This window comes from Agrobacterium sp. ICMP 6402 (genome assembly GCF_009498615.1).
GTDB lineage: Bacteria > Pseudomonadota > Alphaproteobacteria > Rhizobiales > Rhizobiaceae > Agrobacterium > Agrobacterium burrii.
On record NZ_QSNV01000002.1, the window covers coordinates 57,672 to 113,940 of the forward strand.

Consider the following 56,269-nt stretch of genomic DNA (forward strand, 5'->3'; position numbering starts at 1 on the left):
GCATGTTGCGAGCATAACCCAGCAGCGCCTCGCCTTCGCCGGTCAGTTTCACCTGATGGGTGCTGCGTGCGATCAGCCGGCGACCAAGTGCAGCCTCCAGCCGCTGAATATGCTGGCTGACGGTGGACTGGCCGACACCCAGCCGCTCGGCGGCCAGCGTGAAGCTGCCGGTTTGCTGAAGCATGACGAAGCTGGCAAGATGTTGAAGGTTCAGCATTATCTTATATCATGATAACTGTTAGTCTTTGCATTCGAATTCATGATGAGTGATAGTGGTTGACATTTCAAGCAAAACCGATGCCGGAAAGACCTCACATGACCCGCTTCCTGCCTGACCGCTTCACCATGATGCTGGTGGCCACCGTGATTTTGGCTTCCTTTCTGCCAATCAGCGGTCAGCCGGCAGAGTATTTCGGGCTGGCGACGAAGCTGGCGATTGCGCTTTTGTTCTTCCTGCATGGTGCGCGACTTTCGCGGGATGTGGTGATTGCCGGCATCCTGCACTGGCGACTGCATCTGGCGATCCTGCTGGTCACTTTCGGCCTTTTCCCGTTGCTGGGCGTGGCGATCGGCTTCATTCCCGAAAGCATCCTGCCGGCACCGCTTTATATGGGCGTGCTGTTTCTCTGCGTTTTACCATCCACCGTGCAGTCCTCCATCGCCTTTACCTCCATGGCGGGCGGAAACGTGCCGGCGGCGATCTGTTCAGCTTCGGCGTCGAATATCTTCGGCATGTTCCTGACGCCGCTGCTGGTTGGCCTGCTGTTTACGGTCGGCGGCCATGGCAACGGGTTTTCGCTGGACGCGTTCCTGCAAATCTTCCTGCAGCTGTTGTTGCCTTTCATCGTCGGTCAGGTGTTGCAGCCGTGGATCGGCGACTGGATCCGGGCGCGCAAAAAACTGCTGTCTCCCGTCGATCGCGGCTCGATCCTGATGGTTGTTTATCTCGCCTTCTCCGATGCGGTTATCGAGGGCATCTGGCAGACGTTTTCGCTGCGCGATATCGGTGTGGTCATCGGCATCAACATTGTGCTTCTGGCGCTTGTCCTTTGCGTGACGATGTTTGGCAGCCGGGCGCTCGGTTTCGAAAAGGCGGATGAAATCACCATCACCTTCTGCGGGTCCAAGAAGAGCCTTGCCAGCGGCGTGCCCATGGCGGGTGCCATTTTCGCCGGCCAGAGCATTGGCGCCATCGTTTTGCCGATTATGCTTTTCCATCAGATTCAGCTGATGGTCTGTGCGGTTCTGGCCCAGCGTTATGCCCGCAAAGCCCATGAAAAGGCAGCAGTACTGGAAACGGCTGCTGCAGAAGGCGTGGCGGCATCCACCCGCTGACACGAGTTTTTCGCAAACAAAAACGGCCCCTTGAAGGGGCCGTTCTTATTGCATTCCAGGAAAGCTTAGTTAACCTGAGTCGGCGTGATCTGGGCTTCGATCGTCTTCGGCGCATCGGCGCTGTCGGACGAGATCGCAATGCGGCGCGGTTTCATGGCTTCCGGAATATTGCGGACAAGATCGATATGCAGCAGGCCGTTCTTTAAGGAGGCGGTCTGAACTTCGACGTGGTCGGCAAGCTGGAAGCGGCGCTCGAAAGCACGCGTGGCGATGCCGCGATACAGGAACTCGCCTTCGGATGACTTCTCATCCCCGGACTTCTCGGCCTTCACCGTCAGCGTATTGGCGCGTGATTCAATGCTGAGTTCGGTTTCATCGAAACCGGCAACGGCCATGGTGATGCGATAGGTGTTTTCGCCCGTCCGCTCGATATTGTAGGGCGGATAGGACTGGGCCTGTTCAGGCTGGCCGAGGCCGTCAAGCATCGAAAAAAGACGGTCAAAACCGACGGTGGAGCGATAAAGGGGGGAAAAATCGACGTGACGCATGGTGTCCTCCTAAGAAGCGACTGTTTGCGGTTAAATCCGGCGTCCCGTTCTGGCAACGGCCGGGCATAAGGCGCGGTCCCGTTCTGGCGACCGCAGGAATGAGATGGGAATGGCTCGACGCCGCGTCAAGAGGGGTGCCTCAAGGGAAAACGGTGGGGGCAACATGAACCATGGCTGAACATCCGGTTCCGGCATCGTTCAGTTTGAGCGCCATAAAACTGCGGTCATCGGAGACATTCTCCGTGGACAGAAGCAATAACGTCCCTTCTTCTTCTGTCTTACTCGCCGGAACCGCGACTGCTTTAACCGACGGTTCCGGCAATTTTTTCTTTGACCTTCTGTCGCCGCCGACCTATCCGAAAAGAGTTGAAAAGCCGGAAAAGACCGATGATCGAAGCCACATTGCGCGTCAGCGAAGACAACCCGGTTCCCGGCAACCATACCGTCGGATATTTTGCCGGCCATGGCGGCAAACAGCTTCGATATGCGATCTTCCGCGCCAGCCGCCACATTGCGCGCGGAACGGTGGTTCTTCTGCATGGCCGCAACGAATGTATCGAGAAATATTTCGAAACGGTTGCCGATCTGACGGCCATGGGTTTCTGGGTCGCGACCTTCGACACACGCGGCCAGGGCGGTTCCGAACGGCTGCTGAAGAAGCCGGGCGCCGGGCATGTTCGGCGTTTTTCCGACTACCAGCGAGATATCAGCCTGTTTCTCGAGCAGGTGGTGTTGCCGGATACGCGGCTGCCATTCTTTATGATTGCGCATTCCACCGGCGCGCTTGCAGCACTTGCAGCGGCTCCCGGACTGTCCAACCGCATCGACCGTCTGGCTCTTTGTTCGCCATTCATTGAGCTGGACAGTCAGCAATCCTTTCCCGCGCCCGTCATCCGGCTGGTCTCGACCGTTTTAAGCCTCATCGGTCTTGGAAGAGTGCAGCTCGGCAAAGATCAGCGCGAGCGCGATTTCGACGGCAACCCGCTGACGTCGGATGCGCGGCGTTTCACCCGAAATCTTTCGCTGCACAGGCAATTTCCGGAATTGTTCATCGGCGCGCCGACGGCGCGCTGGGTCTATGAAGCGCTGAAGACCATGGCGCGGGTGACCCGTCAGGATCATCTGACGAACATCACCATTCCGACCCTCATTCTGGCGCCGATGCTGGATACGATCACGCCCTACAAAGCGCAGGAAGAGCTGTCGCGCAATTTCCGCGCGGCGCAGCTGCTTCCCATCACCGGCGCGCGCCACGAATTGCTGCATGAGCGCGATGTTTTCCGCAAACAGGCGCTGGCGGCCATCGACGCGTTTTTCGCGCCGGAATGATGTGGCCGCCGAAACGGGACGGTCTATAGTTCCGAAAGAATGGCAAGCGCCTGTTCGTGCACGGCTTTGGAGCCGGCGGCCAGAATACGGCCGCCATTTTCCGGACGTCCGCCATCCCAGGTGGTGATGATACCGCCGGCCTGCTCGATCACCGGAATGAGCGCGCCGACATCATAGGGCTTCAGGCCGGATTCGATCACCAGATCGACGTGACCGGCGGCAAGCAGGCAATAGGCGTAACAATCCACCCCATAACGGAAAAGGCGGACCTGTTCCTCCACCTTTTCGTAGAAGAGCTTTTCCTCTGCGGTGAAGATATGCGGGGTGGTGGTGAACAGCACCGCATCCGACAGCGAAGCGCAGTCACGCGTGCAGATCTTTTTTTCGCCATCCGGGCCGAAATACCAGGCGCTCTCGCCATCGGCGAAATAACGCTCTTTCGTGAAGGGCTGGTCCATGATGCCCATCGTGGCGCGGCCGGCCGACTGGAAACCGATCAGCGTACCCCAGACGGGCACGCCGGAAATAAAGGCGCGGGTGCCGTCGATCGGGTCGATAACCCAGATATGCTCGCGATCAAGGCCGACATTGCCATGTTCTTCACCAAGAATGCCATGCTGCGGGAAACGCGCCTCGATGAGGGCACGAATGGCGGTTTCCGCCGCCTGATCGCCCTCTGTCACAGGATCATAACCGCCATCCTGCTTGTTGGTGACGGCAATGCCCGTGCGGAAGCGGGGAAGCGTTTCAGCGCTGGCTGCATCGGCAAGTTTGAAGAAGAAATCCCGGTCGGGCAGCATGCGAAACCTCATTGCCTGAATGATGGGCCTGAATGATGTGGCCTGAATTGCGTGGCGAAATGCATAGACCGGAATCACATCCGCCGTCCACTCGTATGGACGCGGGAGCCAGTGTTTCCATATTTTCGGCAAACGTCTAAAAAGTAGGCATAAAATAAACTGATTGACAATTGTGCATACACTGCATAGCGTGACCTTGCAGTCTTTGACTGTAAATACCCTCCTTGGGTGTTTCCTCCCTAGACTTGACCGCGCCAAAAGCGCGGTTTTTTTTGCCCGGCGTACGGCCAAGCGGTCTGGGCTGGAGATTTGAAATGTCGGGGATTTGACGCGTTATTCGGCGGCGAGCGAGGTCTCGATCGCGTATTCCGAAACGAAAGCGCCTAGCTGGCGCATAAAGATTTCCAGCGATGCCTGAATGGCCGGAAAATCGGCTTTCTTCGAAAGCGTCTTTTCATCGACGTAAAGCGACCGGTTGACCTCGATCTGCAGCGCGTGGAGGGAGCGAATGGGCCGCCCGTAATGTTCGGTGATGAAGCCGCCGGCATAAGGCTTGTTGCAGACCGCGATGAAGCCCAGCTCCTCAAGGAAATGCAGGGCGGCGCGGGAGACTTCCTGGGAGGCGCTGGTGCCGTAGCGATCGCCGATGATCACATCCGGTCGGAGGTTTGAGCCGGCTACGCGGATATTGCCGGGCATGGAATGGCAATCGATCAGCACCGCCATGCCGAAATTGGCATGGGTGCGGGAAAGGAGCCGGCGCAGGCAGGCGTGGTAGGGTTTGTAGATTGTCTCGATCCGCGAGAGTGCCTCATCGACCGGCAGGCGGTGAGCATAGATATCCATATTTTCGGCAACGATGCGCGGCACCGTGCCCAGGCCGCCAGCGACCCGCATGGAGCCAATATTGGCGTAAGGCGGCAGGGTGCCTTCGAACATGCGCGGATCAAGCTCATAGGGCTCGCGATTGACGTCGAGATAGGCGCGGGGGAAATTCGCTTTCAGAAGCGGCGCGCCGATCTCGGGGGCGGCGGCGAAAAGCTCGTCGACGAAATGATCTTCGGAGCGCCGGATCTCATGCGAATCGAGCCGCGCCGATTCGAGGAAGGAGATGGGATAACAGCGACCGCTATGGGGGGAATTATAGACAAATGGCAGGGTTTGAGCGGCAGGCTCCGTTACCTCAAACAACTCATACTCGCCCGTTACCCAGTCCATTCAGGCCCATTTACCATGTCGCAAACTATCAGGACGTTCATGTTGCCAGTTACCGTGCAGCAAGTCCATACTGTCGCTAAAGCAGCGCTATACCGATTCACGTGTTCACAGGATATTTACCGTGAAAATCCTATAATCGGGCTAGGGTATTTCAAACATTGAGCAGTTACGGTCACTTAACCATGAATCAAAAAATTCTTCTTGCTGAAGACGACAACGATATGCGCCGTTTCCTCGTCAAGGCGCTGGAAAAAGCCGGTTACAAGGTTTCTTCCTTCGACAATGGCGCAAGCGCTTACGACCGGCTTCGTGAGGAGCCCTTTTCACTTCTGCTGACAGATATCGTCATGCCGGAAATGGATGGCATCGAACTCGCGCGGCGCGCGACCGAACTCGACCCCGACCTGAAAGTCATGTTCATCACCGGCTTTGCTGCGGTTGCGCTGAACGCCGATTCGAAGGCCCCGAAGGACGCCAAGGTGCTTTCCAAGCCATTCCATCTGCGTGATCTGGTGGATGAGGTCAATAAACTCCTTGTGGCGTAAGGCCTCTCAAAAAACCTTCATAAAACCGAAAAAAAGCAGTTGACGCATGAACCGGTTTTGTGGTCTATCCGCCGCCAACGGAGGGCGTGTAGCTCAGCGGGAGAGCACTACGTTGACATCGTAGGGGTCACAGGTTCAATCCCTGTCACGCCCACCATCCGAATTCTTAAGTATCAAGGCCTTGCGAAAAATCGCAGGGCCTTTTTGCATTGCGGTCTCAAGGTTCATCGAACCTGTTGATGAGGTTGCTTTTCAGTGCATGTGGTCGTCCCCGCAAATAAGTCCCCACCTGCTGGAGCAAGTGGGGATACGATGACTTTGGAACGGTGCTTGTTAAAAACTCACTGTGTTCTGCAGCGTCCTGTCTTGGTCGTTTCCTTGTCGCCATCGTCGTAGGCAATGCCAATCTTCTCACCTGCAAGCGAGGAGATCTTGCCAGCGTACCACTGTCCAGCACCTTTGTAGTTGCACTCGACCCGCGTGCCGATCATCCAATCGTAAGGGCGCACCTTGTTAACTGCGACCGTTTCGCGATCTCCATCGTCGTAACGAATAGTGACCTGCCCACCGGAAACACTATCGATAACACCCGGGAACCAGTATCCGGCGCCCTTATAGTTACCCAGCACCCAGTCGCCTTTAGTTTGTGCTGAAACAGAAGATGCAAAAGATGATGCAACACCAAGAATAACTGCGGCGATCAAAATTTTGTTCACGGTATTCCCCCCAAGGGCCAAGCCCATAACGCTCCTGTAAAATGACGGAAGCGGCTCAACAGTGGTTAAGCAAATACTTCATAAGCGAATTCACCTGAATATGTCATTAATACTTCCGGTTGATGTTGTGATATCTGTATTCGAGCCTTTTTCTTTTTCGGATCAACGTTCAGGCAAAGTTCTACCCGCTCGCGCAGACCGACAGTTGGTGTCTTGAGGTTGAGAAAAGGGCGGGTGCCAAGCCAAGAGATATAGTTTCGAGTTACCCTGCAATATCTGCAATAAATTTCCCTCATAAAAATAAAATGCGAAATGCATTGACGCGTGTTCGATTTGCCGATATCTCAAATTCATGCAATAAATTACATCGCTTAAAATTTATTGCAGATTAGCTCGTTGTCCTTGGGAGGGGAATATGTTGGCTTTTCTGAAATCGACCGTTGCTGCGGGTGTTTTTGCCGTGGCGATTTCCGCTGGCGCGGCTTCACCGGTCGCCGCTGCGGGCAAATTCGCCTGCGAACCGGGTGAGACCTATGTGATGAACGTCATGGTTTCCAGCCATCCCTATTGGGTGCCGGTCTTCGAAGGTTTCAAGCAGGCCGCAAAGGCGCTCGGCTGTGAAGCGGTTTTCACCGGTACGCCCGAATATGACATCACCAAGCAGATAGCGTCCTTCGAGCAGGAACTGGTGAAGAAGCCGAAAGGCATATTGCTGCATCCGATGCAGGCCGATCCCTTCATCGAACCGATCAACAAGGCGATGGACTCCGGCGTTTCGGTGACGACTTTCGCGGCGGATTCTCCGAAGTCGAAACGGACCGCCTATATCACTTCGGACAATGTTGCCGAGGCGAAATTTGCGGCTGACGAAATCGTCAAGAAGATCGGTGAAAAAGGCGAATATGCCGTTCTGGAAAATCCGGGCCAGAGCAACCACGATCTGCGCGTCACCGCCCTCATCGACTATATGGGGCGCACCTATCCGCAGATGAAGCTCGTCGGCCGCCAGGCAACCAATCAGGATGCGAACGTGGCCTATCAGGCGACCGGCGCACTATTGCAGGCCAACCCCAATCTCGGCGCATTGTGGATTCCCGAGGCCGGATCGGCCGAAGGCGCGACCACCGCTGTTCTCGAGGCGAAGAAGAAGGTCCTGATCCTGCATGCGGATATTACGCCTGCGACGCTGGAGCATATCAAGCAGGGCAATATCTACATGTCCATCAATCCCAATCAGGGTGTTCAGGGCTTCATGGGTTTCATGAACACCTTTCTGGGTGCCCATTCGGACCTGATCGACCCGTTCAACGACTATAAGGTGTCCGGCTTCAATCCGATGCAGGTTCCTTCGATGGACAATGGTTTTGCTGTCATCACCAAGGCGAATGCCGCTTCCTTTGATCTCAACGACTATATGAAGGGGCGCTAACGCGTCGCCCTTGAACCGGCGGGGTTTAAGTCTCGCCGGTTAAACGGGAAGCAGCTTCGGGAGGGCGTTATGGGCGAGGTCATCCTCAGCATGACGAATATTCATAAGGCGTTCGGCCCCGTGCGGGCGTTGCGCAGTGCCGCACTCGAATTGCGGCGTGGTGAAATCCACGCGCTGGCGGGTGAAAATGGCGCCGGCAAGTCGACGCTGATGCATATTATCGACGGCATTCTGCAGCCGGATGGCGGCGAAATCCTGCTGGACGAAAAACCGGTGCGGATATCTTCGCCCAATGCGGCGAACCGGCTCGGCATCGGTTTTGTCCATCAGGAGATTGCCCTTTGCCCGGAAATTTCGGTTGCCGAGAACATGTTCATGTCGGAGACGGGCCAAAGCCGCTCCTTGTTCATGAATTATCGTGATCTCGGCAAGCGGGCCGCAACCATCCTGCGGGAAATCGGGGATATCGACCCCGCCATCCGCGCCGGCGATCTGTCGATTTCGCAACAGCAGATAGTCGAAATCGCCAAGGCGTTGACGCTGGATTGCCGCATCCTGATCCTCGACGAGCCGACGGCGGCGCTGACCGAAACCGAAGCCCAGACGCTTTTCCGGATCATGCACCGGCTGGCGGACCGCGGGATTGCGATCATCTATATCTCGCACCGGATGGCGGAGATTTTCGAGCATTGCGACCGCATTACGGTCATGCGCGACGGTTGCCACATCAAGACGGCGAATATCGCCGAGATTTCCCCTGAGGAGGTCGTCAACAGCATGGTCGGGCGGGTTCTCGACAAGCTCTATCCGCCGAAACTTTCGGAAGATGAAAAGTCGGACGATGTCATTCTTTCTGTTCGGGGATTGAATGAGGGAAAGCGGGTTTTCGACGTCGATTTCGATCTGCGTCGCGGCGAAATCCTCGGTCTTGCCGGTTTGATCGGTGCGGGCCGAAGCGAGATCGTGCGGGCAGTCTGCCGGCTGGAAGGGAAACCCAGAGGCGAAGTTACCCTGCGCGGCCGGCCACTGAGGCTAAAGGATTATCGCGACAGCATCCGCGAGGGGCTGGTCTACCTTTCCGAGGATCGCAAGGGTGACGGGCTGTTCCTCAATATGTCCATCGCCGAAAATGTCTCGGCGCTTGATGTGGGGAGGATATCGAACGGCATGGGCTTCATCGAGCGGCGCAAGGAAATGAAGCGCGCCGATGAGCTGGGCAAGCGGCTGAAATTACGGGCGAACAGCGTCGGCGATGCCGTCTCGACCTTGAGCGGCGGCAATCAGCAGAAGGTGGCGCTGGCAAAGATGTTGTCGGTGGAACCGGAGGTCATCTTTCTGGATGAGCCTACACGGGGGGTGGATGTGGGCGCAAAGGCCGAAATCCACCGCCAGATACGGGAACTGGCGCGTGAAGGCGTCGGAGTGGTGGTCATATCCTCGGAGCTGCCGGAACTCATCGGCGTCAGTGATCGCGTGCTGGTCGTGCGCGAAGGGCGCATTGCCGGTGAGGTCGAGGGAGAGGACATGACGGAGGAGAAGATCATGCAGCTTGCATCGATCAATATAGTGCATAGCCCGGCTGGGGCCTGAGGGAGCGGGAAAATGGCAACATCGGAAACACCTTCAAGCCTTGCCGAGACGGCGGTTCGCCGCACCGCCTGGTGGGAGCCGGCGCTGAAAGCACGGGAAACCGGGCTGATCGTCATCATCCTCGCGCTTTTTGCGGTGATGTCGTTCATATCTCCGTATTTTCTGACCGTGGACAATCTGCGGGCCATGGCCATGGTTTTCGCCATCGAAAGCATTGTCGTGGTTGGCATGACGATCCTATTGATCTCTGGTGGCATTGATCTCTCGGTTGGCTCCGTCACGGCGCTGGCAATGGTCGCGGCCGGCTGGCTGTTTCTTAACGGTGTCGATCCCTGGGTAGCGGCCGGGCTGGCGATCTGCCTCACGACATTGGTCGGCATGGCCATGGGATTTCTGACAACGGTCATCGGCCTGCATCATTTCATCGTGTCGCTCGGCGTCATGGTGATTGCCCGCGGCGTTTGCCTGCTGGCAACGGGCGGTCGGCCGCTCGGGCTTTATTCGCTGCCCCCGGAATTCAAATTCATCGGCCAGGGCGCGCTTGGCGGCATTCCGCTTGTGCTGATCATCTTCGCTGTCGTCGTCGTCTCCTTTGATCTGCTGCTGCGGCGCACCACAGCCTTTCGCAAAGTATTTTACACGGGCAGCAATCCCAAGGCGGCAGCCTATTCCGGCATCCGCGTCGGCCGGGTTGTGTTTGCCACCACCACACTGTGTTCGATGCTGGCCGGTGTTGCGGGCGTGATCTATATGGCCCGCTTCGGATCGGCCCAGCCGAGCTTCGGCGTCGGCATGGAACTCAACGTGATCGCTGCGGCGGTCATTGGCGGCGCCAGCCTTTCGGGCGGCTCGGGCACCATTCTCGGTGCAATCCTCGGGGCGATCCTTCTGTCGGTCGTTTCCAGCTCGCTTGCCTTGCTCAATGTGTCTGTCTACTGGCAGGACATCATCAGGGGCAGCATATTGCTGACGGCGGTTCTGTTCGACCACTATCTGGTCAAGCGTCGCCGCTGAGCGCCTGTGGTAATTGGAGAGATACGATCATGCTGGATGCCAAGGACGACTTCGATCAACAGAGACAGATGTACTCCGTCCTGGTGCTGCATTTCATCGAAGGTGTGAAGCAGTCGGAGATCGCCGAGCGGCTCAATCTTTCCCATACCAAGGTAAACCGCATGATTGCCGCGGGCCGCAAGGCCGGCATGGTGAAGATCACCATCGCCAGCCCCTATCAGCGGCTGGTGGACCTCGAAAACGAGATCACCCGCCGTTTCGGCCTCAGGCAATCAGTGGTAACGCCGACGGTTTCCGATAATCCCGAAACCGGGTTGCAAATGGTGGGGCGGGTGGCCGCCAACCACTTGCTGGAGACGATCCGGGACGGTGACGTGATCGCGATTACCGGCGGTAAGGCGGTGAGTGCGGTGGTCGACAATCTGGAGGCGGAGCGCCGCTTTGATGTGCGGGTTGTGCCGCTGACTGGCGGTGTGCAGGGCAAGCATTATACGGACGTCAACCATCTCGCCACGCAACTGGCGGAAAAGCTCGGCGGCAGCGCCTCGCTTCTGCATGCGCCGTTGTTTGCCGAGGACGAGGAACAGCGCGACTTGTTGATGAATGTCGCGTCGATCCGCGAAGTGTTCGACTTAGCGCGGCAGGCGCAGGTGGCTTTGGTCGGCATCGGCTCGGTGGAGGCGCCGGGTTCCGGTTACTACGATCTTCTGCCGGATGTCGCCCGTGGCGGGCAGGCGCTGGTGGATGCGGGTATTGCCGGTGAATTCCTCGCCCATCTCACCATGGCGGACGGGCAGCTGGCGCGGATCGATCTCAACTCGCGCGTGGTGGCGCTGGACCCCGGGCAGCTTGCCCGGTGCCCGAACATCATCGGTGTGGCAGCCGGGGCCATTAAGGCCGGACCGGTGGCAGCCACGCTTGCCGGTCGATATCTGACCTCGCTCGTCGTGGACGAGGCTATCGCCGGTTATTTACTGGATCAGGAAGAAGGGGAAACTTCGTGACGGACAATGCTATATTGACCCGGACGATTGGTGGTAGCGGCATCAGCGCTTCAGTCGTGGGGCTCGGCACCTGGGCGATCGGCGGCTGGATGTGGGGCGGTACTGATGAGCGGCAATCCATCGCCGCCATTCAGGCGTCCATCGATGCCGGTATTTCCCTGATCGATACCGCACCGGCCTACGGCATGGGACTTGCGGAAACCATCGTCGGCAAGGCGATTGCCGGCAGGCGCGACAAGGTTGTGCTTGTCACAAAATGCGGTCTCGTCTGGCATGTGAATGAGGGCGCGTATTTCTTCCATCAGGACGACAAACCCGTTCACCGTTATCTCGGTGCTGCGTCGATCCGGCATGAGGTTGAAGAGAGCCTGAAGCGGCTCGGCACCGATTATATCGACCACTACGTCACCCATTGGCAGGACGCCACGACCCCGATTGCCGAGACGGTGGAAACGCTTGTGCGGCTGAAGGAGGAGGGGAAGATACGCTCGATCGGGGCAAGCAATGTCTCGCCTGGCGATCTTGAGGCCTATATCGCCACCGGTCAGCTGGATGCCATTCAGGAAGAATATTCCATGGTGAAACGCGATATCGAGACGACGCTCCTGCCGCTTTGCCGAAAGAATGCCGTTTCCGTGCTCAGCTATTCGTCGCTGGCGCTCGGTCTGCTGTCGGGCAAGGTCGGGCCTGAGCGGGTATTTGCAGAGGATGATCAACGCCATGGTAATCCCCGTTTCAGCCAGCTGAACCGTCAGAAGATCGCCCGGTTGATGGGTGTGCTGGAACCGGTGGCGGCCGGGCATGGGGCCTCGGTCGCGCAGGTGGTGATTGCCTGGACGATTGCTCAGCCAGGCATCACATTTTCACTGTGCGGTGCGCGTGATCCGGCCCAGGCGGTTGAAAATGCCGCGGCCGCCCGCCTGCGCCTCACGGACAGTGAAGTGGCCCTCATCAGCGCCGGCGTCGCCGAGCATCTTGTGGGGCTCGATAGCTGAACACGTAATCGGGACGGGTCTTCCGGCGAATAGCACATAATTTTCGCCGCTCGTCTTTCCTGTCGCTTTAAACGGTCAACAACATTGGGACGCTGGTCATCAGCCAGCGAACGGTATTTCTATGCCCAGTTTTCGCGAGGACGCTCTGCGCCGCATTCGGCAAGACGGTGATTTCGATGCCGTCGTCATTGGCGGCGGCATCAACGGCATCGCCGCCTATCGCGATCTCGCATTGCAGGGGTTGCGGGTGCTGCTGGTCGAGCGAAACGATTTTTCCTCCGGCTGCAGCGCCGCACCATCGCGCATGATCCACGGCGGTTTGCGTTATCTTGAAAACGGTGAATTCGGCCTCGTGGCGGAATCGCTGCGGGAGCGCGATGCGCTGCTGACGCTCGCGCCGCATATGGTTCATCCGCTGCCGACGACGATCCCGATTTTCTCGACTTTCAGCGGGCTGTTCAACGCGGCGGCGACCTTTTTCGGCTCCGGCGGCAAACCCGCAAGCCGAGGGGCGCTGGCCATCAAGGCGGGCCTCACGCTTTATGACTTCGTCACCCGTAAAAACCGCATCCTGCCCCGCCATGAGTTTCGCAGTGCCGGCAAGACGCTGCAGCACTGGCCGGGCCTGACACCTGCCATCAGATATTCGGCCACCTATTACGATGCATGGATAAGCCAGCCCGAACGGCTTGCGCTGGAACTCCTGATCGACACTTCGACCGATGCTCCGCAAAGCATTGCGCTCAACTATGTGGAGCTTGTTCGCACTGGAGATGAATATCGTCTCCGGGTGGAGGAAACGGCAGAAATCCTGCCTATCCGGCCCCGGATCATCGTCAATGCCACGGGCGCGTGGATCGACGAGACGATTGGTGCGCTGACGGAAGCTCCGACTGAGGAGAAAGCAAAACCGACCGTTTCCGGCACCAAGGGATCCCATTTGATCCTGGCGAACGCGGCGCTTCTCAAAGCCCTGAACGGGCATATGATTTTTTTCGAGAATGCCGATAACCGCGTCTGTATCCTCTTTCCCTATCTCGGCCGGGTTCTCGCGGGTTCGACCGATATCAAGGTGGATCGTCCCGAGCGGGTGCGATGCGAGCCGGAGGAGCGCGACTATATTCTCGATGCGATCCGAAAGGTTTTTCCGGATATCACCATCGACCATTCCGACATCGTCTTCAGTTTCAGCGGCATACGCCCGCTGCCGCGCAGCGATGCCGCCTTTACCGGAAGAATATCGCGCAGCCATTTCATTCACCGCGTCGCCGGCGATCCGCCGCAGCTTTGCATGATCGGCGGCAAGTGGACGACCTTCAGGGCCTTTGGCGAACAGGTGACCGACGAGGTTCTGGCCTTTCTCGGACGCAAGCGGCTGACTGGCACGATGGGTCGCCCAATCGGCGGCGGCAGGAATTTTCCGACCGGTGCCGGATGTCTGCCAGCCTTGCTATCGGAGGAGTTTTCGATCGGCAGGGACCGGGCTGAACATTTGGCATCTGCCTATGGTTCACGCGCGCTTGAATTGATGGGCTTTTGCCGGGGCCGCCCGGATGACACGCCGCTTTGTGAAAAACTGCCCGTCACGGCTGCGGAGGTGATCTGGCTGATCCGTTCCGAACATGTCCGGCACCTGACCGATCTCATTCTGCGGCGAACCACGCTTGCCATAACCGGCCGCATCGCCGCCGATCTGATCGACGCAATCCTCGGCGTCACGGCACGCGAACTGGGCTGGTCACCCAGCCAGGCGGCAGACGAACGGCAGCGGCTTATCCATGAGCTGGAGACTTTCTACGGGGTCAGTCCGGCAATGCTTCAACACAGATGCAAGGAGAATGCATGATGATGCGGATTTCGAAAAAGGCGCGCATGAACCGGTTGTTCCGCAATGGCGGATGCCTTGATGTGGCCATCGATCACGGGGTTTGCAACGAGCCGAGTTTCCTCATCGGGCTTGAGGATATGCCGCAGACCGTCGAAAAGCTGGTGGAGGCCGGTCCCGACGCCATCCAGATGGTCTACGGGCAGGCGGATCTGTTGCAGCAGAGGCTGGAGCGGGACAAGCCGGCCCTCGTCATGCGCATCGATATGGGCAACCCCTATAATTCCACGCGCCACAGAACCATGTGGTCGCAGCTCCAGAACTATAACGATCCAATCATCGGCGCGCTGGAAATGGACGCCGCCTGCGTCGTCGTGAACCTGTTCATGCTGCCGGATGAGCCGGAACTGTTTCGCCAATGCGTCGAAAATATCAGCCGGGTGCGGGCTGATTGCCACCGCTTCGGCATGCCGCTGATGATCGAGCCGCTGGTGATGCTGCCCAACGACGTGCGCGGCGGTTATCAGGTGGATGGTGACGCCGAAAAGATCGTCACGCTGGTGCGTCTTGCCGCGGAAATGGGTGCCGATATCATCAAGGCCGATCCCACCAGCAACCCACAGGATTTCCACCGGGTGATCGAGGCGGCGCGCTGCCCGGTGCTGGTGCGGGGCGGGGGGCGAGAGGATTTGCGCAACGTGCTGGCAAAATCGGCGGCCTTGATGGCTCAAGGGGCGAACGGACTGGTTTATGGTCGCAACATCTATCAGCATGACAATCCGAAGGCCGTTGTTGCGGCCCTGATGGCCATCATCCATCAGGGTGCGAGCGGTGAGGAAGCATGGGACATCTATAATCGTGGCTGAGAAAAATCACATATTGGGTCTGGATGTCGGCAATACGGTCATCAAGGCCGTGCTGTTCGACACGGCAGGCCGGCAGGTCGCACAACATGCCATCGACGGGCACTCGACATTTCCGCAGCCCGGTTATGTCGAGCGCGATCTTGAAGAATTATGGCGCAATGGCTGCGAGGCGATCTGCCAGCTTCTCGCTAAATCATCGGTCGATCCCAGAAGCATTGTGGCGGTGGGCTGCGCCGGTCACGGCAATGGTCTTTATCTGCTGGACAAAAAGCAACAGCCGCTGCTCGGCATTCAGTCGCTCGACAGTCGTGCAGCCGATATTGCGGCCGAGCTTGACCGAAAAAGCGGAGATTTACTGCAGGCCCGCTGCCTGCAGCGGCCATGGCCCGCGCAAACGCCCAGCTTAATTGCCTGGGTAAAACGGCATGCGCCTGGCATATATGCACAGACCGGCACGGTGCTGTTCTGCAAGGATTTCGTTAATTTCCGTCTGACGGGCTGCCTTGCCAACGACATTTCCGACCTCAGCGGTGCGGGATTGCTTGCCTTCCCCGAAGCCAAGCTCGACCGGGAACTCCTGTCGCTTTATGGGCTTGATGATGCCGTTGCCTTTTTCCCGCGTCTCGTGGAATCGGCTGACATCGTCGGCCGCGTCACCAGTGAAGCTTCAGCAGCGACAGGGCTTTCCGAAGGCACGCCCGTCATTGGCGGGTATTTCGATGTCGTCTCCAGCGCCATGGGGTCGGGTGTCATCAATGCGGGAGAGGCCTCCATCATTGCCGGCACCTGGAGCATCAACCAGGTTTTCGCCGACAAACCGGTCATCAGCCCCGACGTCTTCATGGTGACGACCTTCGGCCGGGACCGTTATGTCAATATCGAATCCAGCGCCACCTCCGCCGCCAATCTCGAATGGTACGTGCATCGCATTCGCGGCGACCATGGCGATCATGCCTTCGATCGGTGCAACGAACTGGTCGGCTCGGTTACGCCGCGCGCTGACGATCCGCTCTTTCACCCCTTCATCTTCGGTTCGCGGCTGGGTGCAGAATTCCGCGGCGGCTTTTACGGCCTGGCCGGGTGGCATGGCGAAGGCCATATGTTGCGTGCCCTGTTCGAAGGCGTCTGTTTCGAACATCGTCGCCATATCGGCGTCCTGCGCGAAGCCGGCCTGCCGGTCGAAAGTGCCGTGATGTCCGGCGGCGGTTCCCGCAGCCAGCATTGGCCGCAGATCATGGCGGATGTGCTGGAAATTCCCCTGCGTGTCGCCGAAGCCCGCGAAACGGGCGCGCTTGGGGCGGCGATCGGCGCGGCGGTCGCTGTCGGTGTCTATCCCGGTTATGAGGAAGCGGTTGCGGCGATGACGCGTGTAGCGAGTGCTTACGAACCGAATGAGGGCAAAGTCCGGCATTACCGGCAGCGTTATGGTCTCTATACGCAATTGACCGACCAGTTGCGGGGCTTCTGGAATGCTCTTCGCCTTCAGGAATAAGGATTCCTAGCTTTCCGATTAAGCGGTGCGCAGTCATGCGCACCGCATCGATCTTCGTTCAAATGTCACGTAATACTCTGTATATATTGAAATATTACAATTTAATAATTCACCGTCGCCCCCACAATCAACTTAAAAGCAATATAGAAAGTAATTTTTAAGCATAGTTTTCTAATATTACCTTCTGATCCGGCGACCGAGAGTTGCCGGTGCGCCAGCTGTGGCCCCGGCCATCGCGGCATGGATTTTTGGGGGGTGGGACATGCTGTTTAAATCAACAACGGGGCGGAATATTTTTGCGGTTGCCGCATGCGGGGTGGTCGCGACGGTCGCGGCATCGGCCGTGCTGTTTTATCGATCCTACGAAGATACGCGGGTCAACAGCCTCGAACGTATGCGGCAGATCGCTCATGCAGAAGCTTTGACGGCAGAGAAGAACATTGGCGGCACGCTTCACATCGTGAACAGCCTTGGGTCGGTTCTGGAAACGATGAAGCAATCCGGGGACGCGGATCGCGGTAAGGCCAATCAGCTTATCCGAAACATGCTGGCAGGCAATCCCGAGGTGCTTGGGCTCTGGACGGGATGGGAGCCCAATGCCTTCGACGGCAAGGATGCGGATTTCGTCAATACGGAGGGGCATGATGCCACGGGTCGTTTTGTTCCCTATTGGGTTCGGGGCGGCGATGGCAAAATTAGCAACACCGCATTGACAGACTATGCCACAGCAGGCCCGGGCGACTACTACCAGCAACCCTTCACGCAGAAGAAAACGGTTGTTATCGAACCTTATCCTTATGCGATTGACGGCAAGGAGGTTCTCCTCACCTCTATCTCCAAGCCGGTCATTGTGGAGGGTAAACTGCTGGGCGTTGCGGGACTCGACCTCTCGCTGCAGGAGACGAGCCAGCAATTGTCGACCGTGCGGCCGATGGGAACAGGCTTCGTGAGCCTTGTCAGTGGTGGCGGCAAGATCATCAGCCATCCGGATGCGGCGATCATGGGAAAAAGCCTTGCGGATGGCGGCGCAGAAACCATGGGGTGGGACACGCTGATCGCAAATCCCGGCGTCGAACAGCAGATGACAGCGCAGGACGGAACGCTCTCCTTCGTTGTCGCATCACCCGTCATGCTGACCGGGGACATGAAATGGTACGCAATCGTCTCGGTGCCGGAAGACACGGTCTTTGCGCAGCTGCACGCGATGATGCGTGATGCTGCCTTGACGATCGTGACGGCAGCGGTGCTTCTGGCGCTGGCGGGCTGGTTTATTGCCCGGCGGTTCATTGGCCGCATCACGAACATTATCGGTGAGACCGCGCAGATCGCACAGGGAAACCTCCAGCTGACGTTGAAGGATATTGCGACCAGGGATGAGATCGGCGATCTGGCCCGCTCGCTGGACGTCCTTCGTGAAAGCAATCGGCAAAAGGCCGCGCTTGAGCAGGAAGCAGAAACCAATCGCACTCTCGGGGAACAGGAGCGCTTAACCCGCGAACGCAACGCCGCCGACGAGGCGGGCAACATCCGGTTTGCCGTCGACAGTCTGGCTTACGCCTTGGCAAAACTTGCCGATGGCGACGTGTCGTGCCGTATCAATGAACCCTTTGTCGAACAGCTCGATGCGGTACGCAACGATTTCAACGGCTCCTCCGGAAAGCTGCAGAATGGGCTGCTGCGCGTGTCGGAAAACGCCTCCGGCATCGATTCCGGCGCTCATGAAATCAAGGCGGCGGCCGATGATCTGGCAAGGCGCACAGAGCAGCAGGCAGCTGCCGTGGAAGAAACGGCCGCAGCCCTCGAAGAGATCACGGTCACGGTGAAAGATGCCGCCAGCCGGGCGCATGAGGCGGGTCGGCTCGTCTCCCGCACGCGCATCGGCGCCGAACGATCGGGCGAGGTTGTACGTCAGGCGGTCATCGCCATGGAGCGGATCGAGAAATCGTCAAACGAGATTTCCAGCATCATTGGCGTCATTGATGAGATCGCTTTCCAGACCAACCTTCTGGCGCTGAATGCCGGCGTTGAGGCGGCGCGTGCGGGTGAGGCGGGCAAGGGTTTTGCCGTGGTGGCGCAGGAAGTGCGTGAACTGGCGCAACGCTCCGCCGGTGCGGCGAAGGAGATCAAGTCGCTGATCACCAAGTCGAACCAGCAGGTGGAGGAGGGCGTGCATCTTGTCGGCGATACCGGCAAGGCACTCGACGTGATTGTCGCCGAGGTGCAGGAGATCAACCAGCACGTGGCTGCGATCGTGGAATCCGCGCAGGAGCAATCGTCCGGCCTTCAGCAGATCAACATCGCCGTCAATCAGATGGATCAGGACACGCAGAAAAATGCTGCGATGGTCGAGGAAATGACTGCCGCAAGCCACACTCTGGCAGGGGAGGTCGATGCGCTGAACCGGCTGCTCGGCCAGTTCGAACTTGGTTCGGGAACGGACGCTTATCGGGGGTCTCTCAAGGCGGCCTGAATGGCTGCCTGACGGCCCTCTTCACGAGCAGTGTGGATCACTCTCCCCGCCCCGCAATGCGGGCGGGGCCAGGCGGGGAAATGCAAGATGGACATTATCGGCAAATTGCGCATCTTATCCCTGCAAGCAGTAATGGGATAAGCAGCAGCAGATGGATATCAGGCGCCTGAAATCGTTTATAACGATTGTCGATATGGGGAGCATAACAAGAGCGGCGGACGTGTTGCATATCGCCCAGCCGGCGCTGAGCCAGCAGCTGGCGAGCATCGAGGAGCATTTCCGCCAGAAACTGCTGACCCGGAGCCAGCAGGGCGTCGTCATGACCGATGCCGGCAAGGTCGTCTACCGGCATGCGCAGGTTATCCTGCGGCAGATGGAGCAGGCGCAGGCGGAAGCGCTGGAGGCTGGTGCGGTCCTCTCCGGCAAGGTATCGGTCGGGCTTGCGCCCTTCAGCAGCGCCGCCACATTGGCGTTGCGTCTGATGGAGGAAACCAAGCGGCTTCATCCCGGCATTCTGCTTCACATCACGGAAAGCGTCAGCCAGCCCTATAGCCAGATGATCATGAATGGTCGTCTGGAGATGGGCTTGATCCACGGCACCGGGCCGATCCGCGGCGTCAAGTTCACGCCGTTATTGCGTGAGGAATTCGTGCTGGTCGTGCATCGCAGCTTCGGCGTGGAGCCCGGCGATGCACCGATCACAGTTGCTGATCTGGCATATCTGCCCTTTCTTCTGCCACCGACCTATAATTTCGTGCGCCGGGCCATCAATCTCGCCTTCACCCGCAGCCGCAAGGATCTGATCGTCATGGCGGAGCTGGAATCGGTAAGGACCATCGCGCGTGGTGTGGATGCCGGACTTGGCGCGACCATAACGCCGAAGGCCATCGCCGACCGTATCGTGGCGGAATCCAATGAGGAAATTGTCGTCCGGCAGATCGCCAGCCCGATGATCGAGGAAACGCTGTCCTTCTGCGTATCGGATAATACGCCGCTCTCCGAGCCTGCGCTTGCCGTGAAGGAAATATTGTTACAGCTGGCGGAAACCCTGAAATAAAGACGCACCAGCTTGTGATCACGCGCCGGACTGTCTTCCTGTCCGGCACGTGAGAAGATTAAAGCATCGATTCCTTGCGGCAGTTCACCAGCAATTCGGCCACCGAAAGGTTGTTCGGCAGGCGAAGAAGGGTTTCAACCATTTCGGCGAGATCTGCCGGCTGGGTCATATCCTCGCGGGTGACTTCGGTTTCGCCTGATGTCATATCGGTTGCGATATAACCGGGGCAGAGGGCGGTGGCGCGCACGCCGCTGTCCCATAATTCCTGGCGGATGCCGTGGGTAAGGGCGACGACGGCGAATTTCGTCATTGCATAACCAACATTCGAGCCGACGCGCCGACCTGCCAGCGAGGCGACATTGATGACCCTGCCCTGTCCGGTCTTCACGAGGTGAGGGATTGCGGCGCGGGTTACCCTGAGCGGACCCTTGACGTTGATGCGCCACATCTGGTCGAGGCTTTCCTCGCCCGTATCCATGACCCGGACCTTCGGATTGATGCCGGCGCAATTTACCAGCCCATCGATCCGGCCATATCTGGCGGCGACGGCATCAACCCAGGCTTCTGCCGATCCCGCCTCTTCCGCATCGTATCGGTTGGCCGAAAGCCCGTCCTTCACGGCAATAGTGGCTGGATTTCGTGCTCCTGCCGCGACGGTGAAACCGGCTTCGTGAAGCCTTGTGGTGATCGCAAGGCCAAGGCCCCGCGATGCACCGGAAACCATGATGACACGGCCACTTCCTCCCAACATGCTGTTCTCCCTATTTCATTCCATTGCAGAATTCGGCGATGCGGGCGCAGCCTTCGGCGAGGTTCTCCATGCTGGTGGCATAGGAGAGCCGGAAGAAGGGGCTCAGGCCATAGGCCGCGCCCTGCACTGTCGCAACGTGATGTTCGGCGAGTAGCGCCATGACAAAATCGGTATCGTTCTCGATCTTCGTGCCGCCCTTCGTGGTCTTGCCGATCAGCGCCGCAATATTCGGGAAGATATAGAAGGCGCCTTCCGGCTTGTGGCAGCGAAGGCCGTCGATCTCGGCTAGTTTGCCGAGCACGAAGTCGCGGCGTGTTTTGTATATATCGGCGCGCTCTTTCAGCAGATCCTGCGGACCGTCGAGAACCGCAACGGCGGCTGCCTGCACGATGGTGGCGACACCGCCGCTGTTCTGGGTGTTGACGTTGCTGATGGCCTTGATGAGATCTTTCGGGCCGCCGCAGAAACCGAGGCGCCAGCCGGTCATGGCATAGGCTTTAGATGCGCCGTTGACGGTCAGGACCCGGTCATAGAGCCGTGGTTCGACTTCTGCGATGGTGCAGAATTCGAAGTCGTCATAGATCAGGTGCTCATACATGTCGTCGGTCATGATCCAGACATGCGGGTGCCGCAGCATGACCTCGGCGATTTCTTTCATCTCCTCACGGGAGCAGGCGGCACCGGTCGGGTTATTGGGGAAGTTGAAAAGCAGCCATTTGGTCTTCGGGGTAATGGCGGCTTCGAGATCCTCCGCCCGAAGACGAAAACCGTTATTCTCAGGGCAAACTACCGGCACTGGTAGAGCGCCGGCAAACTTGACGATATCGGCGTAGCTGATCCAAGACGGCGCGGGAATGACGACTTCATCGCCCGGGTCGCAGGTTGCCATGATGGCGTTGAAGATGATCTGCTTGCCGCCGCCCGCCACCAGGATCTGGCTTGGATCGTAGTCAAGATTATTGTCACGCTTGAATTTCCGCTGGATTGCGGCGCGCAAAGCGGGCGTTCCGTCAGCGGGCGGATATTTCGTATCGCCGGCAAGGGCCGCCGCATGCGCCGCCTCGACCGCGTGGGAAGGGGTCGGGAAATCCGGTTCGCCGGAAGACAGGCTGATGACCTTGATGCCCTGGGCTGCGAGATCGCGGGCTTTCTGGGTCATGGCGAGCGAGGCCGAAACGGTGACGTTGTTGAGACGCTGGGCGATAGTAGGCATGGATGATTTCCGATTGTAACGGTGAAGGCAGGCATCGTCGCGACGCCTGTGCATGACAAGGAGGTTACGGGAATTTTCCGCCGTTTCCCCAATACGACTTCGATGTGAGGTCATACGGGATTTTGATGCATCGCTGTCAGGGCGGTCCGGTCCATACTCGTATGCGATGACCTAAGAGCAATAAAATATTATGCAGCCTGTCGGCTTAGCCCCTAAGCTCGGCGTAACAACCAAGGGAACGACGCGTCGGGCAATATTACCCAAAGAGGTAACCGGCGCGAACAAGCAGAAACATGCGACGGGTATCGGCAAAAGACCGGATACCTCGACAGGGAGCACACCCAGCAAATTCTAGTCATAGGGCTTGGACGACCCCGTCGTTCGGCTCAACGCGATGCCTCGTGCCGTATTCAACGCGACGGGAGTATAGATGTCGGATATTGCAATCATGAAACCCCATGCCCCGCCACGCCGTGGAATTTCCGGCTGGAAAGCACTCGAGCGACGGCTGTTTTCGCCCGGCATACTCATATTGCCGCTTTTGATCTTTCTGCTGTTCTTTTTCTTCCTTCCGGCCATTCGCCTGATGAGCTTCAGCGTCATGACGCAGAATTCGCAGGGGTTGATCGGTACACCCTTCACGCTTGCCCATTACATCAGGTTTTTCGAGGTTGATCTTTACCAGAAGGTGCTTTGGGCGACGATCCGCATCAGTCTCATCACCTCCATCATCGCCGCGATACTGGCCTATCCGGTCGCAACCGTTCTCGTGCGCGGCAATATCGCCACCACCCGCATCATAACGCTGATCGTGATTGCACCGTTGGCCGTCAGCGTTGTGGTTCGCGCCTATGGCTGGCAGCTCATTCTCGGTAATGGCCCGACTGGTCTCTTGAATTACGTTCTGATGAATCTCGGCATTATCGACACTCCGCTGACGTTGCTGTTTTCTGATGCTGCCGTCATTATCGGCTCTCTCCATATCTTCTTCCCGATGATGGTGCTGCCGCTGTCCTCCGCGCTTGGCAAGATCGATCCTAACCTGCAGCAGGCTGCCCGCACGCTCGGGGCGCCGGCATGGAGAGTGTTCCTGCGGATCACTTTCCCGCTCAGCCTTCCCGGCCTGGTGGCTGGTTTCACGCTGGTCTTCTCTCTGGCTTCGGCATCCTATGTCATTCCCGCTTTGATCGGTGGTCCCGGTTCGCAGATGCTTGGCAACATGGTCGAGCAGCAGGTCCTCGCGGTCTATGACTGGCCGTTCGGCGCCACCATCGCCACCATCCTCGTTTTCATCGTCATTCTGATCAATGCCGTCTCGATGAGGCTGCTCGGCGGGCGTCGTATCAAGGCAAGTGCATCATGAACAACAAGCTGACTGGCACTTCCGCCATCGTTCTTTACGCGATCACCGCCGCCATGATGGTCTTCATTCTGGCCCCGATCGTCCTCGTCGTCGCCATCTCGTTTTCCGACAGTTACTTCGTCACCTTCCCCCCGCAGGGCTTCACCTTCCGCTGGTATGCAATGGTGATGCAGAACGAGGAGTTCACCGCCGGCCTGACATTCAGCGCAGCACTGGCTGTTGCCACCACCATTCTTTCGCTAGCGCTCGGCGTTCCCGCAGCCTTTGCGCTCTCGCGGGGAAAATTCATCGGCCGCTCGGTGATGAAAGGGCTGCTGCTTTCGCCGCTTATCTTCCCCGTGCTGGTGACCGGCCTTGCGCTGCTGCAGCTCTTTTCCGGTTATGGCTGGATGGACACCAAACTGAAGCTTTTGATTGCTCACACCGTTGTTACGTCGCCCTATGTGATCCGCACGGTGCTGACCAGCCTTCAGCTCGTCAATGTCAGCCTCGAGGAGGCAGCGCGCACGCTTGGCGCCACCCGCTGGAAAACCTTCACGCGGGTGATTTTTCCGCAGATCGCGCCCGGCGTCGCCTCCGGCTCGATCTTCTGCTTCATGGTTTCTTTCGACAATTATCCCGTTTCGATGTGGCTGGCCGATTCCGCGAACCTGCCCGTGCCCATCGTTCTCTATCGCCAGATCGGCACGGTTTTTGATCCTTCGGTCGCGACCATGTCCACCATCATCATCGTTCTGGCGGTGACCGTCGTGCTCGTCCTCGACAGGCTGGTGGGTCTGCGCCGGGCAATGGCAATGTAAATCAACAACAAGAGGGGTACCGGAAATGACAGACAAGACCATCTTCATGAAACGGCGCAGTTTTCTGACCGTCACCGCGGGCGCGCTCGCCACACCCTATTTCTACACTGCGGCCTCCGCACAGGACCGCACCATGTATGTCGGCGTTTACAATTCCGCGCAGGGCGGGCTGATCAAGAAGGAAGTGATCCCGGCCTTCGAAAAGGAATATAAGTGCCGGGTGCTGACGACTGAAGGCGCAACGCTTGCCAACATCGCCACGCTGCGCGCCACCCGCGAAAATCCGCAATATAGCGTGATGTCGATGGATGATGTCGGGGTTCCCCAGGCCAAGGAGGAGAGCCTGATCGAGCAATTGCCGATCGACGAAATCCCAAACCTCAAGAACGTCTATTCCCGCTATCTTTTCGAAGACAATTTTGGCGTCGGGTTTGCGATTTCGATTGCCGGCCTGTTCTACAATCCGACGACGGGCAAGCCGTTCGAAAGCTACGAACAGATGTTCGACAAGAAATATGTCCGCCGCATGCTGCTCAATACGCCGAAGAACACCCAGAGCGTGCTGATGCTGATGGTGGCCGCTGCCCTTGCGACCGGAAAGCCGCTGAAAGAGGCGCAATACGATACGGATGCGGGCTGGGCGAAACTTGCCGAGCTGAAGCCGAATGTGCTCTCAATCTATGATGCGGAAGCGCAGACGATGATGGTGGCGCAGGGCCAGGCGGATTTTGGCGGTATCGAATATTCCAAGGCGGTTTATCCACACACCAAGAAGGGCGTGCCGCTGGATATGACCTTCCCGAAGGAAGGTGCGTTCACCGGCATCAATTCCATCGCGCTGGTGAAGGGCGGGCCGCACCGCGATCTAGCGCTTGCCTATATCAACCGCATCCTCGATCCGGGCGTGCAGAAGATGTTGTCGGAAGCCACCCTCAGCGCACCTTCCGTCAAGGGCATCGAGTTTAGCGAGGAAACGGCGAAGTTCCTCGCCTATCCGGAAGCCAAGATGGAATCCCTGAACCTGTTCACGCCGGACTGGAAATATATCATTCCGCGTCGCGCGCAATGGCTCGAAAAATACAACCAGACCTTTAACGGCTGAGGAACGCTGATGAAATCCGTCGAAGTCCGCCTGGAAAGACTGACCAAACACTACAGCGGTCAGGTCGTTGCCGTCGATGATGTTTCACTGACCGTCAAGGCAGGGGAGATTCTCGCGCTCCTCGGTCCGAGCGGATGCGGGAAAACGACCTGCCTGCGCATGATTGCGGGGCTTGTCGATCCCACTTCGGGTGAAATCGTGGTCGGCGGCAAGCCGACCACGCGCACCCCGGTTCATCGCCGTAATGTCGGCATGCTCTTCCAGAACTACGCCCTGTTTCCCCACATGACCGTCGCCGAAAACGTCGCCTTCGGTCTGGAGATGCGGGGCGTTTCCAAGGCTGATCGGGAGGAGCGCGTGAAGCAGGCGCTCGATCTCGTTCAGCTGCATGCCTTCGGCGACCGGCTGCCGGCGCAGCTTTCCGGTGGTCAGCAGCAGCGTGTGGCGCTGGCGCGCGCGCTGGTGATCGAACCTTCGATGTTGCTTCTCGACGAGCCGCTCGGCGCACTCGACAAGGGCCTGAGGGAAAGCATGCAGGTTGAAATCCGCAGCCTGCAGCAGCGGCTTGGCCTTACCACCATAATGGTGACCCATGATCAGGACGAGGCCTTAACCATGGCGGACCAGATCGCCGTGATGCGGGATGGCAATCTCGAGCAGATCGCGCCTGCCGGCGAAATCTACCAGAAGCCGCTGACGCGTTTCGTCGCGGGTTTCATCGGCGCCTCGAACTTCTTCGAGGCAAGCGTCAAGGAACGCAACGGCCGCGCCGCACGGCTTGTGACCGGCTCCGGTGTGCGGCTCGATGTGGATGACATGGGTGCGGTTCAGGGCGAAAAGGTCGTCGTCACGGTTCGCCCCGAGGCCGTTTCGGTTTCGCCGCTTGCGGCCGATGCAGGTGAGAACACCAGCAATTCCACGACGGCGCGGGTAGAGCAGGTCGTCTATCGCGGCTTCATGCTTCACTACTATCTGCGGCTGGATAATGGCGAGCCGATGATCGCCTACCGGCAGACCCAGATGGAGGGTTTCACCAATGCCGTCAGTGCGGCCGGCGACCGGGTGAGGTTGAGCTGGACGAGCGACAGCAATCACGTGATCCAGCTGAATTGATACTTTATCGGCCGGATCGATTCAGCGGTCCGGCCGATGAAGAAGACTTGAATGTGACGGCACCGCGCTCCAGACATGATGCGCGGTGCAGTATGTGTTTGAGTAGCAATGATGAAGACGAAAGCGGATCGCCCTCAGTCGACCACTTCGCACGCCGGCACGACGCTGCCGCCGCAGGCTTCCACTTCGCTGCGCACCGTGCGCGCAAGCTCCAACGAGCCGGGCGTATCGCTGTGAACGAGGATCGACCGGGCGCGAACGGGAATGATCTCACCTTCGATCGTTGTGACAGTGCCCTTTTCCAGAAACTGGCGCACCCGTTCACGCACCTTCGCCTCTTCCTTGATGACGGAATTGGGCAGCTTGCGCGGCACGAGCTGGCCTTTCACATCATAGGCCCGGTCGGCGAGAAAGAGGTTTAGCACCTTCAGTCCGCAATCCAACGCCGCTTTTTCGATCAGCATGTCCGGCATCGAAAAGACGATGAGATCAGGATCGACCGCCCTGATCTTTTTCATGATGCGCTCTGCAAGGGGTGGATCGCGGTTGATCATGTTGCCCATGGCGGCATGGAAGCTGATATGGGAGAGCGCGACATCCTGCGCCTTCGCAATCGCCGAAAGCGCGCCGAGCTGGTAGAGAACCTGCTGCTCCATTTCCTCCGCATCGACGGGAATTTCGCGGCGGCCGAAGCCGAGACGGTCGGCAAGGCCGGGATGGGCACCAACGCCGACACCGTTCTGTTTGGCAAGACGCACCATGCGCGCCATCATTTCCGGATCGCCGGCATGGAAGCCGCAGGCGATATTCGCCGAAGAGACGACTTCCATAAGCTTCTCGTCGTCGCAAACCTTATAGACGCCGAAACCTTCGCCCATATCGGAATTAACATCGATCTTCATGGTTCGCTCTCCTTGTTCTTCCGGATTATCGTTTTGTCAGCGTGGCGAGTGCAGCGGTGACCAGCGGCAGGGTCTTGCGGATATCCGCGAAATAGGCGCCGATCGCCTGTTCGACTTCCAGCGCCTCACGCACCGTCGCCTGCACGAAGCGGATGCGGCTGCCGATGCGGGCCTGGCCGAGACGCCATAGATCGCTGTCGATGATACCCGCCATCTTGGGATAACCGCCGGCCGTGTTGGCGTCACTCATCTGGATGATGGGCTCGCCGCCCGGCGGCACCTGAACCACGCCCGGAATGACACCATAGGAACGCAGCTCGACGGGAGCCGAAAGCGTCAGTGGCGTGCCGGCCAGCCGGTAGCCGGTGCGGTCACTCTGCGAGGTGATTTTCCAGGGTTCCGACCAGAAACGTTCCGCCCCTTCGCCGAAAAGATCATGTTCGGCGGCTGGAATGGCTCTTAGCAGCAATTCGCCCGTGTCGGATACCGGAAACATGTCCGGCATCGCCTCGGCAAGCGGCATAAGGCCAAGACCGCTTGCAGACAGAGCGAGTGAGTCGGAGGGCAGAACGGGCAGCCTGTCGCCGGTGGCAAGATGCCGCCCCTCGTGACCGCCGAAGGAGCCGCGAAGCGAGGTGCTGCGCGATCCCATCACCACGGGAACGTCGATACCGCCCTGAAGGCAGAGATAGGCACGCGCATTTTTCAGCGGGGTCGAAAGCTCGAGGATTTGACCCTTCTCGGCCCGCACACACCAGTAAGGCGGCAAATCCGCGCCATCGAGTCGTGCGGCGCAATCCGCGCCGGTCACGGCGAAGGTCAGCGCCTCTTCGAATTCGATGCGGAACGGAAAGGTCTGGATTTCAATCGCAGCGGCCTCTTCGCCATTGCCGGCGAGAAGATTGCCGACCCTCAGCGCAATCGGGTCCATTGCGCCCGTGGCGGTGATGCCGATATTTCGATAACCCACGCGGCCGAGATCCTGCACGGTATTCAAGGGTCCGCAGGCAAGAACATGGATCATAGTTCGATCCTTTCGGGAAGGAAGCGAACCCGGTCGCCGGGCGCCAGCACAGCCGGCTGCTCGGCTGTGGCGTCGAACATGGAGATTTCGGTGAAACCCAGCGAGTTCCAGCCGTTCGGCCCGGTCAGAACCGAGATGCCGGACTGCATGCCGCCGATCGTCACCATGCCTTTCAGCATGCGCAGCGACGGGACTTTCTTGCGCGGCATGAAAATGCTCGGATCAAGACCGCCGAGATAACCGAAACCGGGCGCGCTGCCGACGGCGAAAACCGTATAGGTCCGCTCGAAGTGCAGGCGCACGACCTCCCTGTCCGGCAGGCCGGAATAATCGCAGATCGCTGCAAGGTCGATGGCGTGCTCGCCGCCATAGGTCGTCGGCACCTCGATGGTCTTGCCGAGAAGATCGAGTTCCGCAGTCCTTTGCCAGAGGTCGAGAAGCTCGTCCTGCAGATGCCCGGCATCTTCAGGCGTGCCGTGCAGCACGATCAGGAGATTGGTCATGCCGGGTATGAGTTCCAGTACCTCGGGGCGATCTTTCAGCGCACGCGCCAGCGCCCAGATGTGCCGCTGGGCGGGAAGGTCCAGCTCGCCGGGCGCTTCGATTAGAAAGGTCCTGTTGCCGATCATCGAGATTTTCGGCAGGCCAAGATGAGCGGGGGTGAGGTGGGGCGTTTTCAGCGGGAGGTTGCTCATCGACGTCACCATCATGTTTCGGTCTTGAGAAGGGTGGAGCCATAGCCGACAAGCGCCCCGGCTTCCGCCACGATTTCGCTGACAGTACCGGCTTTTTCGGCGATGACCGGAACGATCAGGAGGCCTGTCGTCACGAATGCGACGATCTCGCCTTTGGCTACGGACTGTCCCAACTGAACCGCCCGGTCGGGGCGCTGCGGATGGGCGGGTGTGAAGATGCCGGCCATCGGAGCGCGGGCGAGAATATTTCCCGTCTTTATCGGCGCTTTGGTCGCGCCAATGGGCCGCTGTTCGGCAGAGGCCTGACCGCCTGCCATGGCAACGATCTTCAGTGACCCATCGGAGGTCTCGATCTCGATGGCGGAGACGTTGTTGCGCTCGAGGTGAGCGGCAAGTTCGGCAATCGTGCCGGGCTCGCTGTAGCGGGATATGGAAACAGGCTGTCGCTTCACTGGGCACTCCGCACTGCAAGCCAATGTTCTAGGTAATGGATATCCGTGCCGCCTTCGGAGAAGGCCGGGTCCTGCAATATTTCCCGGTGCAGCGGCAGGTTGGTGGAGACGCCTTCGATGCGCATTTCGCCAAGCGCACGGCGCATGCGCAGGATCGCCTGTTCGCGCGTCGGCGCGTGGACGATGAGCTTGGCGATCAGCGAATCGTAATGGGCCGAAACCCGATAACCCGCCGTCACATGGGTATCGACCCGCACGCCGGGGCCGCCCGGCAGGTGAAGGGTCGTTATCAGGCCGGGACAGGGTATGAAACTGTACGGGTCTTCTGCATTGATGCGGCACTCGATCGAATGGCCTTCGCAGACGATGTCCTCCTGCGAAATCTCCAGCGGATGACCGAGAGCGACGAGAAGCTGCTGGCGCACCAGATCCACGCTCGAGGTCATTTCCGTGACGGGATGTTCGACCTGCAGGCGGGTATTCATTTCGATGAAGTAGAATTCGCCGTTTTCATAAAGAAACTCGAAAGTGCCGACGCCGCGATAACCGATCTGGCGGCAGGCTTCGACGCAGCGATTGCCGACGAAAGCCGCGACATCAGGCGGGATACCAATGGCCGGGCCTTCCTCAACGACCTTCTGGTGGCGGCGCTGCATGGAGCAGTCGCGCAGACCCACCGAGACGCCACCGCCCTGGCCATCGCATAAAACCTGGATTTCAACATGGCGCGGATGTTCGAGGAATTTCTCGATATAGAGTTCCGGCGTGCCGAAAGCCCGGCTTGCCTCCTCGCGGGTGACGAGCACGGCGTCCTGAAGGGCGGAAGCCTCGCGCACGACGCGCATGCCGCGCCCACCACCGCCGCCGGCCGCCTTGACGATGACGGGATAACCGATTTCGGCGGCGATTTTCGCAACCTCCACGGCGTCATCCGGCAGGGCGGAATCGGGGCCGGGAACGCAGGGCACGCCGGCCTCCATCATCGCCCGCTTCGCCGCGATCTTGTCACCCATGATGCGGATGGAGTCGGCACGCGGGCCGATGAAGACCGCTCCCGCCGCCTCCACGGCTTCCGAAAAAGACGCTCTTTCGGACAGAAAACCATAACCGGGGTGAACTGCGCCAGCGCCGGTCAGCTCCATCGCGAGCAGTATGGCCGGCGCGTTGAGATAGCTCTGACCGGGAGAGGCGGGGCCGATGCAGATGGCGGTATCGGCCGCCTTCAGATAATCCGCATCCTTATCGGCTTCCGAATAGACCATGATGGTCTTCAATCCGAGTTCGCGGCAGGCGCGCTGCACCCGCAGTGCGATCTCGCCGCGATTGGCGATAAGGACGCTGTCGAATGCTCTTTGTTCGGCTGTCGCCTTTGGGAGTGACGCATCCATCATTCGAACTCCAGCACCGGCTGTCCGAGTTCGACATCCTCGCCGTCATTGGCGATAAATCTGGCGATCCTGCCGCTGCGTTCGGCTCTCACGGTGCTGAACACTTTCATCGCCTCTATGATGAAGAGTTCCTGTCCATGGCTGACCTCATCTCCGGCTTCCACGAAAGGCGGCGTGCCGGGGCTTGGGGCGCGATGGAATAGACCGAATGAAGGCGCAGCGACGATGCCGGATGGTGCCGGGGCGGCTGTTGCGTGGGTCGGTGCCTGTTCTTCGGCACGCGGTGTCTCGGATGCCGTTTCCGCTGCCGGAACAGCCCGGGGCTGCGATGATGCCGCGTGCGGCGAAACGGCGCTGTTTTCACGAGTGATCCGGACCGTGGTTCCCTCCTGGCTCACGGTCAATTCGGACACTCGTGAAGAGCCGACAAACTCGATCAGTTTCTTGATCTTTTCCAGATCCATATTGGTTTCCAACGTCTTTTTGTGTCCCCACGGCGGCGGGCAAACGGAGCGGAATCCGCAGCCTGCCCATCAGCAATAGCTACCATGTGGGCAGCATTGATGGGGTCAGACGAAGTTTCTATGGACACTGCTTTGCGGTTTGATATCCCGCCTTTGCGTGGTGAAACGGTTCAAAGACGTCCGAAGGAACGAACCATGGAACCCCGCAAAGGCATTCTCCTCAAAATCTCTGCAGCACTTGCCCTGGTGCTGATGGGCGCCTGTATCAGCGGCCTCAAGGGCGAGATACCCATCGGGCAGGTCGTCTTTTTCAGGTCGGCGGTGGCGATGCTGCCGCTCTGTCTGTGGATGGTTTCGCAGGGCGGTTTTCGGAGACAGGTGGCCACAAGCCACATTGGCGGGCATCTGGTGAGGAGTTTTTCCGGCACCGGCGGCATGGTTTTCAGCTATCTGGCGCTGGCCTATATTCCCCTCGCCGATGCGACCGCGATCAGCTATGCCACGCCGCTCTTCACCGTCATTCTGGCGGTGTTGCTTTTGAAGGAAGTCGTCAGGGTGTATCGCTGGACGGCCGTGGTCTTCGGGCTGTGCGGCATCGTGCTGATCCTGTCGCCACATTTTTCCGTGGATGTTTCCGATATCGCCGCGGGCACGGGCGTCGCCATGCTGGGTGGTCTTTTTGGACTGGCTGCCGCTTTTTTCTCCGCAATATCGATGATCCAGATCCGGCATCTGACGCAGACGGAAAATACCGGCGCGATCATCTTCTATTTCACCCTGCTCACCACCGTCATCGGCTTTGCGAGCATCGGTATGGGCTGGAAAATACCGACCGCGTGGCAATGGATCCTGCTGATCGGCACCGGTCTCATAGGCGGAACCGCGCAGATATTGGTAACGCTCAGCCTGCGTTATGCGGAAGCGTCGCTGTTGGCGCCGTTCGATTATACGACGATGATCTGGGCACTGTTGATCGGTTACACCTTCATGGATCAGGTGCCGGCGCTCACCACCATCATGGGAGCGTCGATCGTGGTTGCTGCCGGCTTGTTCACGTTATGGCGGGAAAGGCGGCTGCATAAAAAGCGTGTCACCGATGAGCTTACGCTGTCGGCTCCCTGAAGGACTGTTTCGCCAGCCGGTTTTCGCGCCACATGGCGAACAATCCGGCGGCAATGACCGTCAGCGCCCCCGCGATCGTCGCGCCGGTTGGCACCTCGGCCATGAAGAGATAGCCCAGCGCGATCGCCCATATCATCGTCGTATAGTCGAAAGGCGCCAGCAGCGAGGCCTGGGCATGCCGCAGGCTGAGCGTCATGGTGATCTGGCCAATGCCGCCAGCGAGACCGCTGCCGGCGAGCAGCAGGAACTGATGAAAATCCGGCACCTTCCATCCGAATATGATCGTGGTGGAGCCGGCGACCACGCCCGTTAGCGTATAGATGAGCACGATACGCGACGGCTTTTCGATGCTGTTCAGGTGGCGGACGGCGATGGACGAAAAGGCGGCGCAAAGCGCGCCGGTCAGCGCCAGTGCGGTTCCGATCATCGCAACGCCGTCGATCTGGGCGGGACCTGATGCGGCATCAAAGACCAGATTGGGTGATAAGGTGACAAAGACGCCGATGAAGCCAGTGAGCACGGCGGACCAGCGGTAAATCCGCACTTTTTCACGCAAAAGCAGCGCCGCCAGCATGATGGTGAAAAGCGGCGTTGTGTAGCTCAGCACGGTGACATTCACCAGCGGCAGATAGGCCAGCGCCAGAAAGCCGAAGAACATGCCGCCCAGCCCGGCGGAGCTACCCGCAAGCAGGCTGCCGATGTTTTTGGCGGCCGGTATGGTTATCCGCTCGGACGAAGCGATGAACCAGAGACAGAGGGGAATAAGGGCAAAAAATCCCCGGCAGAAAACGACTTCGCCGACCGGGATCGCTCCCTCCAAACCCTTTACGCAGGCGGACATGACTGTGAATGCCAGCATGGCCGTCAGCTTGAGCAAAATACCGGTCTTAGGATCCATCCCGCTCCCCATCACAGCCAGGACCGTGTCATGGCGGGAGGGTCGAGAAAAGCCTTAGCCGGCTGTCATAAGAATCTTGTCTTACCCCATCACTTGGCCCATTGCCCACCTTTCGCGAAAAAGGGCTTTTTGCCCTAGGTCGTGATGGCGATTTGGTGTCATGATCACATCTCGAAGCGGCGGGAGTGGAAGCGGGCATGTTGGATTTGCGCAGGCTGCGATATCTGGTCGCGATTGCCGATTGCGGCTCCATGTCGGCGGCGGCGCGGCAATTGGGGATCGCCCAGCCGGCGCTTAGTCACCACATCGCGGAACTGGAGCGGCTGGTGGGTTTTCCCGTTCTGCACCGGCTGGCGCGCGGCGTGAAGGCGACGGAGAAGGGTGAAGTGCTTCTCGCCCATGCACGCGAGATCACCGAGAAGGTGAGGCAGGCGGAAGCGGAAATCCGCGCCATGGCCTATCTGGATGAGCGGGTGATCCGGCTGAGCCTCATCCCTTCCTGGGCGACGGCCTTTGCACCAAGCATCATCAGCGAAGTCGCTACTTCGATGCCCAAGGTCTCGCTGCGGCTGATAGAGGCGCGCAATGATGAATCGCTGCGCCTCATCCGTCTCGGCAAGGTGGATATGGCGGTCGCGCTGGTCGGTGCGGAAGAAAAGGTTGACGACCTTATCGTCAAGGAGAGCCTGTTTGCCGTGTCCTCAAGGCCACTCGGCCGGTCGATGCCGCTTGAGGCGGCGGCAAAGCTAGACCTCATTCTGCCGCCAAAGGATAATCCGCTGCGCGTATCGATAGACGAGGCTGCCGCCCGCGCCGGTATTCATCTGAATGTGACGATGGAGATCGACGGGCAGGATACCATCAAACGCGCCGTCAGCGCCGGCATCGGTGCGACGATCCTGTCATGGAATTCGGTTCAGCAGGAACAGGAGGCCGGCCAGCTTCAGGCCGCGCATATCACCGATCCGGTTATCTATCGCTCCATCCATCTGCTGAAGGGCAGGGAGGTGGATGAGCGCACCTTCAGGCTGTTTCGAGGCCTGTTGCAATCGGTCGCAAGGCGCGAGCCTTCGCTCAACCCATAAAAGATTTGTATGGGTAATTTAAAAACTCGGTATTTGTGTTGTTGATGGCTTCTTCCTAGCCTCCCCGGTGAAAGCGTATCGGGGAGGAAAAGATATGCGTTTGAAGACATCTCTGTTTGGCGTGCTGGCAGCGGCGGGAATCCTTGCTGCGGGAGGGGCGGCGGCGGAATATCCGGAGCGGCCGGTGACGCTGGTCATCGGTTATCCGGCCGGCGGCGGCACCGATATCCAGTCGCGGGCGCTGGTGCCCTATCTTGAAAAATATCTCGGCACGTCGGTCGTGGTGGAAAACCGCGAAGGTGCTGGCGGGCTGATCGGCGCGACCTATATCGCCAATGCCAAGCCTGATGGTTACACCATCGGTGCGCTGAATTTTCCGTCCATGTATTCGCCGATCGTGCAGGGCAATGCCACCTACAAGGAGGACGCCTTCACGCCGCTCGCAAACCAGATCGGTGGCGATCTGGCGCTGACCGTCAACAAGGTGTCGCCGATCAAGACCGCCAGGGAATTCGTTGAGGCCGCCAAGGCGAACCCGGTCGTGGTTGGCGTGACCGGCATCGGCCATCCGAGCCAGATCACCGCCCTGCTGTTTGAAGACGCGGCGGGCGTGAAGCTCAACTTCGTTCCCTTCAACGGCGGCGGACCGGCAAGGCTCGCCATGCTCGGCAACCACGTCACGCTCGGTTTCATGAACCTCAACGAGGTTTTTGCCGACAATCGTTCCGGTGCACTTCGTGTACTGGCGACCTCGGGCACCGAGCGCTCGCCGCTCTCGCCTGATGTGCCGACCTTCAAGGAAGCCGGCTTCGATGTTCAGTTCAGCCTGCTTGCGGGTTTCGGTGCGCCAAAAGACCTGCCGGCGGAGGTGGAGGCCACGTTGGTCGATGCCTTCCAGAAGGCGCTGAATGACCCGGATTATCTTGCCGACGCCAAGAAGCGCGAACTGACGACGTTGCCGCTGACTCAGGCCGAATTTGCCGAGGCGCTCAAGAAGGGCAATGCCAATCTGGCCGAGCTCTGGAAAAGCAAGCCCTGGACAAAATAAGCGGCCGGCAAGGACCCGACCGTTTCTCTCACCCTAACCAAAATGACGCTTGGGCCTGCGTGTGGCCCAGGCACGACCCACTGTTGAAAGGAATCCGGCCAATGGCCCATGTCATCCGCAATTTCCAGCGCCCTTCCAAAGCCGATATCGAGGCGATCAGCAAGTTCAGCCCCGCCACCATTCATGAGGCGCAGGGCAAGCTTGGCGCGCTCGATTATCGCATCAAGCCGATCAAGCCGGGCCTGAAAATCTGCGGTCCTGCGATCACCGCGAAATGCCATATCGGCGACAATCTGATGATTTTCGAAGCCATCAATCTCGCAAAGCCCGGCGATGTGCTTGTCATTGACGGCGGTGACAATCCCAATCAGGGCGGCTTTGGCGATGTGCTGGCTGCCGCCTGCATCGGCAAAGGCATTGTCGGCTTTGTGGTCAGCGCCGCCGTGCGTGACGGCAAGGGGCTGCGCGAGATCGGTTTCCCGGTGTTTTCTCTCGGGCTTTGCATGAAGGGCACCTCCAAGGACACGCTCGGCACCATCAACCATCCGGTCGTGGTGGGCGGCGAACTGATCAGCCCCGGCGATATCGTCTGCGGCGATGATGACGGCGTTGTCGTCGTTCGCGAGAACGATATCCCGAAACTCGTCAATGCTTGCCGGGAGCGCGACGACCACGAGAACCACATGATGGAACTGCACCGTCAGGGCAGGATGGATATCGAGGATCGCTACGAAATGATGCGTTCGAAGGGATGTGTCTGGGCCGATTGAGCCAGTGTTTCGACATGTGAATACGCCGTGTCGGGAGGTGCGGCGTATTCCTCGATGAGGAGGGGAGATAATCATGGCCGAACACGGCTCGAAACTGACTGCGAATATTCTGTCCGGGGCTTTCTTTCTGGTTGCCGCCGCCGGGCTTTATTATGGTGCGCGGCCGCTGAGCATGGGCACCAATTTCCAGCCTGGTCCGGGCTATATGCCGACGGTCATCGCGGGATTGATGTTCGCGCTGGGCATCGTACTGCTTTTGCAGGATTTGCTGGGAAAGACACCGTCCGAAGCCTGGGTGGCGCCGAAAATGCGCCCGTTTCTGGCGGTGGCCGGCATTGCCGGTTTCGCGCTGCTGATCGAGCCATTGGGCTTCATTGCCGCTGCCTTCGTGCTGATCGTGCTCGCCTGCATCGCCTATGGCAGGATCAGGCCGGTTGAGGTCCTGCTGCTTTCCGCAGTGCTCATCCTCGCCTGCATCCTCATTTTCGTTGTGGGCCTCGGACAGAGGATACCGCTGCTGCCATGACCGACCTTCTTTCCAACATCATCCTCGGTTTCGGTGTGGCCGTCACGCCGGTAAACCTTTTCTACTGCCTGCTGGGTGTCACGCTCGGCACGATGATCGGCATCCTGCCGGGCATCGGCCCTTCCGCCACCGTCGCGCTGCTTTTGCCGATCACCTATACGATGCCGGATACGGCGGCGCTGATCATGCTCGCGGGCATTTTTTATGGCGCGCAATATGGCGGCTCGACCACGGCGATCCTCGTCAATCTGCCGGGCGAATCCTCGTCCGTCGTCACCTGCATCGATGGCTATGCCATGGCGCGCCAAGGCAGGGCGGGTGTGGCGCTGGCCACGGCGGCGCTCGGGTCGTTTTTTGCCGGCACAGTGGCGACTGTCTTGATCGTGGTTGTCGCAAAGCCGCTTTCGGCCGTTGCGCTTGCCTTCGGGCCGGCCGATTATTTCAGTCTGGTGATCTTCGGGCTGCTATTTGCCGTCTTCCTGTCGAGCGGATCGCCGGTCAAGGCGGTCGGCATGGTCGCCTTCGGTATTGCGCTCAGCCTCGTTGGCATCGATCCGACATCCGGGGAGCAACGGTTTACCTTCGGCATGGCGGAACTGTTCGACGGCATCGACTTCGTCGTGCTGGCCATCGGGCTGCTCGGCGTCAGCGAAATTCTCTTCAACCTTCAGCAGGGCGTGGAGCGTGATGCAGGGGCAGCAAAGACCGGATCGCTGATGCCGACCCGGCAGGATTTCAAACAGGCCTTTCCGGCCGTGTTGCGCGGCACCGCGCTTGGCTCCTTCCTCGGTGTGCTGCCCGGCGGCGGGGCGATCATGAGTTCTTTCGCCAGCTACGCGCTGGAGCGCAAGATCGCCAAGGATCCCTCCCGTTTCGGCAAGGGCGCGATCGAAGGGCTGGCCGGGCCGGAAAGCGCCAATAATGCCGGCGCGCAGACTTCCTTCATTCCGCTTCTGACGCTCGGCATTCCCGCGAATGGATTGATGGCGCTGATGGTTGGGGCAATGATGATCCAGGGCATCACGCCGGGGCCGGAGGTCATGCAGTCGCGGCCCGATCTCTTCTGGGGGCTGATCGCCAGCATGTGGGTCGGCAATCTGCTGCTCTTGGTGTTGAACCTGCCGCTGATCGGCATCTGGGTTCGCCTTCTCGGTATTCCCTACCGCTTTTTGTGCCCCGCCATTTTGATGTTCTGCGCCATCGGCGCCTATGGCCTGTCCTACAGCGTCGTCGACGTTCTGTTCTGCGCGGTCTTCGGCATTGTCGGCTTCTTTCTGCGCAAGATCGGCTGCGAGCCGGCACCTCTGGTGCTGGGTTTCGTGCTCGGTCCGCTTCTGGAACAGAACATGCGCCTTGGGTTGCTGATCTCGCAGGGCAGTTTTGCGACATTCGTCACCCATCCGATCAGCGCCACCCTGCTCGCTTTGTCCGCCATCGTCGTCATCATGATGGCGATGCCGGCGATCATGCGCCGTCGCGAGGTGGTGTTTCAGGGTGACGACGACTGACAATCAATCGAGCCGGCACCGCCGGCCAAGCAAAGGTGAGATAATGCATATTCTGATAATCGGCGCGGCGGGAATGATCGGCCGCAAATTGACGCAGCGCCTTGCTGCGGACGGAATGCTTGGCGGTGTGGCGATCACCGAAATGACGCTGACGGATGTTTTTGAACCGGTTGCACCGAAAGGCTTCGGCGGCACGGTGACCATCGAACGCAGCGATCTGTCGAATGCCGGCGTGGCCGAAAAGCTGATCGCAAAACGGCCGGATGTTATCTTCAACCTTGCCGCCGTGGTTTCGGGCGAGGCGGAAGCCGATTTCGAGAAGGGCTATCGCATCAATCTCGATGGCGGACGCTCGTTGTTCGAAGCTATTCGTCTGGAACATCAGAAGGATGGATACCGGCCGCGTGTGGTGTTCTGCTCGTCGCTTGCCGTGTTCGGCTCGCCATTCCCGAAGGTAATCGGCGACGAGTTCCTGACCGCGCCGCTGACCAGCTACGGCACGCAGAAGGCAATCGTGGAGCTGTTGCTTGCGGATTATAGCCGTCGTGGTTTCTTCGATGGCGTCAGCATCCGCCTGCCCACCATCTGCATCCGCCCCGGCAAGCCGAATGCGGCGGCTTCCGGTTTCTTCTCCAATATCCTGCGTGAACCACTGGTGGGTCAGGAAGCGGTTCTGCCCGTTGCCGATACTGTGCGGCACTGGTTCGCCAGCCCGCGCTCGGCCGTCGCTTTCCTGCTGCGCGCCGCGAGCGTCGATCTCTCCGGGCTTGGCGTTCGCCGTAATCTCATCATGCCGGGGCTTTCGGCCACGGTGGCCGACGAGATCGAGGCTCTGCGCGCCTTTGCCGGGGAAAAGGCTGTGGCGCTTATCAAGCGTATTCCCGATGAGCGGATCATCCGGATCGTCGACGGCTGGGCGGAGGATTATGATCCGCAGCTTGCTTTGTCGCTCGGCTTCCGGGCGGAAACGTCCTTTGCCGAAATCATTCAGGCGCATGTGGAAGATGAGCTGGAGGGGAAAGCATTATGACTAAGGCAAAGATCGCGCTCGTCACGGGCGGAGGAACAGGCGTCGGCAAGGCGATTGCCTCAGCCCTTCTGGGAGAGGGATACACTGTCGCGATCACGGGTCGGCGACGGGAGGTTCTCGATGCTGCCGCTGCCGAATGGCGAGAGCATGGAGACCGTGTTCTGGCCGTCGCGGCTGATATTTCCGTTCTGGCCGATGTCGAACAGCTGTTTACCGATGTCATCGGGCGTTTTGGCCGTCTTGACCTTCTCGTCAACAATGCCGGCATGTCGGCGCCGGCGGTCCATATCGAAGATGTACCTTTCGAAACCTGGAATGCCGTTGTGGGAGCGAACCTCACCGGCGCTTTCCTCTGCACGCAGGCGGCGTTTCGTCAGATGAAGGCGCAGTCGCCACAGGGCGGGCGCATCATCAATAATGGCTCGATTTCGGCCACCACGCCGCGGCCGCGGTCCGCGCCTTATACCGCGACCAAACACGCGATTACCGGTCTCACCAAGTCGGCTGCGCTGGATGGTCGCCCGTTCAACATCGCCTGCGGGCAGATCGATATCGGTAATGCCAGCACCGAGATGACCCGCGCCATGGCTACCGGCGTGCTGCAGGCTGATGGCAGCACCGCCATTGAGCCGACCATCGATGCCGGCATTGTCGCCAAAGCCGTGGTGCATATGGCCTCGCTGCCGCTGGAGGCGAATGTGCTGACCATGACCGTGATGGCGAGCGGTATGCCTTTCGTCGGTCGCGGGTGAGGAGCGCGTATGAAGCCCGATCTTCTGCAAACCTATCCGCTCCAGCCGCAGATCGAGGCGGAGCTGCAAAAGCGCTTCCGGGTCCATCGCTGGCACGAAATATCCGACAAGCAGGCATTTTTGCAGGCGGAGGCGGCTTCAATAAAGGCTGTCGTCACCGGCGGCCATATCGGCGTTTCCCCTGAACTCGTCGCCCGTCTGCCGGCTCTTGAAATCGTCGCGATCAACGGTGTCGGCTTCGACAAAGTCGATCTCGATCAGGCCCGCGCACGTGGTTTCAGGGTGACGAACACGCCGGATGTGCTGACCGAAGATGTTGCCGATCTCGCAATCGGCCTCTCCGTTATGCTGCTACGCCAACTCGTCAGCGCCGATCACCATGTCCGCTCCGGCGCGTGGAAAAGAGGCGAGATGCCGCTCGGCAACAAGGCCTCGCGGCGGCGTTACGGCATTTACGGGCTCGGCCGCATAGGCCGGGCCATCGCGGCACGGTTGGAAGCCTTTAATGCGGAAATCTCCTATTTCAGCCGGCAGAAGCAGGACGTGGCCTATGAATATCATCCAACGGCGGTATCGCTTGCGAGTGCCTGCGACGTCCTGATCGTCGCGGCTGCGGCGACGCCGGAGACGAAACACGCCATCAACCGAGAGGTGCTGGAGGCATTGGGGCCGGACGGGGTTCTCGTCAATGTCGCCAGAGGGTCGCTTGTCGATGAAAAGGCGCTGGTCGATATTCTCATGGGGGGTAGGCTGAAAGGTGCGGCACTCGATGTCTTCGAGAACGAACCGCAGGTTCCCGAGGCACTCTTCGGCATGCGCAATGTGGTCCTCGCGCCGCATATCGGCGCCGCCACCCATGAGACACGGCTGGAAATGGGCGCGTTGGTTCTCGCCAATCTGGACGCGCATTTTGCGGGGAGAGACTTGCCGACGCCGGTCGTTTAGGTGATTTCGCCGGTTCGGGCGGTGACGGCGCGGTTGTGCCTTTCGCTGGCCGGACTGATGCAGCGCCGAAAGTAGCGTTCGCATCCGTCATCCATACAAGTTGCTTATTACTCCAAAAAAAATCGGTCTTAGGCAAGCGAAGAAAGCTTCACTAATGTTTGCTCAACGATAGGGGACAAACATGCCATTCTCAGACTACAAGACCGCACTCGTGACCGGCGCATCTTCCGGGATTGGCGCAGCCGTCGTCGAGCGGCTTTGCCGTGAGGGGCTGGAAGTCCATGCGGTTGCCAGAAGTGCGGACGCGCTTAAGCAATTGGCGAAGCGCACGGGCTGCTTTGCCCATGTCATCGATGTGACGGACCGGCCGGCGCTTGCGAAGCTCACCAGCGAGGTTGCATTCGATGTTCTCGTCAATAATGCTGGTGTCGACCGCCCGAAGAAGTTTCTGGAAGCGGATGAAAGCGACATTGATCTGTTGATTGACGTGAACCTGCGCGCCGTGCTGCATTTGTGCCGCATGGTGGTGCCGGGCATGGTGGCGCGCGATCGCGGCCACGTCATCAACATCTCCTCCATTGCCGGCAATTATAATTTCGGCGGCAACTCCATCTATCACGCCAGCAAGGCGGGCGTGGCGATGCTGTCCAACCAGTTGCGCATCGATGCTTTCGGTAAACGTGTGCGGGTGACGGAAATTTGCCCCGGCCGCGTTGCAACCGACATCTTTACGCATGTGCACGGCAATGATCCGAGCATTCGCGAGCGCTTCATCGATGGTTTTGAACTGCCGCAGGCGTCCGATATCGCCGATGCGATCGCCTTTGCCATCGCCGCACCCGTGGCCATGAATATCGGCCATATGGAAATCACCCCGACGCTTCAGGTCATGGGCGGGCTGCAGACGGCCAAGCCCCAGACCGTTGAAAATAGGCCGGCTGAAAATCAGGCCGCGGCGGGCGGAGCCGGAGGAAAAGTCGCGTGAGCGGTTTTGACCTCTGGGCAATTCTGAATAATGCGGACTACGTCTCGATGCTTTTGCATGGCATCCAGATGACGTTCATCATCTATGCCGGCTCGTGGCTGCTCGCCATGTCGCTGGCCATCGTGCTGCTTGCCATTCGCCAGTCACCCTTCCGCTTCGGCGATCCGCTGGTGGCGGCCTATGTTTCCTATCACCGTAACGTTCCGACGCTAGTGCAGCTGATGCTCTGGTATTTCGGCGTTTTCACACTGCTGCCAAGCGGGCTGGCGAACTGGCTGTCCAGCCACAATGCGGAATCGATCTTCGCCATTATCGGTCTCGGCCTCTGTCAGGCTGCCTATTTCAGTGAAGATTTGCGTTCCGGCGTGCGCTCCATCAATGCCGGTCAGATGGAAGCGGCGCGTGCACTCGGCCACAGCTACGTCTCGGCCATGCGTTTCGTCATCATGCCGCAGGGCGTTCGCAACGCGCTGCCGCCGCTGATCAACCACAGCACCTCGCTGTTCAAGAATAGCAGTCTCGGGGTTCTGATCGGGGCACCCGAACTCACCCATGCGGTCAAGGAAGTCGAAAATCTAAGTTTCCGGACGTTTGAGGTCTACCTGGTCGCGACAGTGCTTTATCTGTTCTTCTCGCTGCTGATCATGGGTCTTGGAGCCTATATCTCCATGCGTGCCGACCCACTGCGGAGGGCGCGGGCATGATCCACGACATGATCGCAATCGTGCAGGATTATTGGTTGCTTCTCTTGATCGGCCAATATCCCAACGGGCCGCTGGGCGGCCTTGCCAACACGCTTATCCTGTCGGCGCTCAGCATCGCCCTCGCCTTTCCCGTCAGCATTCTGATGGCGCTGGCACGGCTGTCGAAATGGCGGCTGCTGCGCTGGCCGGTCACCGCCGTGGTGTATTTCACCCGTGGCGTGCCGCTGCTGATGCTCATCCTCTGGAGCTATTTTCTCGTTCCGCTGTGGACCGGGGCGGATGTGCCGAGCTTCGTTACCATGCTGGCAACGCTCGTCATCTATCAGGGCGCTTTCATGAGCGAGGTTGTGCGCGCCGGCATCGTATCGCTTGGGGCCGGGCAGATGGATGCGGCGCGGGCGCTGGGGCATGGATATTTCAGCGCAATGCGTTACATCATCCTGCCGCAGGCGCTCTACAACATGATCCCGAGCCTCATTTCTACATTCGTTTCCACCATCAAGGATACGACCCTCGGCTACGTCATCAATGTGCCGGATCTGACATTTGCGGCAAACCAGGTGAATAACCAGCTCCTGACCCAGCCTTTCCAGGTCTTCCTCATTCTGGCGCTGGTTTATTACATCATCTGCTGGTCGCTGACCCATGTCGCCAATCTTCTCGAGCGGCGTATAGCCCGCCGGCGGGCCGGCCCGCGCGGCAAGCTCGCGGCAGACGCACCGGCCCCCGCCAATATCGCTACGGAGCAGCTATGACCGCGCCAGTTTCCGCCTCTCAGGACGCCTACACCATCACGCTTTCGCAGGTCTGCAAAAGCTACGGCGATTATCCGGTGCTCAAGGATGTCAACGAAAACGTCACCCGTGGCGAGGTCGTGGTCATCTGCGGGCCATCGGGTTCCGGCAAGTCCACCCTCATCCGCACGATTAACCGTCTGGAGGAGATCAGCAGCGGCTCGATCACGCTGGATGGCAGGAACATCCACGCACAAATGCGCGCAAAGGAGTTGAATGCGCTGCGCAGCCGGGTGGGTTTCGTCTTCCAGAGCTTCAACCTCTTCCCGCATCTTTCGGTGGTTGAAAATGTCTCCATGTCGCCGATCCGGGTGAAGGGCGTTTCTCCTGCCGTCGCCCATGAAAAGGCGCTGAAGCTTCTTGATCGTGTCGGCCTGGCCGACAAGGCCAGCTCTTACCCGGCCCAGCTCTCTGGCGGCCAGCAGCAGCGCGTCGCCATTGCGCGGGCGCTCGCCATGGAGCCGCCGGTCATGTTGTTCGACGAACCGACCTCCGCTCTCGACCCGGAAATGGTGGGTGAGGTGCTCGCCGTCATGAAGAGCCTCGCCGCCGAAGGCATGACTATGCTGTGTGTCACCCATGAAATGGGCTTTGCCCGTGAAGTGGCTGACCGCATCTGGTTCATCGATGCCGGGCGCATCATCGAAACGGCCAAGCCGGACGAGTTTTTCAAAAATCCGCAACACCCCCGTGCCCAGCGTTTTCTCGCTGATCTCAGGCACTAGGGCGGGATAGCGAAAAGTGTGAGCGGGTTCTCCTGAAATCCCGCTCAAGGCCGAACTATCAACCCAACCTCTATAATAACAGGGAGAACTGAAATGAACTGGAAGTGCATTACTCTTACCGCCGCATTGGCGACTTCGGCCGCAGTCATTCCGGCCAAGGCCGACCAACTCGACACGATCATGGCGAACAAGACGCTGCGTTGCGCCACTTTCGCTGACGTGCCACCTTTCGCCTCGCCGGATCCAAAGACACGGGAAATGGCTGGCTTCGACGTCGATCTGTGTGGTGCCATCGCCAAGGAACTCGGGGTCAAGGCCGAGGTCAAGCCTGTTTCGGTTGAAGCGCGCGTTCCCGAAGTCAAGCTCGGCCGCGTCGATCTCTCGGTTGCCAACCTTGCCTATACCCAGAGCCGCGCCGAACAGATCCAGTTCAGCGACCCCTATTATCTGGCTAAGGAAATGCTGATCGTTCCGGTCGATGACGCCGGCACCAAGAAGTCTGATTTCGTCGGCCAGCGCATCGCGTCCAGCAAGGGCTCGACGTCGGAACTCTCCGTCAAGCTCAACAAGTCCGAGCCGCTGACATTCCAGGATACGGCGTCCGCCTATCTCGCCGTTCAGCAGGGCAAGGCGCGCGGCATTGTCGGCAACACCATGACGATGACCAAGTTCGTCAACGAATCCAAGACCAAGGGTAAGCCAATGCGGATGATCGAGGAGCCGATGCTCTTCCAGCCCATCGGCATCGGTATGGCCAAGGACAATCCGGCGCTGACCGCGAAGATCAACGAAATTCTCCGTAAGCTCGATGCGGATGGCGAGATCAACCGCATCTGGGACAAGTGGCTTGGCCCGAACACCGAATACAAGATGACGCGCACCGACAAGGTCGTGCCTCTTTCCGAACTGAAGTTCGATCCGATCCCCTGAGCTTCGGCTCAGCTTCAGTCATCATTCCATCCATTCAACACCATCATCGGTCGGCGAGACGTTCTCGCCGACGGTTTCAACGTGGGAGGTTTTCATGATCCACATTAAAGATATCGCGCAGCGTCCGGCCAAGGCCGATGTTGAAGCCCTTGCCAAATTCTCTCCTGCGACAATCCATGAGGCGCAGGGGCGTCGCGGTGCATTGTCCTCGCGGCTCAAGCCCGTCGATTATCGTATGAAGCTTTGCGGCCCGGCCTTTACGGTCAAATGCGCGCCGCGCGACAACATCATGCTGCAGCTCGCCATCAACTATGCCAAGCCGGGCGATATCATCGTCGTCTCCGCCGGCGAATATGAAGAAGCGGGTTCTTTCGGCGATGTTCTCGCCAATGCCTGCCTCGCAAAAGGCATCGGCGGTCTGGTGACCGACACCGGCGTGCGCGACACGCTGCAACTGCGGGACCTCGGCTTTCCAGTCTTTTCGCTCAGCGTCTGCATCAAGGGCACGGTCAAGGAGACCATTGCCGCGGTCAACGATCAGGTGATTGTCGGCGGCGAAATCATCAATCCGGGCGATATCATCGTCGGTGATGCCGATGGGCTGGTTGTCGTCCGACGCGAAGAAGCGCAGGAAGCGGCCAAGCTTTCGCAGGCGCGTGAAGATGCCGAGGCCGGTTACATCGAAGCTTACAAGCAGGGCAAGTCGGTGGTCGAGGTCAGCAAGCTAGAGGCTGTGCTGAAAGCCAAGGGCCTCGTGGTCGATATCTGAGACAAATCAGGGAAATGGCCTGGCGGCAGTAGCCGCCATGCCGAACCCCCATGGGAGGAGCGAATATGAAAGCGGTTGTCATCCACGCGGCCAAGGATCTGCGGATCGAAGAACGTGAGGCGGAGCAGCCCGGCCCCGGACAGATTGAGGTCGCCATCGAGGCGGGTGGCATCTGCGGCTCCGACCTGCATTATTACAATCACGGCGGCTTCGGCACCGTGCGCGTGCGTGAGCCGATGATCCTCGGCCATGAGGTGGCGGGCACCATCAAGGCTCTGGGGGAGGGTGTCTCCGGTCTCGTCGTTGGCGACCGCGTCGCGGTATCGCCGAGCCGGCCCTGCAACCATTGCGAATTTTGCCTGAAGGGCCAGCAGAACCAATGCCTGAACATGCGCTTTTATGGCTCCGCGATCCCCATGCCGCATATTCAAGGCGCATTCCGGCAGCGTCTCGTTGCCGAGGCGTATCAGTGCCACAAGGTGCGGGACGGCATCTCTATCCATGAAGCGGCGATGGCCGAACCCTTTGCAGTGACGCTGCATGGCGTCAACCGCGCTGGCGCATTGACCGACAAGCGCGTTCTGGTCACCGGCTGCGGGCCGATCGGTGCGCTTGCCATCATCGCCGCCCGCGCCCATGGCGCACGGGAAATCGTTGCGACCGATGTCATGGATGCGGTTTTGCAAAAGGCGCTCGCCATCGGCGCCGACCGGGTCATCAATGTCGCCAGCGATCCGGATGCGCTCTCCGCCTATTCGGCAAACAAGGGCTATTTCGACGTGCAATTCGAGGCCTCCGGAAACGAAAGGGCCGTCCGGTCGGGTCTGGAGGCGCTGAAGCCGCGTTCCACCGTCGTTCAGCTCGGTCTCGGCGGGGATGTGTCCATTCCGCAGAATATGGTGGTCGCCAAGGAAATCGAGATGAAAGGCACCTTCCGTTTCCACGAGGAATTCGGACTTGCCGTCGATTTCATTAACCAGCGCCGCGTAGACCTGAAGCCGCTGTTAACAGGCACCTTTCCATTGGAAGAGGCGGTTGCAGCATTTGAAACCGCCGGTGACAGAAGCAGATCGATGAAGGTTCAGCTCGCCTTCTTATAGGTCTGGTTATGATCCGGAGACGGCCGCACGGCGACTTTCGATGCGGCGGTTCATGCACGGAGATTAGAGATCATTCTGGCCGGGGACGGACAAAGCGCTGTTCCAGAACCTCGCTTCCCCATTGGCTGCCGGGACGTTCCTCGACACAGGCGAAACCATGGGTCTCGTAAAGGTGCCGTGCGGCCAAAAGACCGTTGAATGTCCATAGATGGGTTTCTGCGAAAGCCTTTTTGTCGGCAAAGGCCAGAGCGGCTGCAAGCAGCCTGCGCCCTACACCGCCACCGCGCACGCTGTCATCCACGATGAACCAGCGTAGATGCGCGATGTCCGATCTCAAGTCTTCGCCGTCGATTGCGACGGAGCCGATAATCTCCTGTCCGCGCGTTGCGGCCCATATTGCGTTTTGCGGTCTTTCGAGCCGGTTGCAAAAGGAGGCGAGACCTTCGGCGACAACGGATTCGAAACGCTGGCCGAAGCCGGATGTCCGGGCGTAATAGAGCGCATGCATCTGTGTTATGCGGGCGATGATACCCGGCCGGTATCCTGAGATAATATCTATGGCGGGAGTTGCGGCATCGATCCGGCCTCCCAGCGCGTCGGCGTAAAGACGGAGCCCTTCCAGAATGGTGTGGCCATCCGCGGGGGCAAGCCGTGACAGGGCGCTCGATACCTGCCGGTTTGCGAAGGCGTGAATGGCACCGACCCGATCCTGCCCTCGCCCGGCCAAATGGAGCCGCTTGATGCGGTTATCCTCACCGTCCGCCTCCTCCATAACATCACCGGACAGAATGAGTTTGCGAAGCATGCGGCTGACGCTGGATTTTTCAAGCCGCAGGAGCTTTCCCAGATCGCGCGCCGTGATGCCTGGGCAGGTCTCGATCTCGATCAGGGCATGCACGGCAGATGGCGGCAGGTCGGTGCCGGCAAAATCCCCGCCCATGAAGCCGAGTTCACGGACAAGCCGGCGCGAGGTGGAGCGGATGTCATCTATGGGGAGGGACTGTTCGGGCATGCCAAATCCATTATGGTTGCATAATGCAACCATAATCACATTCTGCACGGTCTGCCAAGTTTGGATTCCGTAAAATACTGGATTTCTCTGCGAAATCGGGCAAGCTCCTGTTCAGGAACGTTGACATGCGTGGCTGAACGCGGCTTTCAAAAAAGACCACCCTCAAAGTAGTCCGTACGGAAGTTTGCGGGCAAGTCGCGACATTTAATTATCCGGCTATGGAGCCGACATGCCTGATACGCCTCGCTTCTTCCGTTATGCCATTCTCGTTGCGATGTTGCCCGTCGCCGTCCTCGGTGTTGTGACAACGCCGAATGAATATCGCGCCATCGGCATCGAGGCGGCCGATTGTGACGGGCCTATATCGGTTCTGATCCCTGCGGTACCAGCGCTTGCAGCCTATGCCTTCATCGGCTGCCTGTTTCTCTCGGGTGCCAAGCGCTCGTTGATTTCCGGCAGCATTTGCGTGCTGGTATCCCTGGCGCTTATCTGGAACATCGGCGCAGCGCTCCTGGAATATCGGCGAAACGCCGTGGAAATGGCCTGTGATTACAGCGGAAAGCTGTAACCTTGACTGGAAATGCGGATTACGGCTCTAGCCATGAAACCGCAGGTTTCGTCGCGTCAGTTGCTCGACAGTGGTGCAGCCCATCAGCTTCATGCCGCGTTCGATTTCGATACGCATCATTTCCAGCGCCCTTTCCACCCCGGGCTGGCCGGCGGCCGCGAGCGGGAAAAGATAATAGCGGCCGAGCCCCACAGCCTTTGCGCCCAGAGACAGGGCTTTCAGAACATGGGTGCCGCGCTGTACGCCGCCATCCATCATCACGTCGATCCGGTCGCCGACCGCATCGACGATCTCTGCCAGCTGGTCGAAGGCGCTGCGGGAACCATCGAGCTGGCGACCGCCGTGGTTGGAGAGCACGATGCCGCTGCAGCCGATCTCGGCGGCGCGCCTGGCGTCGTCAACCGACATGACGCCTTTGAGGCAGAAAGGACCATCCCATTCTCGCACCATCTGCGCCACGTCATCCCAGTTCATGGAAGGGTCCAGCATCTCGGTGAAATAGCGGCTGATGGAGAGAGCCCCGCCATCCATTTTGATGTGGCCGTCAAGCTGCGGCAGGCTGAAGCGCTCATGTGTCAGGTAATTGATGCCCCAGGCCGGCTTGATGGCGAATTGCGCAATGCCGGAGAGATTGAGCTTGAAGGGGATGGCAAAACCGGTGCGCTTGTCGCGCTCGCGGTTGCCGCCGGTAATGCTGTCCACGGTCAGCATCATTGTCTCGACGCCGGCACTTTTGGCGCGTGCCATCATCTCGCGGTTGAGACCACGATCCTTGTGGAAATAAAATTGATAGACCTGCGGCCCACCGCTGATCCGGCGCGCTTCTTCAAGGCTGGTGGTGCCGAGCGAGGAGACGCCGAACATCGTGCCGAATTTTCCCGCCGCCGCCGCGACCGCTCGCTCTCCCTGATGGTGGAAGAGACGCTGCAGCGCCGTTGGGGAACAATAGACCGGCATGGAGAGCTTTTGCCCCATGACGGTGACCGACATGTCCACGTCGGAGACACCGCGCAGCACATCCGGAACAAGGTCGCAATTTTCGAAGGCAGCGGTGTTCCGCCGATACGTTACTTCGTCGTCGGCCGCGCCATCTATATAGTTGAAGATTGGTCCGGGAAGACGCTGTTTGGCCATGCGGCGAAAATCGTGGAAATTATAGCAGTCTTTGAGTTGCATCTGTCGCTCGACCGGTCCGGTTTGAAAGCTCTGAAAAGATTGTTCGGAACCTATACCGGGGATTTGGGCCGGGCAATCGGCCTGTCGATGATTTCCGCAGGCTCGAAGCATGAATACCTCAGGGTCGGGGCGGGAGCGCTAAACGGGGCCTGCAAGCTGCTCCGTGGAAACCGCATGCAGCGCCTTGCCGGTGCTGATGAAGCTTTCGATATTGCCGATCGTGGTGTCCGCAATGTTTTTGAGGGCTTCCTGCGTGAAAAACCCCTGATGGCCGGTCACCAGAACATTGGGGAAGGTCAGCAACCGCGCAAAGACGTCGTCGCGCAGCACGTCATTGGAAAGATCTTCGAAAAAGAGATCGGCCTCCTCCTCATAAACATCGATGCCGAGAGAACCGATCCTACCGTCTTTCAGACCCGTGATCGCGGCCTGCGTGTCGATGATCGCGCCGCGGCTGGTGTTGATGAGCATCACGCCTTTTTTGAGAAGGGGCAGCGTCTCCTTGCGGATCAGGTGCCTGGTTTCCGGCGTGAGCGGGCACATCAGCGTAAGAATGTCCGATGTCCGGAACAGTTCCTCCCGCGTGACATAGGCCATGCCCAGCGCCTCGCAATCAGGATTCGGGCGAATGTCGTGGCCGATGAGACGGCAGCCGAAGCCGGCTGCGATACGCGCAAAAATCGCGCCGATCTTCCCCGTGCCGACAATGCCGATGGTCTTGCCGTGGAGATCGAAACCAAGCAGGCCATCAAGGGCGAAGTTGCCTTCGCGGACGCGGTTATAGGCGCGGTGGATCTTGCGGTTGAGTGACAGGATGAGCGCCATTGTATGTTCGGCAACCGCATAGGGCGAATAGGCGGGAACGCGGGCGATGGTTAGGCCCAGCTTTTCGGCGGCCACGAGATCGACCTGGTTGAAACCGGCGCAGCGCAGGGCGACGAGTCGCACGCCCATTTCCGTCAGCCTTTCGAGCACGGGCCGCGACAGGTCGTCATTGACGAAAGCGCAGATAGCATCGGCTCCCTCCGCCAACGCCACCGTTTCAGGAGACAGGCGCGCTTCGCAATATTGTATCCGCATGCCGGGACGTACCGCGGCATCAAGGAACTGCCTGTCATATGGCTTGGCGCTGTAAACGACGATCCGCATCTGCTTCTCCAGTATCAAGTACGAAAGTTACGGTTGCGGAGACCAGGCGTCCGGTAAATGGCCTCAGCTGCGAAGGCCCGGTGCTTCCTGCCCGGTGCTTTCGACATATTCGGTGTAGCCGCCGCCAAATTGGTGAATGCCATCCGGGGTCAGTTCAAGCACCCGGTTTGAAAGGGCGGCGAGGAAATGGCGGTCGTGGGAAACGAACAGCATCGTGCCTTCATAATCCGACAGGGCTTTGATCAGCATTTCCTTGGTGTCGAGATCGAGATGGTTCGTTGGTTCGTCGAGTACCAGGAAATTCGGCGGATCGAACAACATGGCCGCCATCACGAGACGGGCTTTTTCACCGCCGGAAAGAACACGGCAGCGTTTCTCCACGTCGTCGCCGGAGAAGCCGAAACAACCGGAAAGCGCGCGGAGCGGCGCCTGCCCGGCTTTCGGAAAACGTTCCTCAAGCCATTCAAGAATGGTGCTGTCGCCTTCCAGAACATCCATGGCGTGCTGGGCGAAATAGCCGAGCTTGACGCTGGCGCCGAGTGTTACATTGCCGGAATCCGGCTCGGTCGTGCCGGTCACCAGCTTCAGCAAGGTCGATTTTCCAGCGCCGTTGACGCCCATGATGCACCAGCGCTCCTTGCGCCGCACCATGAAGTCCAGCTCGCCATAGATCGTGCGGCTGCCATAAGCCTTGTTAACCTTCTTCAGCGCCACGACATCCTCGCCCGACCTCGGGGCCGGTGCGAATTCAAAAGCGACTGTCTGGCGCCGTTTTGGCGGCTCGACGCGGTCGATCTTTTCAAGTTTCTTGACGCGGCTCTGCACCTGCGAGGCATGTGAGGCGCGCGCCTTGAAGCGCTCGATGAATTTGATTTCCTTGGCGAGCATGGCCTGCTGGCGCTCGAACTGCGCCTGCTGCTGCTTTTCGTTCTGCGCGCGCTGCTGTTCATAAAAGCCGTAGTCACCGGAATAGGTGGTGAGGTTGCCGGCATCGATCTCGATGATCTTGGTGACGATGCGGTTCATGAATTCGCGGTCATGCGAAGTCATCAACAATGCGCCGTCATAGTTCTTCAGAAAATCCTCAAGCCAGATCAGGCTTTCGAGATCGAGATGGTTCGACGGTTCGTCAAGCAGCATCACGTCCGGACGCATCAGGAGGATGCGGGCGAGCGCCACGCGCATCTTCCAGCCGCCGGACAGTTTGGAGACATCGCCGTCCATCATTTCCTGGCTGAAGCTCAAGCCATCCAGAACCTCACGGGCGCGGCCCTCCAGCGCGTAACCGTCCAGCTCTTCGTAACGCGCCTGCACTTCACCATAACGTTCGATGATGGCGTCCATTTCGTCCATCCGGTCGGGATCGGACATGGCGGCTTCCAGCTCCCGCAATTCCGCCGCCACTTCACTGACCGGGCCTGCGCCTTCCATGACTTCGGCGACCGCGGAGCGTCCGGACATTTCACCGACATCCTGATCGAAATAACCGACCGTCATACCTTTTTCGACGACGACCTGTCCCTCATCGGGCTGCTCCTCGCCGGTCATCATCCGAAACAGCGTGGTCTTGCCAGAACCGTTCGGCCCGACAAGGCCGATCTTCTCGCCACGATTGAGCGCAGCGGAGGCCTCGATGTAAAGAATACGGTGACTGTTCGACTTGCTGATATTTTCGATGCGGATCATGACAGGGCCTATGAATGGGAGCGGCCCTCCTATGCCACGGGCCGCTGCCGCTGTCACCTGCCGCGCATGTCTTGTCAGCCATGCAAAGCCGGGGAAGATTGGCCCCGGGGTAAATGCCCCAAAAGAGATACGCTTTGCGGCTGCGTCTGCCGAATTTTCGTCAGTTGGTCAGCGTGGCAATGCTACCGGCTGCCTTGCGGGCGATTTCGCCAAAGGCGGTGACGATCTGCTCCATGTTTTCGGGCGCGTAATAATTGTCGAGGCTGGAGGCGCAATATTGCAGCAGCGACTTGCCCTTGTCCGGCGCCATGAAGGCGACGCTGAAAATCTTAATCCCGTCTTTCTTGGCGGTCTCGCAGGTGGTGCGCACCGACTGGTCGATGCTGGAACTCCACGAGGAGCTGTTTCCGGTCATTTCACCGTCGGTCATCAGCACGATATAGCGCTCGAAGGATTCACTTTCCTGTGTCTTATGTGCCTTGGCTTCGTCCGGATTCGTTTTTTTAAGGGCATTGTAAGCGGCATTCAGGCTGCTTCGTGCATCCGTACCGCCGGATGGAAATTCCGGGATCTGTTTGTCGACATAGCTGACAACGCTGTTCGTACCCCAGCTGATGGCCTGAGCCGCATAGGTCTCATGTGTATAAACCGAGGCGCCCGTCCGAACGAGCTGTGAGCTGCCGCTTGCGGTGTAGGTCGGATCGGCCTTGTTCAATGTAGCAACGAGAAAGCTGACGGCGGTCTTCAACGATGTGGCCTTGTTGACATAGCAGGGCGATGTCTTGCCGAGATTGGGATACTTGCCCCAGTTATCGGACGTGTAGTTCTGGCAGGACGTTTTAGTGCTGTCGACACTGTCCGTCTTGAACGACATCGAACCGGAGCGGTCGAGCACCAGATACATGGATATCGGCGCGCCCTTGTTGACGGTACTCTTGGCGGTACCGGTCGCCGCGATATCGAGTGTCTTCACGCCGATGAACCCCAGCAGCGGGTTGAGCTGCACCTGGCGGTATAGTGTGGTCTCGATGGTATAGGTCTTGCCGCGTGCATCTTCCTTTGCAGAAACGCCGACTGGGGAGTTCTTCTCCAGTTCCTTTTTCTCTTCCTCAGTCAGGCTCTTTTCCATCTGCGCAGCGATGAAGGCCTTGGCGATTTCCTTGATTTGTTCGTCTGTGAGCGCGCCTTCCTTCAGGCGTGCCTCGGTTGCTGCAGCGAGCGCCGCGGAATCCGCCGTGTTTTGCAGATCGGCTTTCACCTGCATCACATTCGCCAGCTCCAGGCCGGCTCCGGCCACGCCCAGCAACATCGGCAGCAATATTGCCGTCATGATGCCGAAATTACCGCTGGTATCGGCAAAGAAACGGCGCTTCAGTTTTTGATCTGCAGAGGCGGTCATGATGGGGCTCACCGATTAGAATATGCGATTGAGCGCAGGAAACCCGCAAAGGATGTAAAATCCGCTAACACGAAGATTATAATTTTATAATTCGTTCAAATTGGTGCAGTTTTCGAAGTATTTTCAAGAATTAATTGGTTGGAAGATTGAAATAACACATATTGTGTCATTGCTGGACGGGAACCACATCCACGGCCTGTTTTATCTGTTGGTTGCCATAGCTCTTCAGGACCCCGATCACCGGTGCGACATCCGAATAGTCGCGGCCATAACCGACGACGATGTGGTCGCTGCCGGCCACGATATCGTTGGTAGGGTCGAGTTCCAGATAACCGGCCGCTTCTCCGCACCAGATGCGGACCCAGGCATGCATGGCATCGGCGCCTTCCAGCCGTTCCTTGCCCGGCGGAGGAATGGTGCGCAGGAAACCGCTGACATAACCGGCGGGAATGCCGAGGCTGCGCAGCGCCATGATCATGATATGCGAAAAATCCTGGCACACGCCGCGCTTCAATTTAAAGGCTTCCGATGGCGTTGTATCCACGGTGGTCGCCTCGCCATCATAGGTGAAGTCTTTGTGGATGCGTTTGCACATGGCCAGCGCGATTTCGCGAATGGTCATTCCCGGTTTCAGCAATTCCCGCGCATAGGCCGAGATCGCCGCATCCGTCCCTATTCTCGGGCTCGCGCCTATGAAATGGTGCGGTGACTGAAAATCGATCGACCAGACATCGGCAAGGTCCTGCGGCAAGCGGGAAAGCTCGGGTGAAAAATCCGCCGTCATGGCCGGCGCTTCCACCATCACCCGCGCCTGCATGCGAATATCCAGCTTTTCATGCGGCGCGCGCAGATGCACCGACGTGGCCGATTGATGAAAGAAATCGTCAAAGAAGGCGCGTTCTTCCGGTGCGGGCGAAACATCGATGGAACCTGCGATTAGTCTCTGCCGGCCCGGGATCGACAGCGGCAGCACGCGGATAATGTGGCGTGCGCCATGGGCCGGTGTGTCGTAGGTGTAACCCATGTGCAGGGAAAGATCGTAAAGCATGGGGTTATCCGAGATAGGTGCGGGCCAGAACATCGGACAGATGTTCCATGTCGGTTTCGAGCTGGCGATAGATCGCGCCGTTCATGTTTTCCGGCGTCATGACAGCGAGCCCGGAATGCAGGCGCATCGTTTCGCGATAAAACGGTGACATCTGGCCGTTCACGAAAGCGTTCGGCAGCTGTTCCACCTCGGTGCGGATTTCGTTCAGCTGAAACAGGATCGAGCGCGGATTGAGCGGATCAAGCGCCAGAAGATCGGTGACCGTCAGGCCAGCCGTGGCGACATTATAACGGCGGCGATGGGTCATGACGCTGTCACCGATTTCGAGCAGCATGTCGTAAGAACCATCCGGGGCGTCCGGTCCGGTCATGTGGCCGAGAAGCCGGGTCATATGCAGCCCGCGTTCGAGATAACGGCCTATGGACAGAAAACGCCAGCCGGTGAAGCGGTACATGTTTTCGTGCACGAGACCGGCAAAGCCGGCAAGCTTGCGCAGCAGGATCGTCATGGCGTGGGTGGCGTCGTCGCCCGGCGCGACTTTCGCGTGGAAACGGCGGGCCGTCTTGGCGAGGTCGTTCAGCGCCAGCCATCCATCCGGCGAAAAGCGGTCGCGAATATTGCTGGCGGAATAAAGCGCGCTGTTGATGTTGTTCAGCAGGCTATCCGGCACGGCATCGTTCATCTCCACGTCAAGCGTTTCGAGATATCGCGTCACATGGGCGAGCAGGGGCTGGCGCGGATCGGCTGACTCGGCATAACGCCCGTGCCAGGCACGCAGGATGCGCAATGCGCCTTCAGAACGTTCGATATAACGGCCGAGCCAGAAGAGATTGTCGGCAGCCCTGCTTGGCAGGCTGCCCGGCATGTTGCGGGTAAAGCTTTCCTCCGCCGGCAGAAGCGAGGTGCGTTCCACCGGTTTTTCGCTGACGATCCAGACATCCGCCGCGCTGCCGCCCGATTGCATGGCGATGGCCGACACATCGTCGCCGCTGCCGATCCGTGCAAAGCCGCCGGGCATGATCTGCCAGCCGTCCTGTGTG

At 59.1% G+C, this 56,269-nt stretch carries 55 protein-coding genes and 1 tRNA gene (2 of these 56 only partly in view); 35 read left to right on the forward strand and 21 right to left on the reverse strand.

Annotation, left to right across the window (positions count from 1 at the left end; all coding sequences use genetic code 11):
• A protein-coding gene (locus DXT96_RS08395) for a LysR family transcriptional regulator (protein ID WP_153514275.1) crosses the window boundary here: on the reverse strand, positions 1-217 show its 5' end (the start). It extends 644 nt beyond the left edge of the window; 217 of the gene's 861 nt are visible here — the first part of the coding sequence; its start codon is at positions 215-217; its stop codon lies off the left edge, out of view.
• Between the two features lie 98 nt (positions 218-315).
• Here DXT96_RS08395 and DXT96_RS08400 point away from each other — a divergent pair, with 98 nt between their 5' ends.
• A complete protein-coding gene (locus tag DXT96_RS08400; protein WP_153514276.1) occupies positions 316-1,335 on the forward strand; it encodes a bile acid:sodium symporter family protein in 1,020 nt (339 codons plus the stop codon).
• Positions 1,336-1,400: 65 nt separating this feature from the next.
• Here the strand turns inward: DXT96_RS08400 and hspL are convergent, their stop codons facing one another.
• Positions 1,401-1,883 (reverse strand): heat shock protein HspL, encoded by a 483-nt coding sequence (gene hspL / locus DXT96_RS08405; protein ID WP_153514277.1) that lies wholly within the window; start codon positions 1,881-1,883, stop codon positions 1,401-1,403.
• Positions 1,884-2,270: 387 nt separating this feature from the next.
• On the opposite strand from hspL, the gene DXT96_RS08410 reads away from it, so the two are divergent.
• Entirely contained in the window at positions 2,271-3,212 is a 942-nt protein-coding gene (locus DXT96_RS08410; protein ID WP_149899659.1) for an alpha/beta fold hydrolase, read from the forward strand.
• A gap of 23 nt (positions 3,213-3,235) precedes the next feature.
• On the opposite strand, the gene hisN is transcribed toward DXT96_RS08410, so the two are convergent.
• Positions 3,236-4,012 carry a histidinol-phosphatase gene (gene hisN / locus DXT96_RS08415; RefSeq protein ID WP_153514278.1) on the reverse strand — a complete coding sequence of 259 codons (777 nt, stop codon included), beginning with the start codon at positions 4,010-4,012 and terminating at the stop codon, positions 3,236-3,238.
• Positions 4,013-4,345: 333 nt separating this feature from the next.
• Positions 4,346-5,230: an N-formylglutamate amidohydrolase gene (locus tag DXT96_RS08420; protein WP_149899657.1), complete on the reverse strand. Its 885-nt coding sequence runs from the start codon at positions 5,228-5,230 to the stop codon at positions 4,346-4,348.
• 182 nt (positions 5,231-5,412) lie between these two features.
• Between DXT96_RS08420 and cpdR the strand changes: the two genes are divergently transcribed.
• Positions 5,413-5,775, forward strand: coding sequence for a cell cycle two-component system response regulator CpdR (cpdR, locus tag DXT96_RS08425; RefSeq protein WP_003497910.1), 363 nt, complete (start codon positions 5,413-5,415; stop codon positions 5,773-5,775).
• A gap of 82 nt (positions 5,776-5,857) precedes the next feature.
• Positions 5,858-5,932 (forward strand) — tRNA-Val (locus DXT96_RS08430).
• A 184-nt stretch (positions 5,933-6,116) separates the two neighbouring features.
• Here DXT96_RS08430 and DXT96_RS08435 read toward each other — a convergent pair.
• Entirely contained in the window at positions 6,117-6,491 is a 375-nt protein-coding gene (locus DXT96_RS08435; protein ID WP_174373974.1) for a tudor domain-containing protein, read from the reverse strand.
• A gap of 415 nt (positions 6,492-6,906) precedes the next feature.
• Between DXT96_RS08435 and DXT96_RS08440 the strand changes: the two genes are divergently transcribed.
• The 10 genes from DXT96_RS08440 (at position 6,907) to DXT96_RS08485 (ending at position 20,233) form a co-directional block, all read left to right on the forward strand.
• Positions 6,907-7,920, forward strand: a complete 1,014-nt coding sequence (locus DXT96_RS08440) for a substrate-binding domain-containing protein (RefSeq protein ID WP_153514280.1) — start codon at positions 6,907-6,909, stop codon at positions 7,918-7,920.
• Between the two features lie 69 nt (positions 7,921-7,989).
• Positions 7,990-9,510 (forward strand): sugar ABC transporter ATP-binding protein, encoded by a 1,521-nt coding sequence (locus tag DXT96_RS08445; RefSeq protein ID WP_153514281.1) that lies wholly within the window; start codon positions 7,990-7,992, stop codon positions 9,508-9,510.
• Positions 9,511-9,522: 12 nt separating this feature from the next.
• Positions 9,523-10,524, forward strand: a complete 1,002-nt coding sequence (locus tag DXT96_RS08450) for an ABC transporter permease (RefSeq protein WP_153514282.1) — start codon at positions 9,523-9,525, stop codon at positions 10,522-10,524.
• 29 nt (positions 10,525-10,553) lie between these two features.
• Positions 10,554-11,528 carry a sugar-binding transcriptional regulator gene (locus DXT96_RS08455; protein ID WP_174373973.1) on the forward strand — a complete coding sequence of 325 codons (975 nt, stop codon included), beginning with the start codon at positions 10,554-10,556 and terminating at the stop codon, positions 11,526-11,528.
• Positions 11,525-12,523 carry an aldo/keto reductase gene (locus DXT96_RS08460; RefSeq protein WP_174373972.1) on the forward strand — a complete coding sequence of 333 codons (999 nt, stop codon included), beginning with the start codon at positions 11,525-11,527 and terminating at the stop codon, positions 12,521-12,523. Before DXT96_RS08455 ends, DXT96_RS08460 begins: the two co-directional genes overlap by 4 nt.
• A gap of 121 nt (positions 12,524-12,644) precedes the next feature.
• The gene (locus DXT96_RS08465) at positions 12,645-14,369 is read left to right on the forward strand and encodes a glycerol-3-phosphate dehydrogenase/oxidase (protein ID WP_153514283.1); all 1,725 of its coding nucleotides are present in this window, start codon (positions 12,645-12,647) and stop codon (positions 14,367-14,369) included.
• A gap of 2 nt (positions 14,370-14,371) precedes the next feature.
• Positions 14,372-15,214, forward strand: a complete 843-nt coding sequence (locus tag DXT96_RS08470; RefSeq protein WP_153514783.1) for a class I fructose-bisphosphate aldolase — start codon at positions 14,372-14,374, stop codon at positions 15,212-15,214.
• Positions 15,207-16,706, forward strand: a complete 1,500-nt coding sequence (locus tag DXT96_RS08475; protein WP_371418814.1) for an FGGY-family carbohydrate kinase — start codon at positions 15,207-15,209, stop codon at positions 16,704-16,706. Before DXT96_RS08470 ends, DXT96_RS08475 begins: the two co-directional genes overlap by 8 nt.
• A gap of 262 nt (positions 16,707-16,968) precedes the next feature.
• A complete protein-coding gene (locus DXT96_RS08480) occupies positions 16,969-19,176 on the forward strand; it encodes a methyl-accepting chemotaxis protein (protein WP_153514284.1) in 2,208 nt (735 codons plus the stop codon).
• 151 nt (positions 19,177-19,327) lie between these two features.
• A complete protein-coding gene (locus tag DXT96_RS08485) occupies positions 19,328-20,233 on the forward strand; it encodes a LysR substrate-binding domain-containing protein (protein WP_046799038.1) in 906 nt (301 codons plus the stop codon).
• Between the two features lie 58 nt (positions 20,234-20,291).
• On the opposite strand, the gene DXT96_RS08490 is transcribed toward DXT96_RS08485, so the two are convergent.
• Positions 20,292-20,984 carry an SDR family NAD(P)-dependent oxidoreductase gene (locus DXT96_RS08490; protein WP_153514285.1) on the reverse strand — a complete coding sequence of 231 codons (693 nt, stop codon included), beginning with the start codon at positions 20,982-20,984 and terminating at the stop codon, positions 20,292-20,294.
• 10 nt (positions 20,985-20,994) lie between these two features.
• The gene (locus tag DXT96_RS08495) at positions 20,995-22,197 is read right to left on the reverse strand and encodes a pyridoxal phosphate-dependent aminotransferase (protein ID WP_153514286.1); all 1,203 of its coding nucleotides are present in this window, start codon (positions 22,195-22,197) and stop codon (positions 20,995-20,997) included.
• Between the two features lie 430 nt (positions 22,198-22,627).
• Here DXT96_RS08495 and DXT96_RS08500 point away from each other — a divergent pair, with 430 nt between their 5' ends.
• The 4 genes from DXT96_RS08500 to DXT96_RS08515 are packed head-to-tail and all read left to right on the forward strand — an operon-like array spanning position 22,628 to position 26,575.
• Entirely contained in the window at positions 22,628-23,560 is a 933-nt protein-coding gene (locus DXT96_RS08500) for an ABC transporter permease (RefSeq protein WP_153514287.1), read from the forward strand.
• The gene (locus tag DXT96_RS08505) at positions 23,557-24,360 is read left to right on the forward strand and encodes an ABC transporter permease (RefSeq protein ID WP_153514288.1); all 804 of its coding nucleotides are present in this window, start codon (positions 23,557-23,559) and stop codon (positions 24,358-24,360) included. The genes DXT96_RS08500 and DXT96_RS08505 overlap by 4 nt, the downstream gene beginning before the upstream one ends.
• A gap of 25 nt (positions 24,361-24,385) precedes the next feature.
• Complete coding sequence (locus DXT96_RS08510; RefSeq protein WP_153514289.1) at positions 24,386-25,462, forward strand: ABC transporter substrate-binding protein; 1,077 nt, start codon at positions 24,386-24,388, stop codon at positions 25,460-25,462.
• Between the two features lie 9 nt (positions 25,463-25,471).
• Positions 25,472-26,575 (forward strand): ABC transporter ATP-binding protein, encoded by a 1,104-nt coding sequence (locus DXT96_RS08515; protein ID WP_153514290.1) that lies wholly within the window; start codon positions 25,472-25,474, stop codon positions 26,573-26,575.
• 134 nt (positions 26,576-26,709) lie between these two features.
• Here DXT96_RS08515 and DXT96_RS08520 read toward each other — a convergent pair whose 3' ends face one another.
• Genes DXT96_RS08520 through accB form a run of 6 tightly spaced genes read right to left on the reverse strand, consistent with a single transcriptional unit; the run spans position 26,710 to position 31,500 of the window.
• Positions 26,710-27,477, reverse strand: a complete 768-nt coding sequence (locus DXT96_RS08520) for a 5-oxoprolinase subunit PxpA (RefSeq protein ID WP_153514291.1) — start codon at positions 27,475-27,477, stop codon at positions 26,710-26,712.
• Between the two features lie 25 nt (positions 27,478-27,502).
• On the reverse strand, positions 27,503-28,501 hold the full coding sequence (locus DXT96_RS08525) for a biotin-dependent carboxyltransferase family protein (RefSeq protein ID WP_153514292.1): 999 nt from the start codon (positions 28,499-28,501) through the stop codon (positions 27,503-27,505).
• Positions 28,498-29,211 carry a 5-oxoprolinase subunit PxpB gene (gene pxpB / locus DXT96_RS08530; RefSeq protein ID WP_153514293.1) on the reverse strand — a complete coding sequence of 238 codons (714 nt, stop codon included), beginning with the start codon at positions 29,209-29,211 and terminating at the stop codon, positions 28,498-28,500. The genes DXT96_RS08525 and pxpB overlap by 4 nt, the downstream gene beginning before the upstream one ends.
• Entirely contained in the window at positions 29,208-29,648 is a 441-nt protein-coding gene (locus DXT96_RS27385; RefSeq protein ID WP_174373962.1) for a biotin/lipoyl-containing protein, read from the reverse strand. The genes pxpB and DXT96_RS27385 overlap by 4 nt, the downstream gene beginning before the upstream one ends.
• On the reverse strand, positions 29,645-31,039 hold the full coding sequence (accC, locus tag DXT96_RS08540) for an acetyl-CoA carboxylase biotin carboxylase subunit (RefSeq protein WP_153514295.1): 1,395 nt from the start codon (positions 31,037-31,039) through the stop codon (positions 29,645-29,647). The genes DXT96_RS27385 and accC overlap by 4 nt, the downstream gene beginning before the upstream one ends.
• The gene (accB, locus tag DXT96_RS08545) at positions 31,036-31,500 is read right to left on the reverse strand and encodes an acetyl-CoA carboxylase biotin carboxyl carrier protein (RefSeq protein ID WP_153514296.1); all 465 of its coding nucleotides are present in this window, start codon (positions 31,498-31,500) and stop codon (positions 31,036-31,038) included. Before accB ends, accC begins: the two co-directional genes overlap by 4 nt.
• 195 nt (positions 31,501-31,695) lie before the next feature.
• On the opposite strand from accB, the gene DXT96_RS08550 reads away from it, so the two are divergent.
• Positions 31,696-32,622: a DMT family transporter gene (locus tag DXT96_RS08550; protein ID WP_153514297.1), complete on the forward strand. Its 927-nt coding sequence runs from the start codon at positions 31,696-31,698 to the stop codon at positions 32,620-32,622.
• Here DXT96_RS08550 and DXT96_RS08555 read toward each other — a convergent pair.
• Entirely contained in the window at positions 32,603-33,520 is a 918-nt protein-coding gene (locus tag DXT96_RS08555) for a DMT family transporter (protein ID WP_153514298.1), read from the reverse strand. The two genes, DXT96_RS08550 and DXT96_RS08555, sit on opposite strands and share 20 nt — an antisense overlap.
• Positions 33,521-33,717: 197 nt before the next feature.
• Here DXT96_RS08555 and DXT96_RS08560 point away from each other — a divergent pair, with 197 nt between their 5' ends.
• The 15 genes from DXT96_RS08560 to DXT96_RS08630 all read left to right on the forward strand — a co-directional run bounded on the left by DXT96_RS08560 (position 33,718) and on the right by DXT96_RS08630 (position 47,191).
• Complete coding sequence (locus DXT96_RS08560) at positions 33,718-34,605, forward strand: LysR family transcriptional regulator (RefSeq protein WP_153514299.1); 888 nt, start codon at positions 33,718-33,720, stop codon at positions 34,603-34,605.
• A 94-nt stretch (positions 34,606-34,699) separates the two neighbouring features.
• A complete protein-coding gene (locus tag DXT96_RS08565; protein WP_153514300.1) occupies positions 34,700-35,653 on the forward strand; it encodes a tripartite tricarboxylate transporter substrate binding protein in 954 nt (317 codons plus the stop codon).
• 101 nt (positions 35,654-35,754) lie between these two features.
• Positions 35,755-36,423: a 4-carboxy-4-hydroxy-2-oxoadipate aldolase/oxaloacetate decarboxylase gene (locus tag DXT96_RS08570; RefSeq protein ID WP_153514301.1), complete on the forward strand. Its 669-nt coding sequence runs from the start codon at positions 35,755-35,757 to the stop codon at positions 36,421-36,423.
• Between the two features lie 73 nt (positions 36,424-36,496).
• Positions 36,497-36,949 (forward strand): tripartite tricarboxylate transporter TctB family protein, encoded by a 453-nt coding sequence (locus DXT96_RS08575; RefSeq protein ID WP_153514302.1) that lies wholly within the window; start codon positions 36,497-36,499, stop codon positions 36,947-36,949.
• Positions 36,946-38,457 carry a tripartite tricarboxylate transporter permease gene (locus DXT96_RS08580; protein ID WP_153514303.1) on the forward strand — a complete coding sequence of 504 codons (1,512 nt, stop codon included), beginning with the start codon at positions 36,946-36,948 and terminating at the stop codon, positions 38,455-38,457. The genes DXT96_RS08575 and DXT96_RS08580 overlap by 4 nt, the downstream gene beginning before the upstream one ends.
• A 43-nt stretch (positions 38,458-38,500) precedes the next feature.
• Positions 38,501-39,487, forward strand: coding sequence for a D-erythronate dehydrogenase (gene denD / locus DXT96_RS08585; RefSeq protein WP_153514304.1), 987 nt, complete (start codon positions 38,501-38,503; stop codon positions 39,485-39,487).
• Positions 39,484-40,239: an SDR family oxidoreductase gene (locus DXT96_RS08590; RefSeq protein WP_153514305.1), complete on the forward strand. Its 756-nt coding sequence runs from the start codon at positions 39,484-39,486 to the stop codon at positions 40,237-40,239. The genes denD and DXT96_RS08590 overlap by 4 nt, the downstream gene beginning before the upstream one ends.
• A 9-nt stretch (positions 40,240-40,248) precedes the next feature.
• Positions 40,249-41,184: a 2-hydroxyacid dehydrogenase gene (locus DXT96_RS08595; RefSeq protein ID WP_153514306.1), complete on the forward strand. Its 936-nt coding sequence runs from the start codon at positions 40,249-40,251 to the stop codon at positions 41,182-41,184.
• A gap of 181 nt (positions 41,185-41,365) precedes the next feature.
• Positions 41,366-42,169, forward strand: a complete 804-nt coding sequence (locus DXT96_RS08600) for an SDR family oxidoreductase (protein WP_153514307.1) — start codon at positions 41,366-41,368, stop codon at positions 42,167-42,169.
• Entirely contained in the window at positions 42,166-42,873 is a 708-nt protein-coding gene (locus DXT96_RS08605) for an amino acid ABC transporter permease (protein ID WP_371418815.1), read from the forward strand. Before DXT96_RS08600 ends, DXT96_RS08605 begins: the two co-directional genes overlap by 4 nt.
• Positions 42,870-43,628, forward strand: a complete 759-nt coding sequence (locus tag DXT96_RS08610; protein WP_153514308.1) for an amino acid ABC transporter permease — start codon at positions 42,870-42,872, stop codon at positions 43,626-43,628. Before DXT96_RS08605 ends, DXT96_RS08610 begins: the two co-directional genes overlap by 4 nt.
• A complete protein-coding gene (locus DXT96_RS08615) occupies positions 43,625-44,392 on the forward strand; it encodes an amino acid ABC transporter ATP-binding protein (RefSeq protein WP_153514309.1) in 768 nt (255 codons plus the stop codon). Before DXT96_RS08610 ends, DXT96_RS08615 begins: the two co-directional genes overlap by 4 nt.
• Before the next feature lie 93 nt (positions 44,393-44,485).
• On the forward strand, positions 44,486-45,322 hold the full coding sequence (locus DXT96_RS08620) for an ABC transporter substrate-binding protein (protein ID WP_149899621.1): 837 nt from the start codon (positions 44,486-44,488) through the stop codon (positions 45,320-45,322).
• 94 nt (positions 45,323-45,416) lie between these two features.
• On the forward strand, positions 45,417-46,091 hold the full coding sequence (locus DXT96_RS08625; protein ID WP_153514310.1) for a 4-carboxy-4-hydroxy-2-oxoadipate aldolase/oxaloacetate decarboxylase: 675 nt from the start codon (positions 45,417-45,419) through the stop codon (positions 46,089-46,091).
• Positions 46,092-46,156: 65 nt separating this feature from the next.
• Positions 46,157-47,191: an L-idonate 5-dehydrogenase gene (locus DXT96_RS08630; protein WP_153514311.1), complete on the forward strand. Its 1,035-nt coding sequence runs from the start codon at positions 46,157-46,159 to the stop codon at positions 47,189-47,191.
• A gap of 70 nt (positions 47,192-47,261) precedes the next feature.
• Here the strand turns inward: DXT96_RS08630 and DXT96_RS08635 are convergent, their stop codons facing one another.
• Positions 47,262-48,203, reverse strand: coding sequence for a bifunctional helix-turn-helix transcriptional regulator/GNAT family N-acetyltransferase (locus tag DXT96_RS08635; protein ID WP_194287605.1), 942 nt, complete (start codon positions 48,201-48,203; stop codon positions 47,262-47,264).
• 229 nt (positions 48,204-48,432) lie between these two features.
• Between DXT96_RS08635 and DXT96_RS08640 the strand changes: the two genes are divergently transcribed.
• Entirely contained in the window at positions 48,433-48,771 is a 339-nt protein-coding gene (locus tag DXT96_RS08640; RefSeq protein WP_149899618.1) for a hypothetical protein, read from the forward strand.
• 27 nt (positions 48,772-48,798) lie between these two features.
• On the opposite strand, the gene DXT96_RS08645 is transcribed toward DXT96_RS08640, so the two are convergent.
• From DXT96_RS08645 to DXT96_RS08670, 6 genes are all read right to left on the reverse strand, one after another.
• Complete coding sequence (locus DXT96_RS08645; RefSeq protein ID WP_153514313.1) at positions 48,799-49,947, reverse strand: alpha-hydroxy acid oxidase; 1,149 nt, start codon at positions 49,945-49,947, stop codon at positions 48,799-48,801.
• Between the two features lie 138 nt (positions 49,948-50,085).
• Positions 50,086-51,096: a 2-hydroxyacid dehydrogenase gene (locus tag DXT96_RS08650; protein WP_153514314.1), complete on the reverse strand. Its 1,011-nt coding sequence runs from the start codon at positions 51,094-51,096 to the stop codon at positions 50,086-50,088.
• A gap of 63 nt (positions 51,097-51,159) precedes the next feature.
• Positions 51,160-52,782: an ABC-F family ATP-binding cassette domain-containing protein gene (locus DXT96_RS08655; RefSeq protein ID WP_149899615.1), complete on the reverse strand. Its 1,623-nt coding sequence runs from the start codon at positions 52,780-52,782 to the stop codon at positions 51,160-51,162.
• 160 nt (positions 52,783-52,942) lie between these two features.
• Positions 52,943-54,181, reverse strand: a complete 1,239-nt coding sequence (locus DXT96_RS08660) for a TadE/TadG family type IV pilus assembly protein (RefSeq protein ID WP_153514315.1) — start codon at positions 54,179-54,181, stop codon at positions 52,943-52,945.
• 166 nt (positions 54,182-54,347) lie between these two features.
• On the reverse strand, positions 54,348-55,229 hold the full coding sequence (locus tag DXT96_RS08665) for a transglutaminase family protein (protein WP_153514316.1): 882 nt from the start codon (positions 55,227-55,229) through the stop codon (positions 54,348-54,350).
• Positions 55,230-55,233: 4 nt separating this feature from the next.
• Positions 55,234-56,269: the end of a circularly permuted type 2 ATP-grasp protein gene (locus DXT96_RS08670; RefSeq protein WP_153514317.1), read on the reverse strand. 1,370 nt of this gene lie beyond the right edge of the window; the window shows 1,036 of its 2,406 coding nt (coding positions 1,371-2,406); its start codon lies off the right edge, out of view; its stop codon occupies positions 55,234-55,236.

Excerpts from the sequence above, each read along its gene's own strand:
- DXT96_RS08590 (WP_153514305.1), top strand. The coding sequence starts at position 39,484 with ATGACTAAGGCAAAGATCGCGCTCGTCACGGGCGGAGGAACAGGCGTC.
- DXT96_RS08450 (WP_153514282.1), top strand. The coding sequence starts at position 9,523 with ATGGCAACATCGGAAACACCTTCAAGCCTTGCCGAGACGGCGGTTCGC.
- cpdR (WP_003497910.1), top strand. The coding sequence starts at position 5,413 with ATGAATCAAAAAATTCTTCTTGCTGAAGACGACAACGATATGCGCCGT.
- DXT96_RS08635 (WP_194287605.1), bottom strand. The coding sequence starts at position 48,203 with ATGCCCGAACAGTCCCTCCCCATAGATGACATCCGCTCCACCTCGCGC.
- DXT96_RS08465 (WP_153514283.1), top strand. The coding sequence starts at position 12,645 with ATGCCCAGTTTTCGCGAGGACGCTCTGCGCCGCATTCGGCAAGACGGT.
- DXT96_RS08640 (WP_149899618.1), top strand. The coding sequence starts at position 48,433 with ATGCCTGATACGCCTCGCTTCTTCCGTTATGCCATTCTCGTTGCGATG.
- DXT96_RS08630 (WP_153514311.1), top strand. The coding sequence starts at position 46,157 with ATGAAAGCGGTTGTCATCCACGCGGCCAAGGATCTGCGGATCGAAGAA.
- DXT96_RS08600 (WP_153514307.1), top strand. The coding sequence starts at position 41,366 with ATGCCATTCTCAGACTACAAGACCGCACTCGTGACCGGCGCATCTTCC.
- DXT96_RS08515 (WP_153514290.1), top strand. The coding sequence starts at position 25,472 with ATGAAATCCGTCGAAGTCCGCCTGGAAAGACTGACCAAACACTACAGC.
- DXT96_RS08565 (WP_153514300.1), top strand. The coding sequence starts at position 34,700 with ATGCGTTTGAAGACATCTCTGTTTGGCGTGCTGGCAGCGGCGGGAATC.
- DXT96_RS08490 (WP_153514285.1), bottom strand. The coding sequence starts at position 20,984 with ATGTTGGGAGGAAGTGGCCGTGTCATCATGGTTTCCGGTGCATCGCGG.
- DXT96_RS08665 (WP_153514316.1), bottom strand. The coding sequence starts at position 55,229 with ATGCTTTACGATCTTTCCCTGCACATGGGTTACACCTACGACACACCG.
- DXT96_RS08625 (WP_153514310.1), top strand. The coding sequence starts at position 45,417 with ATGATCCACATTAAAGATATCGCGCAGCGTCCGGCCAAGGCCGATGTT.
- accC (WP_153514295.1), bottom strand. The coding sequence starts at position 31,039 with ATGATGGATGCGTCACTCCCAAAGGCGACAGCCGAACAAAGAGCATTC.
- DXT96_RS08575 (WP_153514302.1), top strand. The coding sequence starts at position 36,497 with ATGGCCGAACACGGCTCGAAACTGACTGCGAATATTCTGTCCGGGGCT.
- DXT96_RS08410 (WP_149899659.1), top strand. The coding sequence starts at position 2,271 with ATGATCGAAGCCACATTGCGCGTCAGCGAAGACAACCCGGTTCCCGGC.
- hspL (WP_153514277.1), bottom strand. The coding sequence starts at position 1,883 with ATGCGTCACGTCGATTTTTCCCCCCTTTATCGCTCCACCGTCGGTTTT.
- pxpB (WP_153514293.1), bottom strand. The coding sequence starts at position 29,211 with ATGATGGTGACGTCGATGAGCAACCTCCCGCTGAAAACGCCCCACCTC.
- DXT96_RS08470 (WP_153514783.1), top strand. The coding sequence starts at position 14,372 with ATGCGGATTTCGAAAAAGGCGCGCATGAACCGGTTGTTCCGCAATGGC.
- DXT96_RS08440 (WP_153514280.1), top strand. The coding sequence starts at position 6,907 with ATGTTGGCTTTTCTGAAATCGACCGTTGCTGCGGGTGTTTTTGCCGTG.
- DXT96_RS08620 (WP_149899621.1), top strand. The coding sequence starts at position 44,486 with ATGAACTGGAAGTGCATTACTCTTACCGCCGCATTGGCGACTTCGGCC.
- denD (WP_153514304.1), top strand. The coding sequence starts at position 38,501 with ATGCATATTCTGATAATCGGCGCGGCGGGAATGATCGGCCGCAAATTG.
- DXT96_RS08570 (WP_153514301.1), top strand. The coding sequence starts at position 35,755 with ATGGCCCATGTCATCCGCAATTTCCAGCGCCCTTCCAAAGCCGATATC.
- DXT96_RS08560 (WP_153514299.1), top strand. The coding sequence starts at position 33,718 with ATGTTGGATTTGCGCAGGCTGCGATATCTGGTCGCGATTGCCGATTGC.
- DXT96_RS08660 (WP_153514315.1), bottom strand. The coding sequence starts at position 54,181 with ATGACCGCCTCTGCAGATCAAAAACTGAAGCGCCGTTTCTTTGCCGAT.
- DXT96_RS08550 (WP_153514297.1), top strand. The coding sequence starts at position 31,696 with ATGGAACCCCGCAAAGGCATTCTCCTCAAAATCTCTGCAGCACTTGCC.
- DXT96_RS08455 (WP_174373973.1), top strand. The coding sequence starts at position 10,554 with ATGCTGGATGCCAAGGACGACTTCGATCAACAGAGACAGATGTACTCC.
- DXT96_RS08400 (WP_153514276.1), top strand. The coding sequence starts at position 316 with ATGACCCGCTTCCTGCCTGACCGCTTCACCATGATGCTGGTGGCCACC.
- DXT96_RS08555 (WP_153514298.1), bottom strand. The coding sequence starts at position 33,520 with ATGGATCCTAAGACCGGTATTTTGCTCAAGCTGACGGCCATGCTGGCA.
- DXT96_RS08610 (WP_153514308.1), top strand. The coding sequence starts at position 42,870 with ATGATCCACGACATGATCGCAATCGTGCAGGATTATTGGTTGCTTCTC.
- DXT96_RS08615 (WP_153514309.1), top strand. The coding sequence starts at position 43,625 with ATGACCGCGCCAGTTTCCGCCTCTCAGGACGCCTACACCATCACGCTT.
- DXT96_RS08520 (WP_153514291.1), bottom strand. The coding sequence starts at position 27,477 with ATGAAGATCGATGTTAATTCCGATATGGGCGAAGGTTTCGGCGTCTAT.
- DXT96_RS08495 (WP_153514286.1), bottom strand. The coding sequence starts at position 22,197 with ATGCCTACTATCGCCCAGCGTCTCAACAACGTCACCGTTTCGGCCTCG.
- accB (WP_153514296.1), bottom strand. The coding sequence starts at position 31,500 with ATGGATCTGGAAAAGATCAAGAAACTGATCGAGTTTGTCGGCTCTTCA.
- hisN (WP_153514278.1), bottom strand. The coding sequence starts at position 4,012 with ATGCTGCCCGACCGGGATTTCTTCTTCAAACTTGCCGATGCAGCCAGC.
- DXT96_RS08480 (WP_153514284.1), top strand. The coding sequence starts at position 16,969 with ATGCTGTTTAAATCAACAACGGGGCGGAATATTTTTGCGGTTGCCGCA.
- DXT96_RS08445 (WP_153514281.1), top strand. The coding sequence starts at position 7,990 with ATGGGCGAGGTCATCCTCAGCATGACGAATATTCATAAGGCGTTCGGC.
- DXT96_RS08510 (WP_153514289.1), top strand. The coding sequence starts at position 24,386 with ATGACAGACAAGACCATCTTCATGAAACGGCGCAGTTTTCTGACCGTC.
- DXT96_RS08595 (WP_153514306.1), top strand. The coding sequence starts at position 40,249 with ATGAAGCCCGATCTTCTGCAAACCTATCCGCTCCAGCCGCAGATCGAG.
- DXT96_RS08420 (WP_149899657.1), bottom strand. The coding sequence starts at position 5,230 with ATGGACTGGGTAACGGGCGAGTATGAGTTGTTTGAGGTAACGGAGCCT.
- DXT96_RS08650 (WP_153514314.1), bottom strand. The coding sequence starts at position 51,096 with ATGCGGATCGTCGTTTACAGCGCCAAGCCATATGACAGGCAGTTCCTT.
- DXT96_RS08485 (WP_046799038.1), top strand. The coding sequence starts at position 19,328 with ATGGATATCAGGCGCCTGAAATCGTTTATAACGATTGTCGATATGGGG.
- DXT96_RS08580 (WP_153514303.1), top strand. The coding sequence starts at position 36,946 with ATGACCGACCTTCTTTCCAACATCATCCTCGGTTTCGGTGTGGCCGTC.
- DXT96_RS08655 (WP_149899615.1), bottom strand. The coding sequence starts at position 52,782 with ATGATCCGCATCGAAAATATCAGCAAGTCGAACAGTCACCGTATTCTT.
- DXT96_RS08525 (WP_153514292.1), bottom strand. The coding sequence starts at position 28,501 with ATGATCCATGTTCTTGCCTGCGGACCCTTGAATACCGTGCAGGATCTC.
- DXT96_RS08505 (WP_153514288.1), top strand. The coding sequence starts at position 23,557 with ATGAACAACAAGCTGACTGGCACTTCCGCCATCGTTCTTTACGCGATC.
- DXT96_RS08645 (WP_153514313.1), bottom strand. The coding sequence starts at position 49,947 with ATGCAACTCAAAGACTGCTATAATTTCCACGATTTTCGCCGCATGGCC.
- DXT96_RS08500 (WP_153514287.1), top strand. The coding sequence starts at position 22,628 with ATGTCGGATATTGCAATCATGAAACCCCATGCCCCGCCACGCCGTGGA.